This is a genomic window from Conyzicola nivalis, from assembly GCF_040548875.1.
GTDB classification, from domain to species: domain Bacteria; phylum Actinomycetota; class Actinomycetes; order Actinomycetales; family Microbacteriaceae; genus Conyzicola; species Conyzicola nivalis_A.
The window spans coordinates 562334-617897 of record NZ_JBEPSJ010000002.1; the positions used below are offsets into that span (position 1 = coordinate 562334).

Below are 55564 nucleotides of genomic sequence, written 5' to 3' on the forward strand. Positions count from 1 at the left end.
CTGCTGCTGCGCGAGCGCGCCGAGCACGGGACGATCGACGTGCTGAAGTTCTGGCAGCGGCGGGCGAGGCGGTTGTTGCCGGCCCTCGCCGTCGTGGTGCTGGTCTGCTGTGCTGCCGCGTTCGTCGTAGGGGGCGACCTGCTCGTCGAGATCGGGCGGCAGGTGCTCGGCGCCTCCACGTTCAGCTACAACTGGCTCGCGATCGCCGACGGCGCCAGCTACCTCGACTCGACCACGCCGGAGCTGTTCCGCAACCTGTGGTCGCTCGCCGTCGAGGAGCAGTTCTATCTGGTCTGGCCGCTGCTGGTCGCGCTGCTCTGGCTCGTTCCGTCGCGGTGGTTCAGGTTCGCCTTCGTGGTGGCCGTGGCCGTGGCATCCGCCGTCCTGATGGGCGTTCTCGCGATGGACTCCGCATCGACGCGGGCGTACTACGGCACCGACTCGCACAGCTTCGGGCTCGCGCTCGGAGCGGCGCTCGCGATCGCCCGCCACGACTGGCCCGGGTTCGCCGTGCCGCACACCCGTCGCGGCCGCATCGCGGGCGGCGGGGTCGGGCTGCTTGCGATCGCGGGCCTGGTGGTTCTCGCGTTCGTGATGCCGGCGGAGAGCCCGGCGACCTACCAGGGCGGGCTCGCCCGGGTGGCGGTGCTGAGCGTCGTCGCGATCGCCATGGCGACGGTGCCCGGCGGGCTGCTCGGTCGCGGCCTCGACGCGCGGCCGCTGCGGTGGATCGGGCAGCGTTCGTACGGCATCTACCTGTGGCACTGGCCGGTCTTCGTTCTCGTCGCGGGCGTGTGGCCCGCGGGGGGACGATCGCCCGCCACCCAGTGGACGATCGCCGGCATCGCGCTGGCCGTCACGCTGCTGGCGGCAGCCCTGTCGTACAGCCTGGTGGAGCTGCCGGTGCGGCGGCAGGGCTTCCGGGGCAGCCTCGGCGTCTTCACCATGCAGTGGCGCCGCGACCGGTGGGGTGTGCGTCGCGGCGCCTGGGCGCGGGCGACGGTCGTCACCGTGGCGCTCGCGACCACGGCCCTCGCGGTGGGCGCGGTCGCCTCCGACCCCGGCGACGGGCTCGCCGAGGCGCGCATCCGCGCCGGCCAGGCGGCGATCGCGGCGGCCGAGGCGCGCGCGGCCGCCCCCGAGCCGGCTGCCGCGGAGCCCACCCTGCCCCGTGGCGACCAGATGATCGCGATCGGCGACTCTGTGATGCTCGCCGTCGCGCCCGAGCTGACGGCGGCGTTCCCGGGGATCTCGATCGACGCCGTGGTGTCGCGCCAGATGTCGTCGGCGCCCGCGATCGTGAAGGCTCTCGTCGAGGCCAAGCAGATGCGTCCGTTCCTGGTACTCGGTCTCGGCACGAACGGCGGGATCAGCCTCGACACCCTGCAGCAGGTGAAGCGGATCGTGGGGCACCGCACACAGGTGGTGCTCGTCAACGTGCAGGCGCCGCGGGGCTGGACGCCCGGCAACAACGACATCCTGCGCGGCTACTCCGACCGCGTGCGCACGGTAGAGCTCGCCGACTGGCACGCGGCCATCCAGCCCCGGCTCGACGTGCTGGCGCGCGACCAGATCCACGCGGGCGGCCCCGTGGGCGGAGGGATCTACGTCGACGCGCTCACCGCCGCCCTGCTGCGGCTGGTGAGCCAGCCGGAGCTCGAGGGCGGGCCGCACGAGAGCGGCGACAAGCCGGCCGAGCGCTGACGCGCGTTCGCGGGTGCGGCGCTGAGCGGGCGCTGCTGGCTTGGGCGCGACTCGTCATAGCAGAGGGGCAAACTTCCGACGTTGAAGCCTGCGCTCAAGGTCGAAACCTTGCCCCACAGTTCTGCCCATCCTCGCCGGCGCCGGCTCTGCTCGCGCCGTGGCCCCGGCGGGAGCGCGCCGGGCGCATCCGCCGTGCCAAATGAAGGAGATTTCTCCGCCTGGGCCCCTCGATCCGCGCCGGCCTGTGACTCGACGCCAGATCTCCTTCATTTGGCAGGAGATACGGAAGGGCGGGCGGATGCTCCGCCCGGGTTAACGACGAACGGCCCCGCTCTAGAGCGGGGCCGTTCGGGTGAAGCGTGGGACTACTTGGCGTCCTCGGCTGCGGGAGCCTCGGTCGTCTCGTCGGCGGCGGGAGCCGCGGCGGCCTCGTCTGCGACGGGCTCCTCGACTACGACCTCGTCGGCCACGACAGAGGCGGAAGCGCCTGCCTTGGCCGTCTTCTTCGCCGACTTGGGCTTCGGGGTGACGGGCTCGAGAACGAGCTCGATCTGCACCATCGAAGCGTTGTCGCCCTTGCGGAAGCCGAGCTTGGTGATGCGCGTGTAGCCACCCTCGCGGAGGGCCACCAGCGGGGCGACCTCGGTGAACAGCTCGTGAACGACGGTCTTGTCACCGATGGTGGCGAGAACGCGGCGACGGGCGTGGAGGTCTCCACGCTTCGCGAACGTGATCAGACGCTCGACGACGGGGCGCATGCGCTTTGCCTTCGTCTCGGTGGTCTTGATGCTCTTGTGGGTGATGAGCGATGCCGCGAGGTTCGCGAGCATAAGACGCTCATGCGCCGGTCCGCCGCCGAGGCGCGGTCCCTTGGTAGGTGCTGCCATTAGTTAATCTCCAGGTGTGAAATAAGTCGAGAGGTCGAGGTCGCCGAGTTAGGCGGTGGGCTCTTCGTCGTCGTAGCCGCCGTAGAAGTGGGCGCCATCGAAGCCGGGAACCGAGTCCTTGAGGGACAGTCCCATCTCGACGAGCTTGTCCTTGACCTCGTCGACCGACTTCTGACCGAAGTTGCGGATGTTCATGAGCTGCGTCTCCGACAGTGCGACGAGTTCGCTCACGGTGTTGATTCCCTCGCGCTTGAGGCAGTTGTAGCTGCGCACAGACAGGTCGAGGTCTTCGATGGGCATGCTCAGCTCGCTGGAGAGGACGGCGTCGACCGGCGCGGGGCCGATCTCGATGCCCTCTGCGGCGGTGTTGAGCTCGCGAGCGAGGCCGAACAGCTCGGTCAGCGTGCGACCGGCCGAAGCGATGGCGTCACGCGGGGTGATCGCCGGCTTGGTCTCGACGTCGACGACCAGGCGGTCGAAGTCGGTGCGCTCACCGGCACGAGTCGCCTCGACGCGGTAGGTCACCTTGAGCACGGGCGAGTAGATCGAGTCGACCGGGATCTGGCCGGCTTCGCTGAACTCGCTGCGGTTCTGCGTCGCGGAGACGTAGCCACGGCCGCGCTCGATGGTGAGTTCGAGTTCGAACTTCGCCTTCTCGTTCAGCGTCGCGATGAGCAGCTCGGGGTTGTGGATCTCGACACCGGCCGGAGCCGAGATGTCGGCGGCCGTGACCTGGCCCGCGCCCTGCTTGCGCAGGTAGGCGGTGATCGGCTCGTCGTGCTCGCTCGAGACGACGAGGCCCTTGATGTTCAGGATGACCTCGGTGACGTCTTCCTTGACACCGGGAACGGTGCTGAACTCGTGAAGGACGCCGTCGATGCGGATGCTCGTGACTGCAGCTCCCGGGATCGACGAGAGGAGGGTGCGGCGAAGGGAGTTGCCGAGGGTGTAACCGAAGCCGGGTTCGAGCGGCTCGATGACGAACCGCGAACGGAACTCGGAGATGTTCTCTTCGGCAAGAGTGGGACGCTGTGCAATCAGCACTGGTGATTCCTTTCGGCAAAGTGTCCGCTATATGACACTTGGGGGGCGACGAGTGGCGGGCTCGTCATTGTTGAGTTGTGAAGAGGAAAGATCACGCGGATTGAGCCTGTCGAGATCTCACCGGCGGTTTACGACGGGAGATCTCGACAGGCTCGATCGACGATGTAGTTAGACGCGGCGACGCTTGGGCGGGCGGCAACCGTTGTGCGCCTGCGGGGTGACGTCGCTGATCGAGCCGACCTCGAGGCCAGCGGCCTGGAGCGAACGGATCGCGGTCTCGCGGCCTGAGCCGGGTCCCTTGACGAAGACGTCGACCTTCTTCATGCCGTGCTCCTGCGCCTGGCGGGCAGCGGACTCCGCTGACAGCTGTGCGGCGAACGGGGTCGACTTACGCGATCCCTTGAAGCCGACGGTTCCCGACGACGCCCAGCTGAGAACAGCTCCGGTGGGGTCGGTGATCGTCACGATCGTGTTGTTGAACGTCGACTTGATGTGGGCCTGGCCCACGGCGATGTTCTTCTTTTCCTTCTTGCGAGGCTTACGAGCCGCGGCTTTTGGTGCTGCCATTATTTTCTCCGAAGTCTTATGTACGTATGGGCGGGAAGGGCGTGGTCACTGGCTGAGCCAGGGACTAGCGCGCCTTCTTCTTGCCGGCTACGGTGCGCTTCGGGCCCTTGCGGGTACGAGCGTTGGTCTTGGTGCGCTGGCCGTGGACGGGAAGTCCACGACGGTGGCGGATGCCCTGGTAGGAACCGATCTCGACCTTGCGGCGGATGTCGGCTGCGACCTCACGACGAAGGTCACCTTCTACCTTGAAGTTGACTTCGATGTAGTCACGAAGTGCGATGAGCTGATCGTCGGTGAGATCCTTTACGCGGATCTCGCCGCTGATCTGGGTGTCGGCGAGCGTCTTGAGAGCGCTCGTGCGGCCAACACCGTAGATGTAAGTCAGTGCGACCTCTACGCGCTTGTCGCGCGGGATGTCGACGCCGGCTAGACGTGCCATGGTGGCTTCTCCTGTTACCTATTGGAGGTCTGTAGCAACTCCTGTGCACCGGCCTCCAACCGATGGTGTCCCCCGGCTGGCCGGGATCTGGGGTTGCTATGTAGTTGTGTTGCGCTATCGGACCCGAGGGGTCTGATTAGCCCTGGCGCTGCTTGTGACGAGGGTTCTCGCAGATGACCATCACGTTGCCGTTACGGCGGATGACCTTGCACTTGTCACAGATCTTCTTGACGCTGGGGTTGACCTTCATTGTGTTTCCTTGTTGTCGCTGTCGTCGTGCTCACGGGATGCCGTGAGCCGTTACTTTCCAGCAAGCGTTACTTGTAGCGGTAGACGATCCGACCGCGGGTCAGGTCGTAAGGGCTCAACTCCACGATCACGCGGTCCTCGGGGAGGATGCGGATGTAGTGCTGGCGCATCTTGCCCGAGATGTGAGCAAGAACACGGTGGCCGTTGGTCAGCTCAACGCGGAACATTGCGTTGGGCAGAGCTTCGACTACTGCGCCTTCGATTTCGATGACACCGTCTTTTTTGGCCATAGCCTCTTCGTCGCTAAAAGTATTGTTTGTTGGTCGTGCGGGATAGTGGTGTTTCCCGCCCGCACCTCGCGGTCAGGGACCGGTAAAGTTGCGGGAGCGGCGGCACGACAAAAGTCGGCATGAAACACCAAAGAGCAAGCTTAGGTCATTCCCGGGCGTTTCGCCAAGTCCGATCTATACTGCCGTTCTATACTGCCGGTCCGCTTCCGGTGCTGGGGGTAATACGGTGCAGTCGTTCCTCTGGATCGTGTCGCTTCTCGCGCCGATCCTATTGCCGGGCATCGTGCTGATCGTCGTTTTGAAACGCGGATGGCTCGCCCGGCTGAACCATCCCGTCGACGGCGGTGCCCGGCTCGGGGGCCGGCCGCTGCTGGGACCAACCAAGACGTGGCGCGGGGTGGTCGTCTACACCGGCGGCGCGATCGTGGTCGGGGCCCTGCTCGGTGCCGCCGATGCCAGTGCCGCCGTGTTCCACGAGTGGCCTGGCGCGATCGTGGGGCTGCTGGTCGGACTCGCCTACAACGCGGGCGAGTTCGCGAACAGCTTCGTGAAACGCCGGCTCGGCGTCGGCTCGAGCATGCTCGGGCGCTGGCGCACCGTGCAGCAGGCCGTCGACCTCGGCGACGGCGTCCTGGTCGTGTTCGCCGTCTATCTCGCGCTCGGGGTTCCCCTCCCCCTCGCCGCCGCCGCGGGCATCGCCGGATTCGGCGTGCACGCGCTCACCGACGTGGCCATGCGCGCGCTGCGCCTCAAGTCGCGCCGCGCCTGAACCCCGGTTGACACGGCAGCGCGCCCGGATGGGCACGCCCCCTGGCGTACCGCGCAGAGCCGGCCGGCTCGACGAGAGTGCACTCTTGCCCCCGATCGGAGCGTGAGATGGGCGATAACTGCACTCTCGGCGGCGCCCGTGCCCGCGCGGCTCGGGCCGACACGGGCGCGGGGCGGGGCGGAGGTCGGCGTCAGCGCGGCAGCAGCGCCAGCAGCATGCCCGCGGCGAGCGGCACGCTGAGGTTGTCTGTTCCGCGCGACGACACGCGCTCGACCCCGGCGGTGACGGTGGCCACCGCGAGGGCGGTGAGCGGGGGGAATCCGCAGGCGACGGCGACGACACCCGCCACGAGGAAGAACACCAGGGACCCCCACCACGTCTTGGTCGGGGAGCGCAGGATGTCGCCAGTGACGCCGGCCGCGACATCCGCAAAGGCCAGAATCAGGATGCTCGCCAGGAAGACGTCGTCGGAGCCGGCCGTCTCTCCGGCGAGCGCCGCGATGATGATGCCACCCGGCAGGTACACCTCGCCGAGCGAGTCGCGCCGGGTGACGTGCACCGCGGTGAGCACCCGCAGCCTGCGGGACACCACGAGAACGACGAGGAAGACGCTGCACGCCAGCACGAACGCCCAGAGCGGCAGCACCGAATGGCTCACGACGGCGTAGAGGCAGGCGAGCACGTGGGCGATGCGCCTCGTGGTCTCGTGCCGCCATCCGGCCCGGCGCACGAGCGTCTCGAGCGTCGCGAGGCAGGCGACCAGCACCACGGTCGCGGCGAGGAAGACGATCACGCGCCGCGCACCAGATACCATGCCTCGCCTGCGCTGGTGCGTCGCAGTGCGACGCCGAGCCGCCCTGGCGCCAGCCGGCGCAGCAGGAAACATCCGCGTGAGACCCGGGTCACCGTCGTGAGCGGCACGCGCCGGAAGCCCTTCGCGCGGATCAGCCAGCGGGCGAAGTCGGGCCGGAACGTCACGGACACGGCGTGCGGCTCGATCGCGAGTGCTGTGTCGAGCAGGTCGAGCAGCACTCCGTCGCCGCGCACCGACGGATCGACGAAGAGGAAGCCCAGCTCGTGCACGCCCCGGCCGCAGGGCTCGGAGAGGAACCAGCCGGCCACCGCGTCGCCGTCGTGCGCGACGACGAGCCTGCCATGGCGCAGCGCGCGCAGCAGCACCGCCCGCGGGCGCGTGGTGATCTCGGGGGCGGAGGCGGCGCGCTCGAGCACGGCGTCCGCGATCCGACGGTGACGCGAACGCTCGAAGTGGCGCGCTACCTCAGCCACAGGATCGCGCCGACCGCGAGAGGCACGACGAGGCTCGCCCACAGCGCCTGCCTGCCGGTCTTCCGGATGCGGATGAGGCTGAGCTGCAGCACCGACAGCACGGCGAGCACCACGACGCTGAGCCAGGCGACGTCGCCGAGCCACTGCTTGAGCAGCAGCAGGGTGATGGCGGCGAGCGAGAGGTGCACGACCACGATGCCGCGGTAGTACTTGATCGGTTCGTCGTCGGTGAAGCCCTCGATGTTGAACCGCAACAGGCGCAGGATGCCGGTGGCGACGATGACGAACCCGAGGGCCCAGCCGAGCACGCCGGGCGCCAGGTAGAAGGCGGAGAGCACGGCGGCGTAGACCGAGTAGTTGATCACGTCGATCATGCTGTCGAGCTGCCGGCCGAACTCGCTCGACACCTTGAACCGGCGGGCGATGTAGCCGTCGGCCATGTCGAGCAGGAACGCGAGGAGCGCGCACAACACGCTCGCCCGCAGCTGCCCGGTGACTGCGAGCCCGATGGCCGCCCACGCCACGGCGAGGCTGAGCAGCGACACGGCACCGGCCGGCCCGATCGTGCGCACCCAGTAGCTGCTACGCATCGATCGCTCCCGTGGTTCCGTTGATGGTGATCCTCCGCCCTGACACCAGTCGCGTCGTGGCACCTACCGCCGCGACGACCGCGGGCATGCCGAGCTCGCGCGCGATGATCGCCACGTGGGAGAGGGCGTTGCCGCGTTCGGTGACGACGCCCGCCGCCTGTACGAAGAGGAGGGTCCAGCCGGGGTCGATGTGCGAGGTCACCAGGATCTTGCCGCGTACGTCGAGCGCGGGGTCGAACGCGTCGACGACGAGCACCTCGGCGGTGAGCACACCCGGCGCGACGCCCATGCCTGCGAGCTCGCCCGCGGCTCCGGTCGGCACGTCGCCGGCGAGGCTGCGCGGGGCGACGAGCCCGCTGCCGACCATCCGCCTCGCGAGGTCGGCGGCCGCGAAACCGTCGTACTCGCCGCGGCGGCGAGCCACGGTGGCGCGGAGGTCGGAGTCCCACGAGTGCCCGAAGACCGCCGCATCCAGTTCCTGCTCGGTCAGCCAGAACACGTCGTCGCCCCTGTCGAGCGCACCGTCGGCGACGAGTCGCTCGCCGAGCGCGACGTAGAGCGATCGCGCCAGGCCGTAGACCTGGGCGCGGTTGAAACGGAAGCGCTCGCGCCAGTCGATGGCCTTACGCGTCTCGCGGCCGATGAACGCGGTGCCGAACCGGAGGTTGCCGATCTCGGGGGCGGCCGCGGGCTCCGCTCGGGAGGGCGAGGTGCCGAGCGCCAGGGTCACGATCGACCCGAGGTTCTCGCCGAGGCGCGGGTTCTCGAGCTGCAGTTCGTCGGGGGTGCGGTCGCCGAACTCGCGCACGTAGGCGGTCACGAGTTCGAGCGATGCGGGGTCGGCGAGCACGGCTGCGACGTCGGTGCCGTGGCTCGCGCGCAGCCGCTCGCCGAGGGTCGCTAGTGCGCGCAGCGGGGCGATCGACGCGCGGTCGGTGAGCCCGCGCAGGTAGGCGAGGTAGTCGGCGTGCCGCTCGGGCCCGAAGCACCAGGTCTTCAGCAGCCCGTGGAACACCATCACCCGCAGGTCGTTGAGGATCGGCGTCGCCCACAAGGAGAGCAGGTCGGTGCGGATGCGTTCGAGGGTCGTCAGGATCGCGTCGGCGCGCAACGACCGCCAGTCGAGGGAGTCGTATCGGTTCAGCCGCTCTGCGAACTGCCGTTTGAAGCGGCGGCTGCGCGCATCCGCCCGCGTCATGAGAAGGCCGAGACGGATGCCGAGGGCCGCGAGCACGATGGCCCCGCGGAGTCCGGGCTTGGCTTTGTCCCGCGGGCCGCCGTGTCGTGCCGGCTGCAGCATCGCGGCGAAGAATGCCTGGTTGTGGCGGGATCCGGGGATGAGCTTGACCATCTCGTACCAGTTGTCGATCTGGTAGTAGACGTGGCCGTGCAGGTAGCCGAGCGTGTTCTGGAACACGTGGGCGCTGTCGGCGATCTGCCGCTCGCCGACGCCGAGCAGCCGGAAGAAGTTCGGATACACGCGCGAGTAGAGCCCGCGGATGAACGAGTAGCTGAGCGGCAGGGTGACGCCGGGGTAGTTCTCGGCGATGTTCGAGCAGTCCCAGGCGAGCTCGTAGCCGAGCTGCGCGACGGTCTGCGGTCGCACCTGCAGCAGCGCGATGGCGCCGCCGCGCACCGCCCACTCGACGTCGACGGGGTGGCCGTGCTGCTTCTCGAGCTCGAGGGCTATCTCGATGAGACGCCGCGGAACGGGCAGCTTCGCGGGCAGGGCGGAGAGCTTGGAGACGACGAGGCTCTCGGCGTCGTCACCGTCGACCGTGGTGTTGCGGGCGCCGGCCGAATACGCCAGCTCGACCTCGGCGCGGCCGTTCTCGCTGAACAACACGCCTGTGAGGTCGCCGTGGAACATGCGCTGCACGACGACGCTGCCGCCGACCTCGAGGCCGGTCATGCCCTTCAGCCGGGCGTAGCTGGCGACGGCGCGGGAGAAGAGGCTCGCGACGCTGGCCCGTACCGCCTCGGTGATGTCGGCCGGGGCGCAGTCGAGGGTGGTGAGGTACTGGCCGGCGAAGGAGTCGGTGAGGCCGTCCTCGGCGAGGGCCGACGTGCGCACACTCGCCGCCGGCCACTGCGAGGCGGGAACGCCTTTCAGGGCGAGGCCGGCCGCGATGCCGGTGGCGCGCGCGTCGTATTCGGCGTCGTCGACCGTGCCGGCGAGGTAACCGGCCACGAGGGTTTCGCACCGGTCGCGCACGGCGGGCCAGTCGACCACGATGTCGGCGATCGGGAGCACGACGAAGTCGGGCACGAGCTGCCCGTAGGTCGCGCGCAGCACCTGCAGGCCGCGCGCCTTGCTGCCGACCGCCGTGACGGACGGCTCGGTGAGCATCACGACAGCATCGCCGCCGCCAGAGCGGGAACACTCAGCCCGCCGAGCACCATGACTGCGCGGTCGGAGCGCCGCAGCGCCGCGATCGCGACGCAGAACGCGGCGGCGACGACCGTCACGACGACGCCGGCACCCGCGGCGACGGCGAGGAGGGCCGAGGCCAGCAGGGAGAGCACGATCACCACGATAGCCGCGGTGCGCCCCCAGACTGCGGAGTAGGTGTCGGCGACCATGGCGCCGTCGGGGGCGAACCGGGGCTCGAACTTGCGCACCACCTCGGCGACGACGAACAACAGGGTCCCGGCCGCCACCCCGGCGAGAGTGCCGGCCGTGAGCGGCGCGCCGAGCGCGAAGGCGGCCCAGCCGAAGAGCGGCAGGTAGACCAGCTCGTGCAGCACGAAGCTCAGTGTGAACCGGCGGGCGAGCACCCGCCGGGCGAAGAACTCGACCGCGGTGATCGCCGAGAGGACGAGCACCGGCAGGTAGGCGAGCAGGCCGGGACCGCCGGAGACGGCCACCACTCCCCCGAGTTCGAGGGCGAGGGCCGCTATGCCGAGCAGCATCAGCGTGCGCACCGAGATCGCGCCACGCTGGAGCGGCCGCCGAGGATAGACCGAGCTGTCGTGAGCGAAGTCCTTCCACTCGTCGGTCACGCGGTAGCGCAGCAACAGCGCCAGGAAGACGAGGGCGAGCAGAACGAGCTGCGCCCACCAGCGCGGCGAGCCGGCGGGATCCGCGCCGAAGAGGGCGAGGCTCAGCACCGCGAAGCTCGCGGCGAGCAGCGACACGAGGGGCAGCGGGAACCTCTCTTGCATGTAGACGACCACCGACCTCATACTGTGACCACGATGCTCATCGCCCTCTGTGTAGTTGCCGCTGTCGTTCTGCTCCTGGTGCTGCACCTCGCGGCCGTGCCGCTGGCGAAGAACCGACCCGTTCTGCTGCGCGGAGCCGAGCCCGCCGTGGCCCTCGCTCTGTTCCTAGTATGCCTGAGCGCGCTCGCCCCCTTTCTCTGGTCTCTGCTCGTGCTGCAGGCCGTCGTCGGCGTGGTCTGGCGGCCGTGGGTCGTGATCGGAGTGCCGCGCGACCAGGTGGAGGCGTCGATCGTGAAGGCCGCCGGCATGGTGCGGTTGAAGATCGGACGACCGGATGCCTCGTACGCGCTGGCCGGCATCGGAGCGGCGCACGTCGGCGGGTTCGGCCGCGTGACGGTCATCGGATTCCGCATCCGCCGCACCAAGAAGCTGGTGCTCTTTCAGAACGTGCTCCGCAAGACCATTCAGAATCTGGTGCTCACCGTAGGGTGGGTGCCAACCAACCGAGGAGAGTCATGGCAACCGCGAAAGCCCTAATCGTCATCCGCACGCCCGTGAGCGAGGTGTTCGACTACACCGCGTCTGCGGTCAACGGCCCGGCGTTCATCCCGAACCTCAACGAGAACACGAACATCGAGCCGGAGACCCCCGGCGTCAACCAGACCTTCGACTGGCGCTTCAACATGGCCGGCGCCGACCTGCGCGGCAAAGCCGAGGGCATCACGTTCGAGCGCGACAAGCAGGTCACCCTGCGCACGACCGGCGATGTGAACGCCACCTGGGACTACGTCTTCGAAGACTTGGGCGACGGCACGACCCGGGTCACGAGCGAGGTCGTCTACGACATCCCGACGACCGTCGTCGAGAAGATCGTGAACAACAAGCTGCTCGACCGCATCAACCAGCACACGCTGGAGCAGATGCTCGACAACCTCAAGCTGATCCTCGAGTCGGACGACTGACCCTCCCACCCCACCGCCATCCCGTAGGGCTACAGTTCGGGCGTCGGGCTACCGCGCGCGCAGCAGCCGCACGCCCGAACTGTAGCCCTGCCGGCCCCGGGGTCCCTCTCGGGAAGCGAGAGCAGCGGGACGTCAGGCGATCTGGGCGGGGGTGATGCCGTACTGCGCGAGGCCCGCGGCGCCGCCGTCGGCCAGGGTGAGCACCCAGATGCCGCCGGGGTGCACGGCGATCGAGTGCTCCCAGTGCGCGGCCATCGTGCCGTCGGTCGTCGCGACCGTCCAGTCGTCGTCGAGGGTGACGGTGTCGATCGTTCCCGCTGTGAGCATGGGCTCGATGGCGACGGCGAGGCCGTTCTTGACCTCCGGCCCCTTCTCGCGAACCCGGTAGTTGAACACGGGCGGGTCCTCGTGCATCGAGCGCCCGATTCCGTGTCCGGTGTAGTCCTCGATGATCCCGAAGTCGCCCTGCGACTCGATGTACTCCTCGATCGCCGCCCCGACGTGGTTCAGGCGTTTGACCGTGGCGAGCGCGGCTATCCCGGCCCAGAGGGACTGCTCCGTGACATCCGCGAGCCGTTGTCTCTCGGCGACGACCTCGGGTCTCGACGCATCCGGCACGACGACGGTGAATGCGGAGTCGCCGTTCCAGCCGTTCAGCTGGGCGCCGCAGTCGATCGACACGACGTCGCCGGGCTGGATGACGCGCGCGCCGGGGATGCCGTGCACGACCTCCTCGTTCACCGAGGCGCAGATCGTGTGGCGGTAGCCGGGCACGAGCATGAAATTCGGCTCGGCACCCGCGTTGCGGATCACCCTCTCGGCGATCGCGTCGAGCTCGAGGGTGGTGACGCCCGGCACGATCGCGGCGCGCACGGCGTCGAGCGCGGCGGCCGTGATCAGGCCCGGTTCGACCATGAGCCTGAGCTCGGCGGACGTCTTGTAGATACTGGAGCGGAAAGCCACTAGGCCGTTTCTACGGATGATTCGACAGCGGTGATCCCGCGGGCGGCGAGTGCGTCGGAGATGCGGCGGGCCACGTCGTCGATCTCACCGAGGCCGTCGACCTCGATCAGCAGGCCGCGATCGCGGAAGACGTCGATGAGCGGCGAGGTCTCGCGCGCGTAGACCTCCTGGCGGTGCCGGATGGCCTCTTCGGTGTCGTCGGTGCGGCCCTGTTCGATGGCGCGCTTGCGCAGCCGCGCGACGACCGCGTCCTGGTCGGCGACGAGCTGGATGACGGCGTCGAGCGCCTGTCCCTTGCTCGCGAGCAGCTCGTCGAGGTACGCGACCTGCTCGAGCGTGCGCGGGTAGCCGTCGAGAAGGAAGCCGCCGAGGGCGTCGTCTTCTTCGAGGCGGCTCTTGACGAGAGCGTTGGTCAGATCGTTCGAGACGTAGTCTCCCGAGTCGATGATCGCCTTGACCTGCACGCCGAGCGGCGTCTGGTTCTTGATGTTCGCCCGGAAGATGTCGCCGGTCGAGACGTCGGGTATGCCGTAGGCGGCGGTGATGCGAGCCGCCTGGGTTCCCTTACCAGCGCCGGGAGGGCCGACGATAAGGAGCCGGGTCAACGGAGAAGGCCTTCGTAGTGACGCTGCTGCAGCTGCGAGTCGATCTGCTTGACCGTCTCGAGTCCGACGCCGACGATGATCAGGATGCTCGCGCCACCGAACGGGAAGTTCTGGTTGGCACCCACGGTCGCCAGGGCGATGAGGGGGATGAGCGCGATCAGGCCGAGGTAGAGCGAACCGGGCAGGGTCACACGGGTCAGCACGTAGTCGAGGTACTCGGCGGTCGGACGACCGGCACGGATGCCCGGGATGAACCCGCCGTACTTCTTCATGTTGTCGGCGACCTCTTCGGGGTTGAAGGTGATCGCGACGTAGAAGTAGGTGAAGCCGATGATGAGGAGGAAGTAGACAGCCATGTACAGCGGGTTGTCGCCCGAGGTGAGGTTGTTCTGGATCCAGGTGACCCACGCCGAGGGGGTCTCGCCGGCCGCGGGCTGGTTGAACTGCGCGATGAGGGCCGGCAGGTACAGCAGCGACGAGGCGAAGATGACGGGCACGACGCCGGCCATGTTGACCTTGATCGGGATGTAGGTGTTGTTTCCGCCGTAGGTGCGCCGACCGACCATCCGTTTCGCGTACTGCACGGGGATACGCCGCTGCGACTGTTCGACGAACACGACCGCGGCCATGATGATGACACCGACGATCAGCGTCAGAACGAAGACATCCCAGCCCTTCGACTGCTGGATGGCCCAGAGAGCGGAGGGGAAGGTGGCGGAGATCGAGGTGAAGATGAGGAGCGACATGCCGTTGCCGATGCCGCGCTCGGTGATGAGCTCGCCCATCCACATGATGAGGCCGGTGCCGGCGGTCATGGTGATGACCATGAGCATGATGGCGTACCAGGCGTCGTTGGTGATGAGGTTGTTGCACTCGGCGATGCCGGAGTTCGACGGGAAGAGCGCGCCGCTTCTGGCCACGGTGATGAGCGTCGTGGACTGCAGGATGCCGAGGGCGATGGTCAGGTAACGCGTGTACTGCGTCAGCTTGGCCTGGCCGGTCTGGCCCTCCTTGTAGAGGGTGTCGAAGTGCGGGATGACCACGCGGAGAAGCTGCACGATGATCGATGCCGTGATGTACGGCATGATCCCGAGCGCGAAGATTGACAGTTGCAGCAGAGCGCCGCCGCTGAAGAGGTTGACGAGGTCGTAGAGACCATCGGTGCCCGCGTTACCCGCGAGACACAACTGCACGTTGCCGAAGTCGACAAACGGTGCGGGGATGAACGATCCCAGCCGGAACAACGCAACGATACCGAGTGTGAACCCGATCTTCCTGCGCAGGTCTGGCGTACGGAAGATCCGCGCGACGGCTCTAAACACAAGTCCTCCAGGTTATCTAAGAGCAGAGGCCGGAGTGGGCCGCCGATGTGTCGGCGGCCCAACCCCTAACCAATGTTGACAGTCGCTAGGGCGACGGTCTCAACGCGTGAGCGTTGTACTACTTGACCGAACCGCCAGCGGCGACAATCTTCTGCTCGGCAGAGCCGGAGACCTTGTCAACTGCAACGTTCAGCTTAACCGCAATGTCGCCATCGCCGAGAACCTTGACCTTCTCGTTCTTGCGAACGGCACCCTTGGCGACGAGGTCGGCGATCGTGACGTCTCCACCCTTGGGGTAGAGGTCGGCGAGCTTCTCGAGGTTGACGACCTGGTACTCGACGCGGAACGGGTTCTTGAACCCGCGCAGCTTCGGCGAACGCATGACGAAACCGATGTTTCCGGCTTCGAAGCCCGGGCGAACCGAGTAACGAGCCTTCGTACCCTTGGTACCGCGACCTGCAGTCTTACCCTTGGAACCTTCACCGCGTCCGACGCGGGTCTTGACCTTCTTCGCGCCGACAGCCGGGCGAAGGTGGTGGACCTTGAGGACCTGCGGGCGGATCTCGGCGTCGGCCTTGGGGGCCGGCTTCGACTTCGCTGCGGGGGCCTTCTTCTCGGCGACCGTCGCGGACGACGTGTCTGCCTTGGCGGGAGCCTTGTCAGCAGCGGCCTTGGCCGGAGCCTTGGCCTCTGACGAGGCCTTGGCCTTCGCGGGTGCCTTGTCAGCAGCAGCCTTGGCCGGAGCCTTGTCTGCGGCCGCCTTGGCGGGCGCCTTCTTGGCTGCGGGAGCCTTGTCAGCGACCGTCTTGTCTGCTGCAGCCTTGGCCGGAGCCTTGTCTGCGGCGGCCTTGGCGGGCGCCTTCTTCGCTGCGGGAGCCTTGTCGGCTGCAGCCTTGGGGGCAGCGGCCTTCTTAGGCGCTACCTTCTCTTCTTCAGCCATTAGTCAATCTCCTCGACCTTGACGAGGTGAGCGACCGTGTTGACGTAACCACGGTTCTGCTTGTTGTCCTCGCGAACCGTCACGTCACCGATGCGGTGGAGCCCGAGGCTCCGCAGGGTGTCGCGCTGGTTCTGCTTCTCGCTAATTTTGGACTTGATCTGGGTTACCTTCAGGCGAGCCATCAGACACCTGCCTTAGATTCCGCTTCGGCGCGCAGGAGGCGAGCCGGAACAACGTGCTCCACCGGGAGGCCACGACGCGCGGCGACCGCGCGGGGCTCCTCGAGCTGCTTGAGGGCAGCGACGGTGGCGTGCACGATGTTGATCGTGTTCGACGAACCGAGCGACTTGCTCAGTACGTCATGGATGCCGGCGCACTCGAGTACGGCGCGAACCGGACCACCAGCGATAACACCGGTACCGGCGGACGCCGGACGCAGCAGCACAACTCCGGCAGCGGCCTCACCCTGCACCGAGTGCGGGATGGTGACGCCGACGCGAGGAACGCGGAAGAAGTTCTTCTTCGCCTCTTCGACGCCCTTGGAGATGGCGGTAGGCACTTCGCGCGCCTTGCCGTAGCCGATGCCGACCAGGCCGTTACCGTCTCCGACGACGACGAGAGCGGTGAAGCTGAAGCGACGACCACCCTTGACGACCTTGGACACGCGGTTGATGGTGACGACACGCTCGAGGAACTGGCTCTTCTCCGCGTCGCGGCTGTTGCCACGGTCGCGGTTGGGGCTACGTTCGCGACCGCCACGGCGGGCCTCACGAGGCTCGTTCGTGGTGTCGGTGGCGGGTGCGTCGACGACGACCTCGGCCGCGATGGCCTCGGCGGTGACGACTGCCGGCGCCTCGGTTACTTCTGCAGCCACGACAGGCTCCTTGTTAGTTGCTTCGCTCACAGGTTCAATCCACCCTCTCGAGCTCCATCGGCGATAGCGGCTACGCGACCCGCGTACTTGCTACCACCACGGTCAAATACGACGGCTTCGACGCCGGCAGCCTTGGCGCGCTCGGCGACGAGCTCGCCGACCTTGCGTGCCTTGGCGGTCTTGTCGCCGTCGAAGGTGCGCATGTCGGCCTCAAGCGTCGATGCGGAAGCGAGGGTGAAACCCTTGCTGTCGTCGACGACCTGCACGAATACGTGACGGGCCGAACGCGTGACGACGAGGCGCGGACGCAGCTCGGTGCCGACGACCTTCTTGCGAAGACGTGCGTGACGACGCGACTTAGCGGCGGACTTGCTCTTGCCTCTAGTTCCGAGACCCATGTTACTTACCACTCTTTCCGGCCTTGCGGCGGACTACTTCGCCTGCGTAGCGAACGCCCTTGCCCTTGTAGGGCTCCGGCTTGCGCAACTTACGAATGTTGGCCGCGACTTCGCCGACGGCCTGCTTGTCGATACCGACAACCGTGATCTTGGTGTTGCCCTCGACCGTGAAGCTGATGCCCGCGGGCGGGTCAACCGTGATCGAGTGGGAGTAGCCGAGTGCGAACTCGAGCGATGAGCCCTTGGCAGCGACGCGGAAACCCGTTCCGACGATCTCGAGTCCCTTGGTGTAACCCTCGGTGACGCCGACGATCTGGTTGGAGATCAGCGTGCGGGTGAGGCCGTGGAGCGAACGCGATGCGCGCTCGTCGTCGGGACGCGTGACCAGGATCTGGCCGTCCTCGATCTTGGCCTCAATGGGGCTGGCGATGACGAGCGCGAGCTCGCCCTTCGGGCCCTTGACGGAGACGGCAGAGCCGTCGATCTTCACATCGACCCCAGCGGGGATGACGATGGGCAGTCTTCCAATACGTGACATGACTGGTTACCACACGTAGGCGAGGACTTCCCCACCCACGCCCTTCTTGGAAGCCTGGCGGTCCGTGAGGAGCCCCGAGGAGGTTGACAGGATGGCGACGCCGAGTCCACCGAGAACCTTGGGGATCTCCGTCGACTTTGCGTATACGCGAAGTCCGGGCTTCGAAACGCGCTTGATGCCCACGATGGAGCGCTCACGGTTCGGGCCGTACTTCAGGTCGATCGTCAGCGTCTGTCCGACGCGGGCTTCCTCGATCTTCCAGCCGGCGATGAAGCCCTCGGCCTTCAGGATCTCGGCAATGTGGGACTTGAGCTTGCTACTCGGGAGCGACACGGTTTCGTGGTACGCCGAGTTAGCGTTGCGCAGTCTGGTCAGCAGATCTGCGACCGGATCTGTCATTGTCATGTGTTGTTATTCCATATCTCGTCTGGTTTCGGCATCCGTTACACGAAGGCCGACCTGTGCGATCGGTGTTGCTTGGATAGTGCAAAAGCGGAACGTTGCCCTTTCGGGCAACGTTCCATCTTAGCCGCAGGTTTTTTAGGCCCGCGACGTCAGTCTTTAGTTCTGCTCCGGCGTCTTGAACGGGAAGCCGAGTGCCTTGAGCAGCGCGCGGCCTTCCTCGTCGTTCTTGGCGGTGGTCACGACGGTGATGTCGAAGCCACGGACGCGGTCGATCTTGTCCTGGTCGATCTCGTGGAACATCGACTGCTCGGTCAGACCGAAGGTGTAGTTTCCGTTGCCGTCGAACTGCTTCGGGCTGAGCCCGCGGAAGTCACGGATACGCGGAAGCGCGAGGTTGATCAGACGGTCGAGGAACTCCCACGCACGGTCGCCACGAAGCGTGACGTGTGCGCCGATTGCCTGGCCCTCACGGAGCTTGAACTGCGCGATCGACTTGCGCGCCAGGGTTACCTGAGGCTTCTGTCCGGTGATCGCGACGAGGTCCTTGATGGCACCGTCGATGATCTTGCCGTCGCGAGCTGCTTCACCGACACCGGTGTTCACGACAACCTTGACCAGTCCGGGGATCTGGTGAACGTTGGTGAAACCGAAGTCCTTCTTCAGCTGCGCCGAGATCTCGTTGCGGTACTTGACCTTGAGAGCGGGCTGCGTCTTCTCAGACGTGGTTGCAGTGTCAGTCATTAGAGGTCCTTACCGCTCTTCTTCGCGTAGCGGACGCGAACGGTGCGCTTGACGCCGTTCTTCTCGACTACCTCAGTGCGGAAGCCGACGCGAGTGGGCTTCTTGGTCTCGGGGTCGACGAGAGCGACGTTGGAAACGTGAATGGGCGCTTCCATGGTCTCGATGCCGCCCGTCTTGGTACCACGCTGCGTCTGGCCGACACGCACGTGCTTGGTGACGAAGTTGACACCCTCCACGACGACGCGGTTGCGCTCAGTGAGTACCTCGATGACACGACCCTGCTTGCCGCGGCTTCCGCCACGCGCCTGGGTCTTGCCGGTGATGACCTGAACCAGGTCACCCTTCTTGATGTTCGCCATGATTAAATGACCTCCGGTGCCAGCGAGATGATCTTCATGAACTTCTTGTCGCGAAGCTCACGACCGACCGGGCCGAAGATGCGGGTACCGCGGGGGTCTCCGTCAGCCTTCAGGATCACTGCGGCGTTCTCGTCGAACTTGATGTAGGAGCCGTCTGCACGGCGGGTCTGCTTGATCACGCGAACGATGACGGCCTTGACGACGTCACCCTTCTTGACGTTTCCGCCAGGGATCGCGTCCTTGACCGTGGCGACGATGACGTCGCCCAGGCCGGCGTAACGACGGCCGGAGCCACCGAGAACGCGGATGGTGAGCAGAACCTTGGCGCCGGTGTTGTCGGCAACCTTAACTCTGGATTCCTGCTGAAGCATTTACTTGGCCTTCTCTAGGATTTCGACGAGGCGCCAGCGCTTCGTGGCGCTGAGCGGGCGGGTCTCGCTGATGAGAACGAGGTCGCCTACGGCGGCAGCGTTCAGCTCATCGTGAGCCTTGACCTTCGAGGTGCGGCGGATGACCTTGCCGTACAACGGGTGCTTTACGCGGTCTTCGACCTCGACGACGATGGTCTTGTCCATCTTGTCGCTGGTGACGATTCCACGACGGGACTTGCGGTAACCGCGAGCGAGCTCGGCAGTCTCGACCACGGGGGTCTTCTCTTCGGCTTTAGCCATGACTATGCCTCCTTCGTCTCTTCAGTGGCGGTTTCCGCGGCAGGAGCCGTGTCATCCGTCTTCTTGGTCTTCTTTGCCTTGGTCTCCTTGGCAGGAGCCTCGACGGCAACGGGCGTCGCCCGAATACCCAGCTCGCGCTCACGGAGAACCGTGTAGATGCGGGCGATGTCGCGCTTCACGGCGCGCAGGCGGCCGTGGCTCTCGAGCTGGCCGGTGGCCGACTGGAAGCGCAGGTTGAACAGCTCTTCCTTTGCCTTCTTCAGCTCGTCTACGAGTTGCGTGTCTTCAAAAGTGTCGAGCTCGGTTGGTGCGAGCTCCTTGGATCCGATCGCCATTATGCGTCGCCCTCCTCGCGCTTGATGATGCGTGCCTTGAGAGGCAGCTTGTGAATGGCGCGAGTCATCGCTTCGCGAGCAACTTCCTCGCTGACGCCGCTGAGCTCGAAGAGCACGCGACCCGGCTTGACGTTGGCAATCCACCACTCGGGCGAACCCTTACCGGAACCCATGCGGGTTTCGGCAGGCTTCTTCGTGAGCGGACGGTCGGGGTAGATGTTGATCCACACCTTTCCGCCGCGCTTGATGTGACGCGTCATGGCGATACGAGCGGACTCGATCTGGCGGTTGGTGACATACGCGGGCGTGAGTGCCTGGATGCCGAACTCGCCGAACGAGACCTTCGTACCACCGGTCGCGTGGCCACTACGGCCGGGGTGGTGCTGCTTGCGGTGCTTGACCTTGCGTGGGATCAACATGGTTACGCCTCAACTCCTGCTGGTGCTGCCGCTGCCGGAGCGTCTGCCTTGGGGGCAGAGTTACGACGGGGGCCGCTGTCGCGACGATCTCCACCACGGTCATCACGACGCTCGGGGCGGGTCGACTTCTGGTTGGCCTGCTCGCGAGCAAGCTCCTTGTTGGTGATGTCACCCTTGTAGATCCAGACCTTCACGCCGATGCGGCCGAAGGTGGTCTTCGCCTCGTAGAAGCCGTAGTCGATGTTCGCGCGAAGCGTGTGCAGCGGCACTCGGCCTTCGCGGTAGAACTCGGAACGGCTCATCTCGGCGCCACCCAGACGACCGCTGACCTGGATGCGGACACCCTTGACGGTCGACGTGCGCTGAGCACCCTGCATGCCCTTGCGCATCGCGCGGCGGAAGGCCACACGTGCGGTGAGCTGCTCGGCGATTCCCTGGGCGACAAGCTGTGCTTCCGCCTCCGGGTTCTTCACCTCGAGGATGTTGAGCTGGATCTGCTTGCCCGAGAGCTTCTCGAGGTCGGTGCGGATGCGCTCGGCCTCGGCGCCACGACGGCCAATCACGATGCCCGGACGGGCGGTGTGAATGTCGACGCGAACGCGGTCACGGGTGCGCTCGATCTCGATACGGGCTACGCCCGCACGGTCGAGGCTCGTCTTGAGCAGGTTGCGGATCTTGATGTCCTCGGCGACGTAGTCGCTGTAACGCTGTCCGACCTTGGTGCTGTCAGAGAACCAACGCGACACGTGGTCGGTCGTGATTCCCAGACGGAAGCCGTAAGGATTTACTTTCTGGCCCATTACTTCTTTCCTTCATCCGGAGTGGTCAGGACGATCGTGATGTGGCTGGTGCGCTTCAGGATCTGGAAGGCGCGGCCCTGTGCACGCGGCTGGAACCGCTTCAGGGTCGTTCCCTCGTCGACGAACGCCTCGGAGACGAACAGGTCCTGGTCGTCCAGGAACGTGTTGGCCGCATCCGCCTTGACTCGTGCGTTCGCCATTGCCGAAGCAACGAGCTTGTACACGGGCTCGCTCGCACCCTGGGGGGCGAACTTGAGGATCGCGAGGGCCTCGGCGGCCTGCTTTCCACGGATGAGGTTTACTACACGACGAGCCTTCGTGGGGGTTACGCGAATGTGCTTCACGCGAGCGATGGACTGAACCATTAGCGGCGACGCCCCTTCTTGTCGTCCTTCACGTGTCCACGGAAGGTGCGGGTGGGCGAGAACTCGCCGAGCTTGTGGCCCACCATGGATTCGGTGACGAACACCGGGATGTGCTTGCGACCGTCGTGCACCGCAATGGTGTGACCGAGCATGATCGGGATGATCATGGAACGGCGCGACCAGGTCTTGATTACGTTCTTGCTCTTGGCCTCATTGGCGACAACTACCTTGCGAAGCAGGTGGTCATCGACGAAGGGGCCCTTCTTCAGACTGCGTGGCATCTTCTACAACTCCTACTTGCGCTTCTTGCCGGCATTGCGGCGACGAACGATGAGCTTGTCGGACGGGAGGTTGCGCTTACGCGTGCGACCTTCCTTCTGGCCCCAAGGGGTAACGGGGTGACGTCCACCGGACGTCTTACCCTCACCACCACCGTGCGGGTGGTCAACCGGGTTCATGGCAACACCACGAACGGTCGGGCGAACGCCTTTCCAGCGCATGCGTCCGGCCTTGCCCCAGTTGATGTTGGACTGCTCGGCGTTGCCGACCTCACCGATCGTCGCGCGGTTACGCACGTCGACGTTGCGGATTTCACCCGACGGCAGGCGGAGCTGCGCGTAGGGGCCGTCCTTGGCCACGAGGCGAACTGACGCGCCAGCGGAACGAGCCATCTTGGCTCCTCCACCCGGGCGAAGCTCGATCGCGTGGATAACGGTTCCGACCGGGATGTTCTTCAGCGGAAGGTTGTTACCCGGCTTGATGTCGGCCGAGGGGCCCGACTCGATGATGTCGCCCTGGTTGAGCTTGTTCGGAGCGATGATGTAGCGCTTCGTACCGTCAACGTAGTGCAGCAGCGCGATGCGCGCCGTGCGGTTGGGGTCGTACTCGATGTGAGCGACCTTGGCGTTCACGCCGTCTTTGTCATTGCGCTTGAAGTCAATGACGCGGTACTGGCGCTTGTGGCCACCACCGATATGACGGGTCGTGATGCGGCCGGCGTTGTTACGACCACCGGTCTTGGGCAGCGGGCGAAGCAGCGACTTCTCCGGCGTCGATCGGGTGATCTCGGCGAAGTCGGCGACGGACGAACCGCGGCGACCGGGAGTTGTGGGCTTGTACTTACGAATAGCCATGAGTTATCTCCTTGTTCCCTAGCCGACAGCCGTGAAGATGTCGATGGAACCGGACTTCAGCGTGACAATGGCACGCTTGGTGTCCTTGCGCTTGCCGGGTCCGAACTTGGTGCGGCGGGTCTTGCCCGTGCGGTTCAGGGTGTTGACCGACGCGACCTTGACGTTGAAGATCTTCTCGATAGCGAGCTTGATCTCGGTCTTGTTCGAGCGGGGGTCAACGATGAAGGTGTACTTGCCGTCATCGATCAGGCTGTAGCTCTTCTCAGAGACAACAGGCGAGATCACGATGTCGCGAGGATCCTTTTGCGTGGCGGTCATGCGCTGACCTCTTCCTTGGACTTGGTGTTGAAAGCGACGAACGCGTTGAAGGCACCCTCGGTGAAGATGATGTCGTCGCTGACGACGACGTCGTACGCGTTGAGCTGGTCGTAGGGGAGCACGTGAACGGCCGGGATGTTACGGACGCTCTTGTAGCTCAGCTCGTCGTCACGCTCGAGAACGATCAGGACGTGCTTGGCCGGCGCGATGGTCGCGAGCAGGCTCACGATCGCCTTGGTCGAAGGAGTCTGGCCGACCGACAGCGAGTCGATGACGTGGATACGCTCGCCGCGTGCGCGGTCGGAGAGTGCCCCGCGCAGTGCTGCCGCGATCATCTTCTTGGGGGTGCGCTGCGAGTAGTCGCGGGGGTGGGGTCCGTGGACGATGCCACCACCCTTCATCTGAGGTGCGCGGATCGAGCCCTGACGAGCGCGACCGGTTCCCTTCTGCTTGAAGGGCTTACGACCGGCACCAGAGACCTCGCCACGACGAAGCGTGTTGTGCGTGCCCTGGCGAGCCGCCGCGCGCTGCGCGACGACGACCTGGTGGATAAGCGGAACGTTGGTCTGGACGTCGAACGTCTCAGCGGGAAGATCGACGGAGCCGACCTTCTTGCCGGCCGAGTTGATGACGTCGAGCGTGGCTACGCCAGCTGTTTCTGCCATGGAACTACGCTCCCTTCACTGCGTTGCGGACGAATACGAGACGGCCCTTGGCGCCGGGAACGGCACCCTTGACCAGGATGAGGCCCTTCTCGAGGTCTACTGCGTGGACCTTGAGGTTGAGCACGGTGACGCGCTCGCCACCCATGCGGCCGGCCATGCGCATGCCCTTGAACACGCGCGAAGGCGTGGACGAGGCACCGATGGAGCCGGGCTTGCGGTGGTTACGGTGCGAACCGTGCGAGCTGGAGACACCCTTGAAGTTGTGACGCTTCATAACACCGGCGAATCCCTTGCCCTTGCTCGTGCCGACGACGTCGACGAGCTGGCCAGCGGAGAAGATGTCGACCGCGATCTCCTGGCCGAGGCTGTAGTCAGCTGCGTCCGCGGTGCGGACCTCGGTGAGGTGACGGCGGGGGGTGACGCCTGCCTTGTCGAAGTGACCGGTGGCCGGCTTGTTCGACTTGCGGGGGTCGATCTGCCCGTAGGCGATCTGGACGGCTGAGTAGCCGTCGATCTCCTGCGTGCGCAGCTGCGTGACGACGTTGGGGGTGATCTCAACGACGGTCACGGGAACGAGCTTGTTGTTCTCGTCCCAGACCTGGGTCATGCCGAGCTTGGTGCCGAGGAGGCCCTTGGTGCTCTTTGTGTTGGTAGCCATGGGGATCCTCCTTACAGCTTGATCTCGATGTTGACGTCTGCCGGCAGGTCGAGACGCATGAGCGAGTCGACGGCCTTGGGCGTCGGGTCAATGATGTCGATGAGGCGCTTGTGCGTGCGCTTCTCGAAGTGCTCGCGGCTGTCCTTGTACTTGTGAGGCGAACGGATTACGACAATCACGTTCTTCTCGGTCGGCAGCGGCACCGGTCCGACGACGGTCGCGCCTGCGCGGGTTACCGTGTCGACGATCTTGCGCGCCGAAGAGTCGATGACCTCGTGGTCGTACGACTTAAGTCGAATGCGGATCTTCTGTCCCGCCATGTCTGACTCTCTCTCTGTATCGCATCGTGGCCTGCGCCTTGTAGTACCGGGTTGGTACGTGCGCAACTATTGGATGCGGTCGTGCTGTTGCCTCATCGGTTTCCGCCGGAGCATCCGGCCCTCGCGGGCACAAACGTCTCCTAGGTGACGGAAGGTCGATTTACGCTGAGTTCTTCTCCCCGCGGCCTAGTCGCCTTACTCGTAACGAGTCGGACTATGCACTGCCTGGGAGTGATCCGCGCATCCGTGGACGGCGAAATGTTGAACTAGACGAGTTTGCCACATTCGGGGCATTGCTGCAACCCGGGCGTGTCGCGACCGGCGTGTCGGATTCTGGCCCGGGATTACGCGGGTCTCGTCGCCGGCGCGGGGTGCGGATGCGCCCCCGGTGCGGCCCTCCCGAGGGTACTCCGCGGCGCCGAGTTTCGGCGTCGCTCGCGCCCCCGTCGCCCTAGCCCCATAGAGCTACAGTTCGGGCGTCGGGCTATGGCGCGCGCTGGAGCCCGACGCCCGAACTGGCGCCCCTGCCGCCATCATCGCCAGCGCGACCCCATCGGCAGGCCGGCTGCGACCAGGTGCCGCCGTAGGGCCTCCGCACGAGAACCGATCTCCCAGCCCCAGCGCGTGACGCCGAGTCCGAGTGCGCGAAGTCGATCCGCTCGGTCCTTCTCGTCGAGGAGAATCTGCTCGAGCGACCGCCCGCCGCTGTATTGCGGCGATAGGTACTTCGCCCGGCCGTCTGCCTCACCCACGAGTCTGTACTCGGGCCAGTAGAACTCGCTGAAGCCGATGAGCCCTTTGTAGTCGTCGAATCGCTGCTGCAGGACGGGGCGCGGGCATCCGATCGCCTCCATGTTGAAACGGCTGACCGATTCGAGGGGAGAGTCGGACTGCTCGACGGCGGAGGCCAGCACTCGGCGCGCACGGGAGCTGCCGTGGAACGGCATTCGCGAGTTGTAGACGTCGAGCAGCTCGGCGCGGGTGGTCATCGGCGGGACCTCGCCTCGACGATCGACATGGATGGCCCGGTCGGCCGTCACGATGGACGACCGGATGTCGCGGGTCGTCGCAATGTCGACGACCGTGCGCGCGACCGAGGTGACACGAATGCCGTCGCGGACAACGACGTCATCAGGGCGCAGAGGGGTGACGTGGCGCACCAGCTGCCCACTCGAACGGCCACCTCTGGCTCGACCGACAGTGACGTGCACGTCGGTCGGCCACGTGCCCAGGATCGGGAGCCCGTGCACGGCCGCCGCCGACCAGAACGAGAAGACGGGATCGGACTGCCGCGTCTCGGAGATGCCGCGCACTCGCAGCAGGTAACGCTCCAGGTCTGTGCCGGCCTCCCATGTCTCGGTCGGGATGTATACGCCGAGGGAGACCCGGTGCTCCGAGCCGGCTGCGGCGGCGCGAGCATGGTCGCGCCGTGAATCGACCAGCTCATCGAGATCGCGGGCGTACACCAAATTGTCCGAGGCATCCATCATCGCTACAGCCTCACCGGCGATCGATCGCAATTGCGGCAGACGGAGAAATCTGTGCACTGCGTGACAGTGAGGGGGCAGTTCTCGTTGAGCGCCAGTCTGGGCGGACGGCTACAGCGCGCGCTGTAGCGCTACGCCCGAACTGTAGCCCTGTGAGATGGGTCCGTCTGCAATTGACGCGGCCGCGCACGCAGAAGGGCCCGCAGCGCGAACGCTGCGGGCCCTTCAGGTGAAGCGGGGTACTACTTGATGATGGTCGTAACCGTTCCAGCACCAACCGTGCGGCCACCCTCACGGATGGCGAAGCGCAGGCCCTCTTCCATGGCGATGGGCTGAATCAGCTCAACGGTCATGTCGGTGGTGTCGCCGGGCATAACCATCTCGGTGCCCTCGGGCAGCGTGATGACGCCGGTGACGTCGGTGGTACGGAAGTAGAACTGCGGACGGTAGTTCGCGTAGAACGGGTTGTGACGGCCGCCCTCTTCCTTGGAAAGGATGTACGCGGTACCGGTGAAGTTCGTGTGAGGGGTGACCGAGCCGGGCTTGACTACAACCTGGCCACGCTCGACGTCTTCACGCTTCGTTCCACGAAGGAGCAGACCACAGTTCTCGCCGGCCCAAGCCTCGTCGAGCTGCTTGTGGAACATCTCGATACCAGTGACCGTGGTCTTCTGGATCGGGCGGATTCCAACGATCTCGACATCGGAGTTGATGGCGAGCGTGCCACGCTCGGCGCGGCCCGTGACGACGGTTCCACGACCGGTGATCGTGAAGACGTCCTCGATCGGCATGAGGAACGGCTTGTCCTTGTCGCGCACGGGGTCGGGGATGTTGTCATCCGCGGCCTGCATGAGCTCCAGGATGGAGTCTTCCCACTTGGCGTCGCCCTCGAGAGCCTTGAGGCCCGAGACGCGGACAACGGGAGCGTTGTCTCCGTCGAAGCCCTGGCTGGAAAGGAGTTCGCGAACCTCGAGCTCTACGAGCTCAAGGATCTCTTCGTCGTCGACCATGTCGGACTTGTTCAGCGCGACCATCAGGTACGGCACGCCGACCTGCTTGGCGAGAAGAACGTGCTCGCGGGTCTGAGCCATCGGGCCGTCGGTCGCTGCAACCACGAGGATCGCACCGTCCATCTGAGCGGCACCGGTGATCATGTTCTTGATGTAGTCAGCGTGGCCGGGTGCGTCGACGTGAGCGTAGTGACGCTTCTCGGTCTCGTACTCGACGTGCGAGATGTTGATCGTGATACCGCGCTGGCGCTCTTCCGGAGCCGAGTCGATCGACGCGAAGTCGCGCTGAACGTTGGTTGCGGAAGGGAACTTGTCGGCGAGAACCTTGGAAATCGCTGCGGTGAGCGTGGTCTTTCCGTGGTCAACGTGACCGATGGTTCCGATGTTTACGTGCGGCTTGCTCCGCTCGAACTTGGCCTTAGCCACTGGGTCCTCCTCAGGACTCGGGTGCGAGGCATCCGATTATCAAAATCTTGAAAATCGGATGCTTCGCGACTTGGTGTGTACTTATGTTACTCGGGCGAGTGACGCCAAAGCACAGGGCCGCAGATTGCCGCGGTCGCTTGCGGTGAGTGGTGTTACTACTCGCCCTTGTTCTTCTGGATGATCTCGTCGGCGACCGCGCGGGGCACCTCTGAGTAGCTGTCGAACGTCATGGAGTAAACAGCACGTCCGGAAGTCTTCGACCGAAGGTCACCAACGTACCCGAACATCTCTGACAGTGGCACGTTTGCACGAATCACCTTGACGCCGGTGGCGTCCTCCATGGACTGGATCTGCCCGCGACGCGAGTTCAGGTCGCCGATTACGTCACCCATGTACTCCTCGGGCGTGCGAACCTCGACGGCCATCAACGGCTCGAGCAGAACGGGCTGTGCCTTGCGCGCGGCTTCCTTGAAAGCCATCGAGCCTGCGATCTTGAACGCCATTTCAGACGAGTCAACATCGTGGGCGGCACCGTCGAGGATGATTCCTCGAACGCCAACCATCGGGTAGCCGGCGAGAACGCCGACAGCCATGGATGCCTGGAAACCTGCGTCGATCGAGCCGATGTACTCGCGCGGGATGCGACCACCGGAGACCTTGTTCTCGAATTCGTAGATCTTGTCGGGGGTCACCTCCATCGGCTCGAGCGAGATCTGCACCTTCGCGAACTGGCCGGATCCACCGGTCTGCTTCTTGTGGGTGTAGTCGTGCTTGTCGACGACGCGGCGAATCGTCTCGCGGTAGGCGACCTGGGGCTTGCCCACGTTCGCCTCGACGTTGAATTCGCGCTTCATGCGGTCTACGAGGATGTCGAGGTGAAGCTCGCCCATTCCCTTGATGACCGTCTGGCCGGTGTCGACGTTCTGCTCGGTGCGGAACGTGGGGTCTTCCTCGGCGAGCTTCTGGATTGCGACGCCCAGCTTCTCCTGGTCCTGCTTCGTCTTCGGCTCGATCGCGACCTCGATGACGGGCTCGGGGAACGTCATCGACTCGAGAACAATCTGGTTGTTCGGGTCGGTGAGGGTGTCACCCGTGGTGGTGTCCTTGAGGCCGATGACCGCGTAGATGTGGCCGGCGGTGATCGAGTCGATCGGCATTTCCTTGTTGGCGTGCATCTGGAAGATCTTGCCGATGCGCTCCTTCTTGCCCTTGGTCGCGTTCATGAGCGCGGCACCCGAGTCGGCGTGACCGGAGTACACGCGGATGTAGGTGAGGCGACCGAAGAACGGATGAACCGCGACCTTGAACGCGAGCGCGGCGAAGGGCTCGGTGGCGTCGGGGTGACGGACGATGACCTTCTCCTCGTCGCGCACGTCGTGGCCCTCGGTTGCGGGCACGTCGAGCGGGCTGGGGAGGTAGTCAACGACGGCGTCGAGCATGGGCTGCACGCCGCGGTTCTTGAACGCGGAACCGCAGAGCACCGGGTAGATCTGGCTGGAGATCGTCAGGCCACGGATAGCCTTCTTGATCTCGGCTACCGAGAAGTCGGTGTCGCCCTCCATGAAGCGCTCGAGGAGCGCGTCGTCGGTCTCGGCGACGACCTCGAGCAGGGTCGCACGGTACTCGTTCGCCTTCTCGACGAGGTCGGCGGGGATCTCCTCGATGGCGTACTTGGCGCCCATCTCGACGTCACCCTTGGAGTCGCCGCGCCACGTGAGCGCGCGCATCTCGACGATGTCTACGACACCCTCGAAGCCCGACTCGAATCCGATCGGGATCTGGATGACGAGGGGCTTGGCGCCGAGGCGCTTGATGATGGTGTCGACGGTGAAGTAGAAGTCGGCGCCCAGCTTGTCCATCTTGTTGACGAAGCAGATGCGGGGAACGTCGTACTTGTCGGCCTGGCGCCACACGGTCTCGGACTGGGGCTCAACGCCCTCCTTGCCGTCGAACACCGCGACGGCGCCGTCGAGGACGCGGAGCGAGCGCTCCACCTCGACGGTGAAGTCGACGTGACCGGGGGTGTCGATGATGTTGATCTGGTTGTTGTTCCAGAAGCACGTCGTGGCAGCGGACGTGATCGTGATGCCACGTTCCTGCTCCTGCGCCATCCAGTCCATCGTCGAGGCGCCGTCGTGGGTCTCGCCGATCTTGTGGTTGACGCCGGTGTAGAACAGGATGCGCTCGGTGGTCGTGGTCTTGCCAGCATCGATGTGAGCCATGATGCCGATATTGCGGACCTTGTTCAGGTCGGTGAGCACGTCTTGTGCCACGGAGTTCCTCCGAAAGAAGTTGGGTGATGGGGTGGTGCGTTATTCGAGGTGGCGGATGCCGCGGCATCCGCCACCTCGAATGAGGCTGGTTACCAGCGGTAGTGCGCGAAGGCCTTGTTCGACTCGGCCATCTTGTGAGTGTCCTCGCGACGCTTCACCGCGGCGCCGAGGCCGTTCGATGCGTCGAGGATCTCGTTCGTGAGGCGCTCAGTCATGGTCTTCTCACGACGGCCCTTGGCGTAGCTCGTGAGCCAGCGGAGAGCGAGCGTGTTGGCACGGTGAGGCTTGACCTCGACCGGGACCTGGTAGGTCGAGCCACCGACGCGGCGGCTGCGGACCTCAAGGGTGGGGCGAACGTTGTCGAGGGCCTTCTTCAAGGTGACGACGGCGTCCTGGCCGTTCTTGGCGGATACGCCTTCGAGTGCACCGTAGACGATGCGCTCTGCGAGGCCCTTCTTGCCATCAAGAAGGATCTTGTTGACGAGCTGGCTGACGATGGGGGCGCCGTAGACCGGATCGGCTACTACGGGGCGCTTGGGAGCTGGACCCTTGCGAGGCATTACTTCTTCTCCATCTTCGCGCCGTAACGGCTGCGAGCCTGCTTGCGGTTCTTGACGGCCTGCGTGTCGAGGGCGCCGCGAACGATCTTGTAACGAACACCGGGGAGGTCCTTAACGCGACCGCCGCGGACCAGGACCATGGAGTGCTCCTGGAGGTTGTGGCCTTCACCGGGGATGTAGGCGGTGACCTCGGTGCCGTTGCTCAGCTTGACGCGAGCGACCTTGCGCAGGGCAGAGTTCGGCTTCTTCGGGGTGGTCGTGTAGACGCGGGTGCAAACGCCGCGCTGCTGCGGGTTGCCCTTGAGGGCGGGCGCCTTGGTCTTGACGACCTTCGGCGAACGGCCCTTACGGACCAACTGCTGAATGGTGGGCACTAAGTAACTCCTTGTAATAACTGCACGGTGACAGCTGCATGATGGTTAGCATTCGAGTGAGCTTCGCAGTTCATCTCGAGTTCATCTGGACCCGGCAGATGCCAGGTATGCCGTGGGGGGCGATCGTGAGAACGACCCCATATATGTGGTGAGTTGCTGCTCCTCAGCGCCACGAGGGCACGGCGGGAGCGCACGACAAAGCGCACACCTGCAAAATACTATCCCCGCGGGGGCTGGCGGTCAAATGAGTTCGCCTGCAGCGCAGCACCACTGTGCTACCTCAAGTCAGTGACGGGTCAGCGCCCACACGACGAGCACGTCGACGGCGGCGAGCAGCGCCGCCCCGATCACGAAGGGGCTCGTCGCGTACGCACCGATGAACAGCACGAACCACGACAGGTCGGCGGTGACGAGCGTGTAGCCGACCGCGCCAACGAGCAGCATCCCTATATATACGGATGCCGCGGCGACCAGCGCCGGCCCCGTGGGGCTCGTGCGCTGCCGCACCCGCAGCAGCGCGGCGAAGGTGATGAGGCATGCGGTGAGCACGATCGCCGGCCCCAGCAGGGGGCCTGCGTCGGCCTGGGCGATCGCGTCGACGTCGAGGGCGAGGCTCACGAAGCCCCACAGCGCGATGACTCCCGCACCGTAGGTGATTGTCGCTAGAAGCGGCAGCATCCGCGGGTCGGGAGGTGGCGGCAGCTGGGCGTCACCCATCGACGGCTCAGTATCCGCGCGCCTGGGCCCGCTCGCGCTCGAACGCGGCCTTGGCGTCGGCGTTGCGCACCTTGAGCTTGCGGCCGCGGTTCGCGATGATCGCTCCGGCCCAGATCATGATCTCGCGGGCCACCAGCGCCGCGGCGATGGTGAACGGGCTGACCGTTCCGAGTCGGAACTGCTCTTCGGCCTCAGCCGGCGTGAGCAGAACGACGCCGTTGCTCAGCAGCACGGTGCCGATCGTGGCGAAGTAGACGAACAGCGCGACGGCGAGGCTGCCGATGACGTACGTCCACCAGCCGGCGCGGTTGAGCAGCAGCACCAGCACGATCGATCCGATGAGGAAGAACAGCGCCGGCACATAGAACGCCGTCTGGCCGAGGAAGTCGAGGTAGAGCCCGTCTGCGCGGGCGCTGTAGATGATCGTCATGACGATGGCGAGCACGATCAGGAACACGATCGTGGCGGCCACCGAGATGAGCACGCCGAAGCCGCGGTTGCCCTTGTCGACCGGCGCCTGCGGGGCGTTCACGTAGACGACGCTGGGCTGCGGGGGGACGGGTGCGACGGGCGCCTGAGGCTCCTGCGGGGCGTAGGCGGCCTGCGCGGCCTGCGGCTCTTCGTGCGCGCCGGTGTCTTCTGGGGCGTAGGCCTCTTCTACGACGGTGGTCTCTTCTTCGACGAACACGGGCTCGTCGTCGACGTAGCCGACTGTCTCGCTCTCTTCGACGACGATCTCTTCCGGCTCGACCAGGGCGGGAGGTGCTTCATCGGCATCCGGCTCGGAATCGACGGTCGCGACCACGGGCTCCCCGCCGTCGACGATGCTGTCGTAGACCGGGTTCTCTCCGGTCGGCGTCGTGGGTTCGTCGGTCTTGTCGGCCATCGAAGTACTCCTTAGCAGGCCCGCGCGGCCATCAAAATTTGTCGTGTCACTCTACCAACCGATGCGAGCGGACCAGCGGGGACTAGCCGGTCTGCCGTGAAATACGGATGCCCGCGGTCGCCCTGGGTGGGCGAGCGCGGGCATCCGGGCGGGTAGCGGTGTTACTCGGCGGCGGCGGCCTCCGGCGCGGGTGCCGGCGCGGCCGCAGGGTCGACGTATGGAACATCGAGGAGAACGTAGACGAGGCCTGTGATGGTCGTCGTGGTGACGCCGTCCGCGGCAGGCGCCACACTTACATCGCTAACCAAAACAAGCCTGCTCCCCGTCTGCAGCCCCTTGACGAAGTTCAGCGTCGACTCCCGCGCTCCGGTGACAGTTATCGCCACAGAGATGGAAGCGAAGTTATTGTTCATCACGGATGCCGGAATAGCCCCCTCGACTGCGGGAGCCGGGAGGAACAGCACGGCCTCGGCCGGAGTGTAGTTCGTGACGACGACTCCGTTGACTGCCTGCAGCGCGCCCAGTTCGCCAATGAACGTGTCCAAGTCGTCCGAAGCCGGCACAGATCGGCGCAGCTCAGCTACTTGAGACCTCAGTTCGTCGATGGTCTCCGCCTGCGTTCTGAGCTGGATGAGCTCGGCCGCGTGTTGGCCGTTCAGCAGTTCTACGGCGGCGCGGTCGGAATCGCTTGCTGCCGCCGCGTCAAGCTGGGGCTTCACGCCGAGCAACCCGCTGAGCGTCAGCACTATCACGATAACTAGAGCGCCGGAGATGATCCAGATTCTGTTGTTGTTCATCGTCAGTTCTCGCCTTCTACGTCGGTCGCTACTGCCTCGTCGACAGATGGCGCAAACCGGTTGGTGTACGCGGCGTCGGTCACAGCGAGGTGAACTTCCACTGTGTAGCCGCCAGCGTCACCTCGACTGACCGATTTCGCAACCGCGCCCCCGTACTCGGGGAGGCTCTTCATCGCAACGATCCATGCCTGCGTGAGTTCGAGGGATGGGCTGGACACGGTGAACGTTACGTTCGCCGCGCGGACCGTCTGGCCCGGTGCCGTGGGTGGAGTCAGTGCGGCGAGGGGCGAACCCGACTTGATCACGAGCCCCTCTATGGTGACACCCGCCGGCAGCGTCGGGACGACCCGAAGGTAGAACTCGTTCCAGTCGATCTCCGTGATCGCGCCCGCCTGACGGGCGTCTGCTACCGTCACCATCTGTTGAGTGAGCGCGCGTACTTCGGCGTACTCCGACTGCTGCGCCAACAGCGTCGACGTCGTCAAACGCGCATCCTCGTATTTCACTCTGGCCTCAACGGCTTGCCAGCTGGCGATTGCATACGCGCCCGCACTAAGTACGAGCGCCCCGATGACGCCGAAGACCAGGGCTCGCCGGACGGCGGCACCCTTCTTTCGGTCTGCGACCTCAGGAGGCAGTAGATCTACTCGTGGGGAGGCCCCGAGAACCAGCCGGGCTTCCTTTGTACCGCGGGCGCTCATGCTGCCGATCCCAAGGCGAGGCCGAGCGCGACAGACATCGAGTCTCGGACGTCTGGCGAGTGCTGGCTGACGCTCTTTGATGCGTTCAGTGTCGCGAATGGGTCCGAGAGCACGACCTCCGTGCGGGTTAGTTCCTGGAGCGCGCTGGCGAAGCCGGCTAGTCGTGAGCCGCCGCCGCTCAGCACGATGCGCTCCACGTTCGCCACCTGGTGGGTGTTGTCGAAGTAGCTGAGGGTGTTGCGGATGCTATTGAGCAGTTCGGCGGACGCGCGGTGGATGTGCTCGAGGATCGGCCTGTGTTCTGGATTGACCGCGGACGGGGAGAGTCCGAGGGCACGCTTCGCGTTCTCAGCGATGCCTTCTTCGATCTCCAGACTCATCGCAATTGCGAGAGTCGCGTCGTTGCCGCCTGCCGGGATGATCCGGACGAACTGGGGCACTCCCCCGATGATTATCACCACGTTGGTGGTGGCAGATCCTACGTCGACGATCGCAATGGTCTCCGGTCCTCCATGCGATCTGGCCTGAAGACGGGACAACGCGAACGGGATCAGGTCCACCTCTACTGGTGTCAAGCCGGCGAGAAGCGCCGCGTCGACATTCGCGAGGACTGATTGCTTGACAGCGGCGACCAGAAGACCGTTGACGACGGGGCCGTTTTCGCCCTCGGCCTCGGAGATGGGGTAGAAGTCGAGGAGCGCCTCGGAGACGGGCATAGGGAGCATGTCCTGAACCTGGAACGGCAGCGCCTCGCGAATCTGGGTAAGTGACATCTTCGGCATCACGAGGTCACGTGCGATTACCCGCTGATTGCCCATTCCCAGAACAACATCCTTGCTCTTGAATCCCCCCGAGCTCCAGAGCTTCTTGAGCGCCGACGCGACGGTGTGCGTCTCGAGGACCTCACCGCTCTTGGCTGCGCCCGACGGTAAGGGGACTTCGTGATAGCGCACAACACTCGGCTTAGCTTTCGTCGATCCCTCAACTTCGACAGCGCGCACACTCGTGCTGCCGATATCGATTCCTACAATTCTTGTTGCCATTCACTTGCCCCTCGTTGATGCCGTGCGATTACGCGAGCTGGAACAGGCCCAGATACCAGTTCCAACTGCGCTCCCCGATGAAAATCCCCAACCACGCGCCCGCGAGCATCCACGGCCCGAACGGTATGCCGCTCTTGCGGTTCGCCCTGCGCCCAATCAGCAAAGCCACACCGAACACGCCGCCGAGCACGAAGGCCGCGAACGCCCCGACAATGAGCGTGCCCCAACCGAGGAATCCCAAAAGCATTCCGATGACGCCCGCGAGCTTCACGTCGCCGAATCCCATTCCGCCGGGATAGACGAGAGCCATCACGAAATACGCCCCGAAGAGGGCCGCTCCGCCGATGGCGGCGCTCACCAGCTGCGAGAAGTCGCCGTAGATGGCCGATGCCGCAACAAGCAATGTTCCGACGACGATGTACGACGGCAGCACGATCGCGTTTGGAAGTTTGTGGACGTCGAGATCGATCGCGGCTAGCGCGATGGTGACGGCGGCGAAATAGAGTGCCGCGACCAAGAGCACAACGCTAGCCACGACGGTCGTCGTCGGGGCGTCGAGGGGGATGGCGAACCTGAACGCGGTGAGGGCGAACAACGCGCCGGTGGCCGCTTCCACGAGGGGGTACCTTGCCGGGATCCGAGCATCACAGCGACGACAGCGGCCGCGAAGCAGTATCCACGAGAGCACGGGAATGTTGTCTCGGGGACTGATCGGGGCTCCGCACGAGGTGCAGGAGCTCGGCGGCGCAACGATGGACTTTCCGATAGGAACCCGGTATATGACGACGTTGAGGAAGGAGCCGATGACCAGGCCGAGCAGTCCGGTGATGACAATGACCACGAGATGGACGGGGTCCATCAGCCGATCTCTCTGAAACTGCCGAAGGTCGACACGTTGTCGTTCGCGGGTGCGTTCCATTTCTGCCACGGCAGACCGTCACAAGTGCGCACCGTCAGCTTCGACCAGCCGCGGTACAAGCCCTCGGCGGTGTCGGCGGTGAGGCAAAGGCCGGCGTGGTTCTTAATCAGGTAGCTCGTGGCATAATCAGCGGTCTTTGACGTTCGAGTCCACTTCCTCGCGTCCGGGGTGCTCTCTGAGCTGCACGGTCGCACGACCACGAGGCGGCCCGAAGCGGGTGTCTCTAGGCAGAACCGGTTCGCTGCCTGATAGTCCTGCAGCACGTAGATCTGCTGATCGACCAGAGTCGTCTGTCCGGCGGGTGGCTCGTTGTAGAAAAACTGATGGTTCCAATACACGCCGCGCGGCGAAAGAGACGGGTCCTGTTTACAGGGGAACAGGATCAGGAACGCGTAGGTGGGCTCTCCGTTAGTGACGTCGATGCAGCGACCGAATTCCTTATAGTTGACGATCTGGTTCGTGGTCTTGCTGGCGGCTCCGGCGCCGACGCCGGCGGCTGGCTCAAAATCGGAGGGATCGGAGTTGGAGACCTGCAGAACTGCTGGGTCACCGCCACGAGCGAGGAATACTCCTCTTTCGCCGGAGCTGATGGGACTGTTCTGGCCTTTCCATGTGTACGAGCCGTCCCAGCTCCACAGCTGTGTGTACCGCGGGTCTCCGGTCAGGCACTCGGCGAGCGTGGCATCCGTCGCGTCCGTCTGGCTCATCGTCCGACCGGTGATACACAGCGCCGGTCCGGGATGGACCGAGCTCGCGAGCTTGATCTGGTAGCTGGCGTCGTAGCTCCACATCTGGCGATCCTTGTTCGCCTCGGTGCAATTCGCCGCGCTCACAAATCGGATCTTCGATCCGACGACTATTGCCCCGCCCGCTGTGACGGGCCACGCCTGCAGGCATTCGGTGCCACTGAAGATCCGTCCGCCAGGGATATTGATGTTTGTGATCTTGAACTTGTATACGGCTGCCACGGAACGATTTCCCTCGTCCGCGGCGCGGCCGGGCGCGGCCGCGCCGGCACCCTGCGCGACGAGGTAGGCGAACTTCGGCTCGCCGGAGACACCGCCCGGCGTACTGCAGGTCAGCCGGGTTGCGGTCGTGTTTAACCAGGTCTCGTCTTTGCCCGTCGGGTCGACGGAGTAGTACCGCAGCGACACGGTGTACGAAAGGTCTGCGCTGTTTCCGTCGAGCCTTCCGGTCACCGTGCATGGCAGCTTGCTGGGAGCGCCGAACTCGACACCCGCCACGGGCGTCCCTGCGGCAGTTCGAACGACGCCGAGGGCGGCTTGGAGCCCCGCCTGAGCGGTGTACACGGTCTTGGTGCCCTTTTGCGCAGCGTATGACGGGCCGATCTGCGCCAGGATGACGCTGAGAAGCACGAGCGACATGCCGGTGAGAAGGATCATGAACAGCATGGCGCTCATCAGCGCGACCCCCCGCTCACCTCCGACGTGGGCGAGCCTCTTCTCGATTGCGCTACGGGAGATCATCGGTTCCGTTCGTCGGGTCATGGCCGCGGCACCGTCGTGCAGATGGAGCCGCCGACGTTGGTCGGCGAAGATGTCGAGCTGTTGCGGGCGACGAACTGGGTCTTGATCTCAGCCCCGCCTGTGTGGTCTGCCTTGCCCGAATGGAGCCACAGCTGGAACTGCTGCTTCGTTGACCCGGTCGCTCCCGGCTGCAAGAGCTCGAAAGGGTACGTGGTGTCGCTTTTCGGAACCACGCCCGAGAGCTTCTGGGCCCACGGCGTCGGAGTGGCACCCGCGACGTCACGCCACTCGCGGGAAGAGATAGATCCCGTGGTTGGCTGGTAACGCCACTGCGTGCAGGTGACGACGAAGTCCCGCGCGCTCGCGGCCGGCGTGCGGAACTCGATGTAACGAGCACCGGAGGCGCCGTTGCCGGGGATGCTGATTGCGTCGGCGTACCGAACCTGCCGGTCGGCGTTCTGGAAAACGAGCAGCACACCGCTCGACGCCTCGGCAGTAAGGCGAGCACGGGTGGTGCCGTTGGACAGCGCGAGGACGGCCGCGAGGAAGAGGCTTACGAACACCATAAAGATGCCCATCGCCACGACTAGCTCGATGAGTGAGAATCCGACTTGCCGCTCCGACCTCATCAGTCGCAATCGGCGCCGGAGGCTAGTCATGCGTGTTCCATGTCAGGTCGCCGTTGAGGTCGATGAGAGTGGAAGTCACATAGCTGCAGTCGCCCGAGCTGCACATGGATCCGGCGGTCCAGCGTACGATCACGATGACCCGGGTCAGCGGTGTATAGGTGGCGAGCATGCTCGAGGACGGTGCGGTCGGGTATCCGGCGAACCCCGTGACCTTACCGCAGTTTCCGCCGATGCCCTTGAGTTGGTAACAGGTGCCCAGAAGCGTTTCGACGGAGAACGTGGTGCCGTTCAACTGGACGGGATCGGCTTTGACTATCGGTATGGCCGCCGGGAGCGGCGGCGTCAGTCGCTGATCCCACACTGGATACGTCTGGGCGACACCGGAGATAGTAGAGTTCGCCGCCCACGCGGTTGTCACGTCGGTGCGCTTGCGGCCGGTGTACAGCTCGCTGGTGCCGCTCGCCGCGTTCGGCTCGGTCGACCAGGAGTTCACCAACTCCATCTGCTGGTTGGCGATGGTGACGGCCACCTCGCGCCTCTGCTGCATCGTCGAAGCGTTAGCACTCGAGATGTAAATGCCGAGAGACGCGGTAGAGAGAATTCCCAGAATGACGATGGCCACGACGACCTCGATCAGCGTGAAGCCGTCTTCGCGGTCGACTCGCGAGAGAGCGCGAGCGTGCAGGTTCTTCACGGCGCCCTCCCCCGGTAGTCCGTCAGTGGTCTTGAAGTGCGTCTCGCTGCTCTTAGACGCATCTTATGCAGCGTCTATGGGGCGCCGTCTCGCGACGCCCCATAGACGTACGTGCTGGCTGTGCTAGCCGACCCAGCTGCCGAGGCCGCCCGCGCCGCTGCTGTACTTGAGCGACTTCGTGGAGCCCAGGTCGGTGTTGGTGCCGGTGAGGACATAGGTGTTGCCGGTGAAGTCGGCGTTGACCTTGTTTCCCTTGGTCGGGGTGAAGACGACGTTGGTGATCGGGAAGTCGCCGTCGGCGAGTCCGGACAGCGAGCCGTTCTTACCCATGGAGTACGTCTCCAGCGCCAGCGCAGCGTTCTTCAGGTCGGACTCGACGGAGGCCTTCCAAGCGCCTTCGCGCTGGCTGAGGAACACTGGGATGGCGATGGCGGCGAGGATGCCGATGATGACGACGACCACGAGGAGCTCGATGAGCGTGAAGCCCTTCTGGTTCTCTTCGCGCTTGAGACGGCTGGCATCCAGTGCCCGGTTGATGGTCGTGAACATAGCTGTTTCCTGTCAGTTAAGTGAGTGTGGACAGGTGGCCCCCAAAGAATTGACCCCCACCGCAATGGTGGGGGACAACTCCCGGTGGCGACAGACCCTAGAAGTGGGGGGTTGGTTCAGAAGACCGAAGGGTCAGTTGATCTGCTCAAAAATGCTGAACACGGGCATGTACAGCGCAACGATCATGCCGCCGATGACCGCGCCGATGATGCCGATCATGAGCGGCTCGATGAGCGCCGTGAGCGACTCCGCAGTGCTCTGCACCTCATCGTCGTAGAAGTCGGCGATCTTCTCCAGCATGGTCTCCAGCGAGCCCGAGTCCTCACCGACGGCGATCATCTGCGTGACCATCGAGGGGAACACCGGTTCGTCGCCGAGCGGACCGGCGATCGACTTGCCCTGGCGAACTGACTCCTGCACCTTGCGCAGTGCCTCCTCTATCACCCAGTTGCCGGAGGTCTCGCCGACGATGCTGAGCGACTGCAGGATCGGCACACCGGAAGCCATCATGGTCGAGAAGTTGCGAGTAAAGCGGGCGATCGCGACCTTCTTGAACAGCTCCCCGAAGACGGGGATCTTCAGCCGAAGCGGATCGAAGACCGCTCGGACTGAGTCCTTGTTCTTATTCGTCCGCCACCACACGGCCGTGGCCACAATCACTACGAGGAGCAGCGGAGCTATCCAGATCATATTTGCCGACAGCACGACGAGAACCTGCGTGGGGAGCGGCAGATCGCCGCCGAAGTCCTTGAACATCGCCTCGAACACCGGAACGATGAAGATCAGCATGCCGATCACGGCGAGGAACGCCATGATGAGCACGGCGACGGGGTACGTCAGCGCCGACTTAATCGTCGCGCGCAGCTTGACGTCTGACTCGAAGTTGTCGGCGATCGACTCGAGCGCGCCGTCGAGGAATCCGCCGGTTTCGCCCGCTTTTACGAGGAACACCATCAACCGTGGGAACACGTCGGGGTGCTTGGCCAGGCTGTCAGAGAACGACCACCCGCTCTCGATCTGAGTTCTCACGTCGTTGAGAGTCGCGGCGAGCTTCTTGTTCTCCGTCTGCTCGGCGAGGATGGTGAGCGCCCGCAGCAGCGATAGGCCGGCGGCCAGCATGGTCGCCATCTGGCGGCTCATCACGGCGAGGTCCTTGAGGGTGACCTTCTTCCCCATCCCCGGGAGGTTGATCTCCATGTTGAGGCCCGTGCCGCCCGCGGTTTCTGCCACCGTGATCGGCGATACGCCCATCGTGCGCAGTTTGGCGACCGCGACACCCTCGGTCGTGCCATCCACTCGGCCCTTGACGACCTTGCCGCTCGTGTCGCGCGCGGTGTAGGCGAAGGTCTTCGTCGCGGCCATGGTCAGGCTCCCTTGCGCGAGAACGAGTCGTCGAAGTCGATCTCGGATGACTGTGCCGAGAAGTCGTGCGACGCGCCCTCGGAGCCGCTCCGCGAGATCAGCTGCTTGAGGTCTTCGAGGTCGTGCGCCTTCTCGTAGGCGGCCTGGTGGGTGATCTGCCTGGCGTTGACGAGGTCGGCGAGGTGCTGGTCCATGGTGTGCATGCCCATCTCGCGCCCGGCCTGCATCGCCGAGTGGATCTGGTAGGTCTTGCCCTCACGAATGAGGTTGGCGACGGCCGGCGTTGTGATGAGTACCTCGGTGGCGACCGCGCGGCCCTCGCCGTGGGCCTTCTTGATGAGCGTCTGGCAGACGACCCCCTGCAGGGTCGCGGCGAGCTGGGCGCGCACCTGGTCCTGCTGGTGCGGCGGGAACACGTCGATGACCCGGTCGATCGTCTGCGGGGCGTCCTGCGTGTGCAGGGTGGCGAAGACGAGGTGGCCGGTCTCGGCGGCGGTCAGCGCCACCGAGATGGTCTCGAGGTCGCGGAGCTCGCCGATGAGAATTACGTCGGGGTCCTGGCGCAGCACGTGCTTGAGCGCGTTGTTGAAGCTGTGCGTGTCGTGGCCGACCTCGCGCTGGTTCACGAGCGACTTCTTGTTCTGGTGCATGAACTCGATCGGGTCTTCCACCGTGACGATGTGGTCGCTGCGCGTGGAGTTGACGAGGTCGATGAGCGCGGCGAGCGTGGTCGACTTGCCCGAACCGGTGGGTCCGGTGACCAGCACGAGCCCGCGAGGAAGCTGCGCGAACTTGCCGATGCGCTCGGGGATGCCGAGCGCCTCGAGCTGCTTGATCTCGGTCGGGATCAGTCGGAACGCCGCCCCGAGCACGTTGCGCTGCTGGTAGATATTGACGCGGAAACGCGAGGTCTCCGAGAGCGTGTAGGCGAAGTCGAGCTCGAGCTCGTTCGCGAACTGGTCGCGGTGCTCGGGCGACATGATGCTGTGCAGGGCGGTCATCACCTTGTCGGCGTCCCAGGCCTCGAGCCCGGGGATGGGCCGCAGCCCGCCGTCGACGCGGATCATCGGCGCCGCGTTGACACCGACGTGGAGGTCGGATGCGCGCAGTTGCACGACGGAGTTCAGCGCGGCGACCAGGTCGGGGTCGCTGCCCTCCTGGCCGAGCCCGACCTCGAGAGGCGGGGCGGATGCCGCGGCTTTCGCCGCGGTCGGGGCGGGTGTCGCCGGCTGAACGCGTTCGCGCTCCGCACGTCGACCGCCGAGCTCGGCGGCCGCAGCGGCGAGTGCCGCCACATCGGACGCGGTGGGAACGGGCGGCACCGGGGCCGCGAACGCGGGCGGGGCGTAGGTGGGTCCGGCGGCGGTCGCCGGAGACGGCGCGGGCGCCGCGAGGAGGTCTTCGAACGCCGGGACGGGGGTCGCTGCGTGCGCGGCGACGGGCGGCGGCACGGTGACGGGCGCGTCGGTTGCGGGCGGCGCGGCATGGGCGGCGGCCGGCGCCTCGAACGAAGTGGGTGCCGCGTGCGCCGCGACCGGAGCCTCGAAAGTGGGCACGGCGGTCGACGGCGACGGCGGCGCGAAGGCCGCTGGCTCGAACGGCTCGGGGATCGGGATGGGGGCCGCGGGTGACGCGGCGGCGGTCGCTTCGACAGGCTCAGCGACCGGATCGGGTTTGGCGACCGGGGCGGCGGACGGTGCCGCGTACGTGGGCGGGGCGGGCGCTTCGGCAGGCTCAGCGACCGGGGCAGGCTCTGCGACCGAAGCAGGCTCGGCGACCGGAGCGGGCTCAGCGACCGGAGCGGGCTCGGCGACCGGGGCGGGCTCGGCGACGGGGGCGGCGAACGCCGGCGGGGTGTCGAATGCGCCGGTGTCGAAGATCGGCACGCCCTCGTGCGACGACGGCTCGAAGGCAGACGTGTCGAACGCCGAGGCAGGGGCGGGCGGTGCGAACGCGGTCGGGTCGAACGCCGTGTCGTACGAGGGCGCTTCGAAGACCGGAGCCGCGAAGGCGGCAGGGTCGAACGAGGAGTCGTAGGCCGACGCGGCCGAGAAGTCCGGCGCGGCCTGGGGCGCATCCGGAGCTTGATAGGTCTCACGGCCCGCCGGCTGGTAGCCACCGGGCGGCGGGAACGCCGAGGGGTCGAACGGCTGCGAGTAGTCGACGCCCGCGGACGGCGGGGGCGGCGGAGCCGTCGCGTAACCGGCGGGCGGCGACGTGGGCGGCGGCGCGTTGAGGTAGGAGGGAGGCGGCGGCGGCAGTTCGCCCTCGGGATCGTAGGCAGACGCGTTCATACAACCACTCTCATAATCTCTTCGACCGAGGTCAGTCCCATCTGGACCTTCGCCCAGCCGTCCCAGCGCAGGGGGATGAGCCCCTGCTCCATGGCGACCTTGCCGATCTCGGCGCTCGACGCTCGTGCGACGGCGAGGCGTTCGATCTGCTCGGTGACGAGCATGACCTCGTGCAGCGCGATGCGCCCGCGGTACCCGGTGTTCGAGCAGTTCGTGCAGCCGACCGGGTGGTACAGGGTGGGCGGCGGACGGTTCGGGTCGAACGCGAACCGCAGCGCAGCGAGCTGCTCCGGGTCGTGCTGGTACGGCGCCTTGCACCGGTCGCAGAGGCGGCGGGCGAGGCGCTGGGCGACGACGCAGTCGAGCGCAGAGCCGACGAGGAACGGCTCGATGTCCATCTCGGTCAGTCGCGTGATGGCGCTCGGGGCGTCGTTGGTGTGAAGCGTGGACAGCACGAGGTGGCCGGTGAGCGACGCCTCGATGGCGATCTGGGCGGTCTCGTGGTCGCGGATCTCACCGATCAGCACGACGTCGGGGTCGGAGCGCAGGATGGAGCGCAGCGCGGAGGCGAACGTGAGGCCGGCCTTGGAGTTCACCTGCACCTGGTTGATGCCCGGCATCCGGTACTCCACCGGGTCTTCGACGGTGATGACGTTGATCTCGGGCTTGGCGACAGCGCCGAGGGTCGTGTACAGCGTGGTCGACTTGCCCGAACCGGTGGGGCCCGTGACGAGGATCATGCCGTACGGCTTCGTGTACGACGACTTGTAGGCCGCGAGGTTGCGGGGCAGCAGCGCGAGGTTGTCCATCGACACTGTGGTGCTCGAGGTGTCGAGGATTCGCATGACGACCTTTTCGCCCCACACGGTGGGCAGGGTCGCGACGCGCAGGTCGATCTTGCGCCCGCCGTGGGTGACCGACATGCGGCCATCCTGCGGCTTGCGCCGCTCGGCGATGTCGATCTCGCTCATGATCTTGAGGCGCGAGATCACGCCGTTCTGGATCGCCTTGGGCGCGGACTGCATCTGGTGCAGCACTCCGTCGATGCGGTAGCGCACGTGCACTTCGCGTTCGCCGGGCTCGATGTGGATATCGGATGCCTTGTCCTGGATGGCCTGGCTGATGAGCAGGTTCACGAACCGCACGATCGGCGCGTCGTCCTCCATCGCGTCGCCGACACCTGCGACGACGACGTCGGTCGTTCCGCTCTCCTCTTCGAGGGCGGTCGTCAGGTCGCTGAGCTCGCCGTCGGCGCGGTGGTAGCGGTCGATCGCCTGGCGGAGGTCGCTCGGGGCGGCCACGACCGGGCGGATCTGCATGCGGGCCGCTGCGCGCACGTCGTCGATCGCGAAGACGTCGCCGGGGTCGACCATGGCGAGGGTGAGGATGTCGCCGATGATGCCGATCGGCAGGATCTGGTAGCGACGGCACATGGCAGCCGGAACGAGCGACACGGCGGTGCGGTCGACCGGGAACTCCATGAGCTCCACGAACGGCAGCTCCGCCTGGGCGGCCCGCGCGGAGGCGAGCTGCACCTCGGTGACGATGCCCTTGTCGACGAGCGCCTTCACGGCGTCTTCGTCTTCGCCCCAGGCCCCCGAGATGGAGTCCAGGTTCTCGATGGGAACGACGCCACGCAGAATCAGAATTTCGGTGAGGGTTGCCATTGCATCTCCTCACTACAGATTGGTGACGCCGTGGGCCCCCTGGCGCGGCATCATGCGAACAGGGTGCAAACGTAACCTGTTGCCTGAGGCTTAGCCATACCCCTGAGGTGGGGGTGGCGGCGTCTCAGCACTCGATGACGTTGACCGCCAGGCCGCCCTCGCTCGTCTCCTTGTACTTCGTCGACATGTCGATGCCGGTCTGGCGCATCGTCTCGATCACGGTGTCGAGGCTGACGATGTGGGTACCGTCGCCGAGCATCGCGAGCCGGGCGGCGCTCACCGCGGTCGACGCTGCGATGGCGTTGCGCTCGATGCAGGGGATCTGCACGAGTCCTCCGACGGGGTCGCAGGTGAGGCCGAGGTGGTGCTCCATCGCGATCTCCGCCGCGTTCTCCACCTGCTCCGGGGTGCCGCCGAGCACGGCGCACAGGGCGCCCGCGGCCATCGCACAGGCCGAACCGACCTCCCCCTGGCATCCAGCCTCGGCACCGGAGATCGAGGCGTTGGCCTTGAACAGCGAGCCGATCGCCGTGGCGGTGAGCAGGTAGCGACGGATTCCCGCCGGGTCGGCCCCGGGCACGAACCGCAGGTAGTAGTAGGCGACGGCGGGCAGGATGCCGGCCGCCCCGTTGGTGGGCGCCGTGACCACGCGGCCTCCGGAGGCGTTCTCCTCGTTGACGGCGAGGGCGAAGGCCTGCAGCCACTCCCCCGACCGTTCGCGGTCGACCCGCGGCTCGTCGGCCTCGAGCTTGGCCCGCAGTGCAGACGCGCGGCGCTTCACACCGAGCGGGCCGGGCAGCATGCCGGTGTTCGTGAGACCGTTCTCGACGCAGGAGGCCATCGCGGCCCAGATCACGTCGATGCGCGCGCCGACGTCGTGGCCCGGGTGCAGCGCCACCTCGTTGCGCAGCGCGACCTCGTCGATCGAGATGCCCTCGCGGGCGCAGATGGCGAGCAGCTCGTCGGCCGTGGAGAAGGGCAGCGGATGCGGCGCGAGGGCCGCCAACTGTGCCTCTTCGCCCTCACGGCGGATGAATCCCCCGCCGATCGAATAATAGGTCTCGGTGAGCAGCGGGCTGGTCCGATCCTCGTTCCAGGCCGTCAGCGTGAGCGCGTTCGGGTGCCCGGGCAGGCGGGTGTGCGGGTCGAGGGTGATGTCGTCGCGGTGGAACTCGACCACGTGGGTGCCGGCGAGCCGCAGCGTTTCGCGAGTTCCCTGCGGCATGGCGGGCACGAGCATCCGCGCCCCTGAAGCCGCGCCGACGGCGACGAGGGATTGCCGCCCGCTGAGGCGCAATCCCGACCAGGCGCCGCGCACCGACGACGGGTCGCACGTCTCGGGGTCGAATCCCTCGAGCCCGGCGACGACCGCGTCGGGGGTTCCGTGGCCGATGCCGGTAGCTCCGAGCGAGCCGAACAGCGAGCAGGTGACGGCGCGCACGTCGTCGAGCAGCCCGGCGGCGGCGAGAGAGCCGGCGAACGAGCGGGCGGCGCGCATCGGGCCGACCGTATGAGAGCTCGAGGGTCCGATGCCCACGGAGAGCAGGTCGAACAGCGATACGTATGCGGTCATGGTTGTCTCCCACCGTTGCGAGGTGCCCCTCGTGAGGGCGTCCGTCACCAGAATCGTAGCTTGGAACGCGCCTCGACGAGCTCAGGAGGGAGAGGCTCAGCCTCGCGGACCGTTGACGGTGATGGCGCCCTCGGGGTAGCCCACCAGCAGCGACCTGACCAAAGCGTCCGCCGCGGGAACGCTCGCCTCGTCGGCGAGCTGGACATAGAAGCTGTTCTTTTCGACGCGGGCATATTCGAGAGTGATGCTCGCCCACAGCGCCTGGAACGCTGCGATCTCGGCGTCGGGGCGTTGGCCCACTCCCGACTGCGTGAATATAAACCGATCGCCGTCGTCGGCGCTCTCGAACACGACGCTGATCGTGTCGGAGAGGGCGGGACGCCCCTCGATATCGGTGTACTCGACAAAATGGTCTTCGAGGTCGGCGAACGAGGAGTTCAACAGGTCGAGCGCGTCGACCGACGGATCTCCGTCGACCGTCAACTCGATCTCTCTCAGCTGAATATCTCCGCCGTCATAGATCGGGTTCTCACGGATCACCTCGAACAGCGCCCGCAGGTCGTCGTTGAGCGACTTGGTCTTCTCCACGGCCAGCCGGAACCCGCCGATGTTGACGTTCATACGCTTCCAGTCGAGGTTTCCCCGGTCGTGATCGACGTAGTACTCGCCCACGATGTCGACGACCGTCTCGAGATCGTCGGCCGAGATGTCTTCGCGCACCGTCACCTCCCCGCTGGGCGAGCCCTGCCAGGGAAGGTCGTTGGTGCCGCCGCCCGCGGCGCCGGTGATGTGCTCTTGCTCGCTCATAAATCTCTCGAAATCGTCGCCGGCGCCGGTGGCCGCGTCGATGTTGCCGCAGCCCGAGAGGGTCACCGCCGCGAGCACAACGGCGACGATTGCGCCGACGGCGCCAGTACGGGTTTTCACGACAGACTCCGATTGCGCTGAGGGAAGCACACGGCGCCTCAACCCTCGAAGCCTACCAACGTGAGCATTTCGAGGTTAAACGCCGACGGGCTCCCCACCCGGAGGTGAGGAGCCCGTTCTCCCTTCGACAAGCTCAGGGAGCGGTGGTGCTTAGTTGTACGTACCCGGCGTGTAGTCGTCAGACGAGAACGTGTCGAAATCGACAAAGCTCAGGTCTGCCTCGCTGAATACCGAGTCATCCGTGAAGATGCGGTTCGGGTAACGCTCGGCCTTGGCTTCCTCCGTCGCCTCCACCGAGACATCGCGGTAGCGCGGGAGACCCGTGCCGGCCGGGATGAGCTTTCCGATGATGACGTTCTCCTTGAGGCCCATGAGCGGGTCGCTCTTGCCCTCCATGGCGGCCTGCGTGAGAACGCGGGTCGTCTCCTGGAAGGAAGCGGCCGACAGCCACGACTCGGTCGCGAGGGAGGCCTTGGTGATACCGAGGACTTCCTGGCGGGCCGAGGCGGTCTGCTTGCCCTCGGTGAGAACCGCACGGTTGAGCTCGTTGTACTTCAAGCGGTCGACGAGCTCGCCCGGCAGGAGTCCGGTGTCGCCGTGGTCGACCACGGTGACCTTGCGGAGCATCTGGCGAACGATGACCTCGATGTGCTTGTCGTGAATCGGCACACCCTGCGAGCGGTAGACGCCCTGCACACCATCGACGAGGTGCAGCTGAACCGCACGCACGCCCTTGACGCGGAGAACTTCCTTCGGGTCGAGGTTTCCGACGTGCAGCTGCTGCCCGAGCTCGACGTGCTGGCCATCCTCGATGAGGAGGGTCGCGCGACGCAGAACCGGGTAGGCAACGGGCTCGTCACCATTGTCGGGGGTCAGGATGAGCTTGCGGCTACGGTCCGTGTCCTCGATGGTGATGCGGCCGGCGGCCTCGGCGATCGGAGACGCACCCTTGGGGGTACGAGCCTCGAACAGCTCGGTTACGCGCGGCAGACCCTGCGTGATGTCATCGGCGGAAGCGATACCACCGGTGTGGAAGGTACGCATGGTCAGCTGGGTACCGGGCTCGCCGATCGACTGGGCCGCGATGATACCGACGGCCTCGCCGATGTCGACGAGGAGACCGGTAGCAAGCGAGCGACCGTAGCAGACCGCACACACACCGACGGCGGACTCACACGTGAGGACCGAACGCACCTTGATGTTGTGGACTCCGGCGGCCAGCAGCGTGTCGAGGAGGACGTCTCCGACGTCTGCCCCGGCCTCTGCGATGACCTCGCCCTTGTCGTTGACCGCTGCCGTTGCGAGGCTGCGAGCGTAGACCGAGTTCTCGACGTTGCTGTCGAGCACCCAGGTTCCGCTGGCGTCCTGCGCCGCGATCGGCATGTCGAGACCCTTCGAGGTGCCGCAGTCGTCTTCGCGGATGATGACATCCTGCGAGACGTCGACGAGACGACGCGTGAGGTAACCCGAGTCTGCGGTACGCAGAGCCGTGTCAGCCAGACCCTTACGGGCACCGTGAGTCGAGATGAAGTACTCGGCCACGGAGAGGCCCTCGCGGTAGCTGTTGACGATCGGGCGAGGGATGATCTCACCCTTCGGGTTCGACACCAGTCCACGCATACCGGCGATCTGGCGGATCTGCATCCAGTTACCACGTGCTCCGGACGACACCATTCGGTAGATGTTGTTGTCTACCGGCAGATTGTCTTCCATCGCCTTGGCGACTTCAGCGGTTGCCTTGTTCCAGATCTCGATGAGCTCCTGACGACGCTCGGCCTCGGTGGTGAGACCCTTCTCGAACTGGTCCTGGACCTTGGTGGCCTGCTTCTCGTAGCCCTGGATGATCTCGCGCTTGTTCGGCGGGGTCAGGATGTCGGAGAGAGCCACGGTCACGCCCGAACGGGATGCCCAGTGGAAACCGGCGTCCTTGATCCGGTCGAGGGTCGCTGCTACTTCGACCTTGGGGTACCGCTCCGCGAGGTCGTTGACGATCGTCGACAGCTGGTTCTTGTCGGCAAGCGCCTCGACGTAGGGGTAGTCCACGGGGAGAGCCTCGTTGAACAGGGCGCGACCGAGGGTCGTCTCCTGGAGTACGCGGTCGCCCTGCTCGAAGCCCTCGGGGGCTTCACCCTCTGCGAAGTGCAGGTTCTCGAGACGGATGCGCACCTTGGCGTTGAGGTCGAGCGACTTCTGGTCGAAGGCGAGAATCGCTTCTGCGATCGACGAGAACGCGCGGCCCTCGCCGGCAGCCTCGGGCTTGAGCGTCGTCATGTGGTGCAGTCCGACGATCATGTCCTGGGTGGGCAGGGTCACCGGTCGGCCGTCAGACGGCTTGAGGATGTTGTTCGACGCGAGCATGAGCACGCGCGCCTCGGCCTGCGCCTCGACGGACAGCGGCAGGTGGACTGCCATCTGGTCACCGTCGAAGTCGGCGTTGAACGCGGCACACACGAGCGGGTGCAGCTGGATGGCCTTACCCTCGACGAGCTGAGGCTCGAAGGCCTGGATGCCCAGGCGGTGAAGGGTAGGTGCGCGGTTCAGCAGCACGGGGCGCTCGCGGATGATCTCCTCGAGCACGTCCCACACCTGCGGGCGCGAACGCTCGACCATGCGCTTGGCGCTCTTGATGTTCTGAGCGTGGCTGAGGTCGATGAGGCGCTTGATCACGAACGGCTTGAACAGCTCGAGAGCCATCTGCTTCGGGAGACCACACTGGTGCAGCTTGAGCTGCGGTCCGACGATGATCACCGAACGGCCGGAGTAGTCGACGCGCTTTCCGAGCAGGTTCTGGCGGAAACGACCCTGCTTGCCCTTGAGCATGTCGCTCAGGGACTTGAGGGCGCGGTTGCCGGTACCGGTGACGGGGCGTCCACGACGACCGTTGTCGAACAGCGCGTCAACGGCCTCCTGCAGCATGCGCTTCTCGTTGTTCACGATGATCTCGGGAGCACCGAGGTCGAGCAGGCGACGCAGGCGGTTGTTGCGGTTGATCACACGACGGTAGAGGTCGTTGAGGTCGGACGTGGCGAAACGGCCACCGTCGAGCTGGACCATCGGGCGCAGCTCGGGCGGGATGACCGGAACGACCTCGAGCACCATGGCGGCCGGCGAGTTGCCGGTCTGGAGGAAGGAGTTGACGACGCGCAGTCGCTTGATCGCGCGGATCTTCTTCTGGCCCTTGCCGTTGGCGATCTGGTCGTGCAGGTCGACGCTCTCGGTTGCGAGGTCGAAGGCCTGAAGACGCTTCTGGATCGCCTCGGCGCCCATGAAGGCCTCGAAGTAGGTTCCGAAACGGTCCTGCAGGTCGTGGAAGACGGCGTCCTCGGGCTTGAGGTCGCCGACCTTCAGGCTGCGGAAGTCGTCCCACACGCGCTCGAGCTGAGCGATCTGCTCGTCGAACGACTTGCGGGCCTGTCCCATCTCCTTCTCGGCTGCGTCCTTGGTGCGACGCTTCTGATCGCTCTTGGCGCCTTCTGCCTCGAGGGCAGCCAGGTCTTCCTCGAGCTTGCCCAGACGGTCGGCGATGCGGGCATCGCGCTGGCCTTCGAGGGTCTTGATCTCGAGGCGGAGCTCGTTCTCAAGGCCGGGCATGTCTTCGTGACGTGCATCCACGTCGACGGAGATGATCATGTAGGCGGCGAAGTAGATGACCTTCTCGAGGTCCTTCGGCGCCATGTCGAGCAGGTAGCCCAAGCGCGAGGGAACGCCCTTGAAGTACCAGATGTGGGTTACGGGTGCGGCGAGCTCGATGTGGCCCATGCGCTCGCGACGTACGGAGGACTTGGTGACCTCGACGCCGCAACGCTCGCAGACGATTCCTTTGAAGCGGACTCGCTTGTACTTGCCACAGGAGCACTCCCAGTCGCGCGAGGGTCCGAAGATCTGTTCGCCGAACAGGCCGTCCTTCTCGGGCTTCAGGGTGCGGTAGTTGATGGTCTCTGGCTTCTTAACCTCACCGTGCGACCAACGACGGATGTCGTCTGCTGTCGCGAGACCAATCTTGATTTCGTCAAAAGCGTGAACTTCGAGCAATTTAGCTTCTCTCTTAGATAACTGAAGTAGTTGTCGTCGGGTTCGGTCTAGATCTCGTCAATAGACGAAGACTCGAACCGGGTAGAGATGTTGATGCCGAGTTCCTCAGCGGCGCGGAAGACTTCGTCATCCGTGTCGCGCAGGTTCACGATGGATCCGTCGGCCGAGAGGACCTCGACGTTCAGACACAGTGACTGCATCTCCTTGATGAGAACCTTGAAGCTCTCCGGAATACCGGGCTCCTGGATGTTCTCGCCCTTGACGATGGCCTCGTACACCTTTACGCGACCGAGGATGTCGTCGGACTTGATGGTGAGAAGTTCCTGGAGCGCGTACGCGGCTCCATAGGCCTCGAGGGCCCACACTTCCATCTCACCGAAACGCTGTCCACCGAACTGCGCCTTACCACCGAGCGGCTGCTGGGTGATCATCGAGTACGGACCCGTCGAGCGTGCGTGGATCTTGTCGTCGACAAGGTGGTGCAGCTTGAGGATGTACATGTACCCGACCGACACCGGCTGGGGGAACGGCTCGCCGGAACGGCCGTCGAACAGACGTGCCTTTCCGCTGGAGTCGATGAGACGCTCGCCATCACGCGTGAGCGTGGTGGAGTCGAGGAGCCCTTCGATTTCCGCTTCGAGCGCACCGTCGAACACCGGCGTGGCTACCTTGGTTCCGGGAGCGGCACTGCGTGCCTCCTCCGGAATCGCTTCGGCCCACTTCGGCTTTCCGTCGATGTTCCAACCCTGCTTCGCGACCCAACCGAGGTGGGTCTCGAGAACCTGGCCGAAGTTCATTCGTCCCGGGATACCGAGCGGGTTCAGGATGATGTCGACGGGAGTTCCGTCGGCGAGGAACGGCATGTCCTCGACCGGCAGAATGCGCGAGATGACACCCTTGTTGCCGTGGCGACCAGCGAGCTTGTCACCCGCGGTGATCTTGCGCTTCTGGGCGATGTAGACGACGACGCGCTGGTTGACGCCCGAGCCGAGCTCGTCGTCGTTGTCGGCGCTGAACTCCTTGACGGCGATGATCGTGCCCTGCTCGCCGTGGGGAACCTTCAGCGAGGTGTCGCGAACCTCACGGCTCTTCTCGTTGAAGATGGCGCGCAGCAGGCGCTCCTCGGCGGAGAGCTCGGTCTCGCCCTTCGGCGTGACCTTTCCGACGAGGATGTCGCCGGGGCGGACCTCTGCACCGATACGGATGATTCCACGCTCGTCGAGGTCGGCCAGGAGTTCCGGGCTGACGTTCGGGAGGTCGCGGGTGATCTCTTCCTTACCGAGCTTGGTGTCGCGGGCGTCGACTTCGTACTCTTCGATGTGAATCGAGGAGAGCACGTCGTCCTTCACCAGGTTCTGGCTCAGGATCATCGCGTCCTCGAAGTTGTAGCCCTCCCACGGCATGAATGCCACGAGAAGGTTCTTTCCGAGGGACAGCTCGCCGTTCTCGGTGGCGGGTCCGTCTGCGAGGACCTCGCCGACCTCGATGCGGTCGCCCGCATTGACGATGACGCGGTGGTTGTAGCTCGTGCCCTGGTTGGAGCGGTCGAACTTGCGCAGGTAGTAGTCCTGCGTTCCGCCCTCGTCGAGCTGGATGGTGATGACGTCGGCCGAGACCTCGGCGACCACACCGGCCTTCTCGGCGGTGAGCACGTCGCCGGCGTCGATAGCCGCGTAGCCCTCCATACCGGTACCGACGAGAGGCGACTCGCTGCGCAGCAGCGGGACGGCCTGGCGCTGCATGTTGGCACCCATGAGTGCGCGGTTTGCATCGTCGTGCTCGAGGAACGGGATGAGCGACGTCGCGACCGAGACCATCTGGCGCGGCGAGACATCCATGTAACCGATGGTGTCGACGGGGATGAGGTCTACCTCGCCACCCTTCTTGCGTGCGAGCACGCGAGGGTCGGCGAAGTGGGCGTCGGCCGTGAGGGGCGCGTTTGCCTGGGCGACGATGTAGTCGTCTTCCTCGCTCGCGGTCAGGTAGTCGATGGTGGTCGTGACCTTGCCATTGACGACTCGACGGTACGGCGTCTCGATGAAGCCGAACGCGTTGATGCGCGCGAACGATGCGAGCGAACCGATCAGGCCGATGTTCGGGCCTTCCGGGGTCTCGATCGGGCACATGCGGCCGTAGTGCGACGGGTGAACGTCTCGGACCTCGACGCCTGCACGCTCACGCGACAGACCACCCGGGCCAAGAGCCGACAGGCGGCGCTTGTGGGTCAGACCCGCGAGCGGGTTGTTCTGGTCCATGAACTGCGAGAGCTGCGACGTACCGAAGAACTCCTTGATCGCGGCGACGACGGGGCGCACGTTGATCAGGGTCTGCGGGGTGATCGCTTCGATGTCCTGCGTGGTCATGCGCTCGCGGACGACGCGCTCCATGCGGGAGAGACCGGTGCGGACCTGGTTCTGGATGAGCTCGCCGACCGCGCGGATGCGACGGTTGCCGAAGTGGTCGATGTCGTCGACATCGAGACGCACGTCGACCTTCTTGCCATCGCGCACGCCCTTGACGGTCGACAGGCTGTTGTCGTGCACCGTGACGTTGGGGGCGGACTCGTCGTGGAGCGAGACGAGGTACTTGATGGTCGCGAGGATGTCTTCCAGGCTCAGCACGGAGTTCGACAGCGGAGCGTCGATTCCGAGCTTGCGGTTGATCTTGTAACGACCGACCTTCGCGAGGTCGTAGCGCTTCGAGTTGAAGTAGAAGTTGTCGAGGAGCGCACGCGCGGCCTCGGCGGCAACCTGCTCGCCGGGACGCAGCTTGCGGTAGATGTCCTTGAGGGCTTCTTCCTTCGTGAGGATGTTGTCCTTCTCGAGGGTGAGCTCGATCGACGGGAAGCCCTTGAACTCCTCGAGGATCTGCTCGCTCGTCAGGCCGAGGGCCTTGAGGAACACGGTGACGCTCTGCTTGCGCTTGCGGTCGATGCGAACGCCGACCTGGTCGCGCTTGTCGATCTCGAACTCGAGCCATGCGCCACGGCTCGGGATGATGCGAGCGGAGTAGATGTCCTTGTCGGACAGCTTCTCGGGCGTGCGGTCGAAGTAGACACCGGGCGAACGCACCAGCTGCGAGACGACGACACGCTCGGTGCCGTTGATGATGAACGTTCCCTTGATGGTCATCAGCGGGAAGTCGCCCATGAAGACCGTCTGGGTCTTGATCTCACCGGTGAGGTGGTTCATGAACTCGGCGTTCACGTAGAGAGGAGCGGCGTAGGTCTTGCCACGCTCCTTGCACTCGTCAATCGTGTACTTCGGCTCTTCGAGCTCTGGACCGGTGAACGACAGCTGCATCGTCTCGCCGAGGTCTTCGATGGGAGAAATCTCCTCGAAGATCTCATCGAGACCAGAGCGGGTCGGCAGGTCGGTGCGGCCCTGGGCCAGACCTTCCTCGACGCGCTTTTTCCAGATGTCGTTTCCGACGAGCCAGTCGAAGCTCTCGGTCTGCAATGCGAGCAGATCGGGAACCGTCAGGGTGTCGGTAATCTTTGCGAACGACACGCGCGATGCGGTGCGGCCGTTCTTAGTGGACTTTTTGGTGGACGCGTTGCGCGCAGCAGCCAAGGAAATAACCTCCGTGGACCCCGTCGGGTCTTATGCCGGTAAACCGACTGTCGGTAATGAAATGCTCACCAGGGCCTATAAAAGGCCTACCCCGCCGCTATACTCGGGGCGCACCAACTGTCCACAATATGACTGCATGGTTGTCTGGGAGCGCAAAGAACAACTATAGGACAAAACAGTCCTGTATGTCTAGCTATTCCTTGACCACAATCGTGGATTCGGCTATAAGACCCACGGAGTGCCTCACAGATGAACGACGTCGACCTCTACGAGAGCTGGGAACGGCTGTCTCCGGAGGCCCGCGAAGCGCTCACTCTGCGCGTGGTCGTGGTCGGCGCGGAGTCGACCGGCAAGACGACGCTCACCCGCGATCTGGCCCAGCACTACCGCGCCCGCGGCGGAATCTGGAGCAATACCCTCTGGGTCTCCGAGTTCGGCCGCGACTACACGGTGGGCAAGATCGCCGAACTCGGTCTCGGCCTCGACGACGACTCGGAGTTCCGCAGCGCCGACTGGGCGCCCAAAGACTTCGCGGTCATCGCCCTCGAACAGCAGCGCCTCGAGAACGCGGCGGCATCCACGGGTTCGCCCGTGCTCTTCTGCGACACCGACGCGCTCGCCACCCAGATCTGGGAGCGCCGCTACCTCGGCAACGAGTCGACGGCGGCCCGCGACGCTCTGCCGGTGCTGCCGGCCCGCGCGCTCTACCTCCTCACCGACCACCGTGACGTCGCCTTCACCCAGGACGGAATCCGTGACGGGGAGCAGTTTCGCCCGACGATGACGCAGTGGTTCGTCGACGA

The 55564-nt window shown here is 65.3% G+C and carries 61 protein-coding genes (2 of these 61 cut by a window edge); 5 read left to right on the plus strand and 56 right to left on the minus strand.

Annotated features, from left to right (window positions below):
* Window positions 1-1704, plus strand: partial view of an acyltransferase family protein gene (locus tag ABIE21_RS11390; protein WP_354024935.1) — the 3' portion only. 156 nt of this gene lie to the left of the window's left edge; only the last 1704 of its 1860 coding nucleotides appear in the window; its start codon lies off the left edge, out of view; the stop codon is at window positions 1702-1704.
* 365 nt (window positions 1705-2069) lie between these two features.
* On the opposite strand, the gene rplQ is transcribed toward ABIE21_RS11390, so the two are convergent.
* The 6 genes from rplQ to infA all read right to left on the minus strand — a co-directional run bounded on the left by rplQ (window position 2070) and on the right by infA (window position 5180).
* Window positions 2070-2591 (minus strand): 50S ribosomal protein L17, encoded by a 522-nt coding sequence (gene rplQ / locus ABIE21_RS11395; RefSeq protein ID WP_354024936.1) that lies wholly within the window; start codon window positions 2589-2591, stop codon window positions 2070-2072.
* Between the two features lie 48 nt (window positions 2592-2639).
* A complete protein-coding gene (locus ABIE21_RS11400; protein ID WP_184232772.1) occupies window positions 2640-3635 on the minus strand; it encodes a DNA-directed RNA polymerase subunit alpha in 996 nt (331 codons plus the stop codon).
* Between the two features lie 168 nt (window positions 3636-3803).
* Complete coding sequence (gene rpsK / locus ABIE21_RS11405; RefSeq protein ID WP_354024937.1) at window positions 3804-4202, minus strand: 30S ribosomal protein S11; 399 nt, start codon at window positions 4200-4202, stop codon at window positions 3804-3806.
* A gap of 64 nt (window positions 4203-4266) precedes the next feature.
* Window positions 4267-4641, minus strand: coding sequence for a 30S ribosomal protein S13 (gene rpsM / locus ABIE21_RS11410; protein WP_354024938.1), 375 nt, complete (start codon window positions 4639-4641; stop codon window positions 4267-4269).
* Window positions 4642-4777: 136 nt separating this feature from the next.
* On the minus strand, window positions 4778-4891 hold the full coding sequence (rpmJ, locus tag ABIE21_RS11415; protein ID WP_022883251.1) for a 50S ribosomal protein L36: 114 nt from the start codon (window positions 4889-4891) through the stop codon (window positions 4778-4780).
* Between the two features lie 67 nt (window positions 4892-4958).
* Window positions 4959-5180, minus strand: coding sequence for a translation initiation factor IF-1 (gene infA, locus ABIE21_RS11420; RefSeq protein WP_055811571.1), 222 nt, complete (start codon window positions 5178-5180; stop codon window positions 4959-4961).
* 226 nt (window positions 5181-5406) lie between these two features.
* On the opposite strand from infA, the gene ABIE21_RS11425 reads away from it, so the two are divergent.
* The gene (locus tag ABIE21_RS11425; RefSeq protein WP_354024939.1) at window positions 5407-5949 is read left to right on the plus strand and encodes a CDP-archaeol synthase; all 543 of its coding nucleotides are present in this window, start codon (window positions 5407-5409) and stop codon (window positions 5947-5949) included.
* A 190-nt stretch (window positions 5950-6139) separates the two neighbouring features.
* On the opposite strand, the gene ABIE21_RS11430 is transcribed toward ABIE21_RS11425, so the two are convergent.
* From ABIE21_RS11430 to ABIE21_RS11450, 5 genes are read right to left on the minus strand one after another with little or no spacing between them, the layout of a single operon-like run.
* Window positions 6140-6763 carry a hypothetical protein gene (locus ABIE21_RS11430; RefSeq protein WP_354024940.1) on the minus strand — a complete coding sequence of 208 codons (624 nt, stop codon included), beginning with the start codon at window positions 6761-6763 and terminating at the stop codon, window positions 6140-6142.
* Window positions 6739-7236, minus strand: a complete 498-nt coding sequence (locus ABIE21_RS11435) for a hypothetical protein (protein ID WP_354024941.1) — start codon at window positions 7234-7236, stop codon at window positions 6739-6741. Before ABIE21_RS11435 ends, ABIE21_RS11430 begins: the two co-directional genes overlap by 25 nt.
* Complete coding sequence (locus tag ABIE21_RS11440; RefSeq protein WP_354024942.1) at window positions 7224-7826, minus strand: CDP-alcohol phosphatidyltransferase family protein; 603 nt, start codon at window positions 7824-7826, stop codon at window positions 7224-7226. Before ABIE21_RS11440 ends, ABIE21_RS11435 begins: the two co-directional genes overlap by 13 nt.
* Window positions 7819-10176, minus strand: a complete 2358-nt coding sequence (locus ABIE21_RS11445) for a PEP/pyruvate-binding domain-containing protein (protein WP_354024943.1) — start codon at window positions 10174-10176, stop codon at window positions 7819-7821. Before ABIE21_RS11445 ends, ABIE21_RS11440 begins: the two co-directional genes overlap by 8 nt.
* Window positions 10176-10991: a hypothetical protein gene (locus ABIE21_RS11450; RefSeq protein ID WP_354024944.1), complete on the minus strand. Its 816-nt coding sequence runs from the start codon at window positions 10989-10991 to the stop codon at window positions 10176-10178. The genes ABIE21_RS11445 and ABIE21_RS11450 overlap by 1 nt, the downstream gene beginning before the upstream one ends.
* A gap of 33 nt (window positions 10992-11024) precedes the next feature.
* Between ABIE21_RS11450 and ABIE21_RS11455 the strand changes: the two genes are divergently transcribed.
* Both ABIE21_RS11455 and ABIE21_RS11460 read left to right on the plus strand, forming a co-directional pair.
* The gene (locus ABIE21_RS11455) at window positions 11025-11528 is read left to right on the plus strand and encodes a hypothetical protein (protein ID WP_354024945.1); all 504 of its coding nucleotides are present in this window, start codon (window positions 11025-11027) and stop codon (window positions 11526-11528) included.
* Window positions 11507-11953, plus strand: coding sequence for an SRPBCC family protein (locus tag ABIE21_RS11460; RefSeq protein WP_354024946.1), 447 nt, complete (start codon window positions 11507-11509; stop codon window positions 11951-11953). The genes ABIE21_RS11455 and ABIE21_RS11460 overlap by 22 nt, the downstream gene beginning before the upstream one ends.
* Window positions 11954-12085: 132 nt before the next feature.
* Here ABIE21_RS11460 and map read toward each other — a convergent pair whose 3' ends face one another.
* From map to rpoB, 45 genes are all read right to left on the minus strand, one after another.
* Entirely contained in the window at window positions 12086-12916 is an 831-nt protein-coding gene (gene map / locus ABIE21_RS11465) for a type I methionyl aminopeptidase (protein ID WP_354024947.1), read from the minus strand.
* Window positions 12916-13521 (minus strand): adenylate kinase, encoded by a 606-nt coding sequence (locus ABIE21_RS11470; RefSeq protein WP_354024948.1) that lies wholly within the window; start codon window positions 13519-13521, stop codon window positions 12916-12918. Before ABIE21_RS11470 ends, map begins: the two co-directional genes overlap by 1 nt.
* Window positions 13518-14843, minus strand: coding sequence for a preprotein translocase subunit SecY (gene secY / locus ABIE21_RS11475; RefSeq protein ID WP_354024949.1), 1326 nt, complete (start codon window positions 14841-14843; stop codon window positions 13518-13520). The genes ABIE21_RS11470 and secY overlap by 4 nt, the downstream gene beginning before the upstream one ends.
* Window positions 14844-14961: 118 nt before the next feature.
* Window positions 14962-15783 (minus strand): 50S ribosomal protein L15, encoded by an 822-nt coding sequence (gene rplO, locus ABIE21_RS11480; protein ID WP_354024950.1) that lies wholly within the window; start codon window positions 15781-15783, stop codon window positions 14962-14964.
* A complete protein-coding gene (rpmD, locus tag ABIE21_RS11485) occupies window positions 15783-15965 on the minus strand; it encodes a 50S ribosomal protein L30 (protein ID WP_184232742.1) in 183 nt (60 codons plus the stop codon). The genes rplO and rpmD overlap by 1 nt, the downstream gene beginning before the upstream one ends.
* Window positions 15965-16657: a 30S ribosomal protein S5 gene (gene rpsE / locus ABIE21_RS11490; protein WP_436232330.1), complete on the minus strand. Its 693-nt coding sequence runs from the start codon at window positions 16655-16657 to the stop codon at window positions 15965-15967. The genes rpmD and rpsE overlap by 1 nt, the downstream gene beginning before the upstream one ends.
* 26 nt (window positions 16658-16683) lie before the next feature.
* Window positions 16684-17055 (minus strand): 50S ribosomal protein L18, encoded by a 372-nt coding sequence (rplR, locus tag ABIE21_RS11495; RefSeq protein WP_354024951.1) that lies wholly within the window; start codon window positions 17053-17055, stop codon window positions 16684-16686.
* 1 nt (window position 17056) lies between these two features.
* Window positions 17057-17593, minus strand: a complete 537-nt coding sequence (gene rplF, locus ABIE21_RS11500) for a 50S ribosomal protein L6 (protein ID WP_354024952.1) — start codon at window positions 17591-17593, stop codon at window positions 17057-17059.
* Between the two features lie 6 nt (window positions 17594-17599).
* On the minus strand, window positions 17600-17998 hold the full coding sequence (rpsH, locus tag ABIE21_RS11505) for a 30S ribosomal protein S8 (protein WP_188511394.1): 399 nt from the start codon (window positions 17996-17998) through the stop codon (window positions 17600-17602).
* A 156-nt stretch (window positions 17999-18154) separates the two neighbouring features.
* A complete protein-coding gene (gene rplE, locus ABIE21_RS11510; protein ID WP_354024953.1) occupies window positions 18155-18739 on the minus strand; it encodes a 50S ribosomal protein L5 in 585 nt (194 codons plus the stop codon).
* On the minus strand, window positions 18739-19098 hold the full coding sequence (rplX, locus tag ABIE21_RS11515) for a 50S ribosomal protein L24 (protein ID WP_354024954.1): 360 nt from the start codon (window positions 19096-19098) through the stop codon (window positions 18739-18741). Before rplX ends, rplE begins: the two co-directional genes overlap by 1 nt.
* Window positions 19099-19100: 2 nt before the next feature.
* Window positions 19101-19469 (minus strand): 50S ribosomal protein L14, encoded by a 369-nt coding sequence (rplN, locus tag ABIE21_RS11520; protein ID WP_354024955.1) that lies wholly within the window; start codon window positions 19467-19469, stop codon window positions 19101-19103.
* Entirely contained in the window at window positions 19470-19769 is a 300-nt protein-coding gene (gene rpsQ / locus ABIE21_RS11525) for a 30S ribosomal protein S17 (RefSeq protein ID WP_354024956.1), read from the minus strand.
* A gap of 2 nt (window positions 19770-19771) precedes the next feature.
* Window positions 19772-20104: a 50S ribosomal protein L29 gene (gene rpmC, locus ABIE21_RS11530; RefSeq protein WP_354024957.1), complete on the minus strand. Its 333-nt coding sequence runs from the start codon at window positions 20102-20104 to the stop codon at window positions 19772-19774.
* Window positions 20104-20523 (minus strand): 50S ribosomal protein L16, encoded by a 420-nt coding sequence (rplP, locus tag ABIE21_RS11535; protein ID WP_184232724.1) that lies wholly within the window; start codon window positions 20521-20523, stop codon window positions 20104-20106. Before rplP ends, rpmC begins: the two co-directional genes overlap by 1 nt.
* Window positions 20524-20525: 2 nt before the next feature.
* On the minus strand, window positions 20526-21323 hold the full coding sequence (gene rpsC, locus ABIE21_RS11540) for a 30S ribosomal protein S3 (protein ID WP_354024958.1): 798 nt from the start codon (window positions 21321-21323) through the stop codon (window positions 20526-20528).
* Window positions 21323-21688 (minus strand): 50S ribosomal protein L22, encoded by a 366-nt coding sequence (rplV, locus tag ABIE21_RS11545; RefSeq protein ID WP_188511386.1) that lies wholly within the window; start codon window positions 21686-21688, stop codon window positions 21323-21325. The genes rpsC and rplV overlap by 1 nt, the downstream gene beginning before the upstream one ends.
* Window positions 21688-21969 (minus strand): 30S ribosomal protein S19, encoded by a 282-nt coding sequence (gene rpsS, locus ABIE21_RS11550; RefSeq protein WP_188511385.1) that lies wholly within the window; start codon window positions 21967-21969, stop codon window positions 21688-21690. Before rpsS ends, rplV begins: the two co-directional genes overlap by 1 nt.
* A gap of 12 nt (window positions 21970-21981) precedes the next feature.
* The gene (rplB, locus tag ABIE21_RS11555) at window positions 21982-22821 is read right to left on the minus strand and encodes a 50S ribosomal protein L2 (RefSeq protein WP_184232716.1); all 840 of its coding nucleotides are present in this window, start codon (window positions 22819-22821) and stop codon (window positions 21982-21984) included.
* Window positions 22822-22839: 18 nt separating this feature from the next.
* The gene (gene rplW / locus ABIE21_RS11560) at window positions 22840-23139 is read right to left on the minus strand and encodes a 50S ribosomal protein L23 (protein ID WP_354024959.1); all 300 of its coding nucleotides are present in this window, start codon (window positions 23137-23139) and stop codon (window positions 22840-22842) included.
* Window positions 23136-23804: a 50S ribosomal protein L4 gene (rplD, locus tag ABIE21_RS11565; RefSeq protein WP_354024960.1), complete on the minus strand. Its 669-nt coding sequence runs from the start codon at window positions 23802-23804 to the stop codon at window positions 23136-23138. Before rplD ends, rplW begins: the two co-directional genes overlap by 4 nt.
* A 4-nt stretch (window positions 23805-23808) precedes the next feature.
* A complete protein-coding gene (gene rplC, locus ABIE21_RS11570; protein WP_354024961.1) occupies window positions 23809-24462 on the minus strand; it encodes a 50S ribosomal protein L3 in 654 nt (217 codons plus the stop codon).
* A gap of 11 nt (window positions 24463-24473) precedes the next feature.
* The gene (gene rpsJ / locus ABIE21_RS11575) at window positions 24474-24782 is read right to left on the minus strand and encodes a 30S ribosomal protein S10 (RefSeq protein WP_147783478.1); all 309 of its coding nucleotides are present in this window, start codon (window positions 24780-24782) and stop codon (window positions 24474-24476) included.
* Window positions 24783-25315: 533 nt separating this feature from the next.
* Window positions 25316-26272, minus strand: a complete 957-nt coding sequence (locus tag ABIE21_RS11580) for a hypothetical protein (protein WP_354024962.1) — start codon at window positions 26270-26272, stop codon at window positions 25316-25318.
* 239 nt (window positions 26273-26511) lie between these two features.
* Complete coding sequence (gene tuf / locus ABIE21_RS11585) at window positions 26512-27705, minus strand: elongation factor Tu (protein ID WP_188511380.1); 1194 nt, start codon at window positions 27703-27705, stop codon at window positions 26512-26514.
* Between the two features lie 155 nt (window positions 27706-27860).
* Entirely contained in the window at window positions 27861-29978 is a 2118-nt protein-coding gene (fusA, locus tag ABIE21_RS11590; protein WP_354024963.1) for an elongation factor G, read from the minus strand.
* A gap of 89 nt (window positions 29979-30067) precedes the next feature.
* Entirely contained in the window at window positions 30068-30538 is a 471-nt protein-coding gene (gene rpsG / locus ABIE21_RS11595; protein ID WP_130981948.1) for a 30S ribosomal protein S7, read from the minus strand.
* On the minus strand, window positions 30538-30912 hold the full coding sequence (gene rpsL / locus ABIE21_RS11600; protein WP_184232704.1) for a 30S ribosomal protein S12: 375 nt from the start codon (window positions 30910-30912) through the stop codon (window positions 30538-30540). The genes rpsG and rpsL overlap by 1 nt, the downstream gene beginning before the upstream one ends.
* A 285-nt stretch (window positions 30913-31197) precedes the next feature.
* Complete coding sequence (locus tag ABIE21_RS11605) at window positions 31198-31629, minus strand: DUF6121 family protein (protein ID WP_354024964.1); 432 nt, start codon at window positions 31627-31629, stop codon at window positions 31198-31200.
* A 7-nt stretch (window positions 31630-31636) separates the two neighbouring features.
* Window positions 31637-32515, minus strand: coding sequence for a hypothetical protein (locus ABIE21_RS11610; protein WP_354024965.1), 879 nt, complete (start codon window positions 32513-32515; stop codon window positions 31637-31639).
* 161 nt (window positions 32516-32676) lie between these two features.
* Entirely contained in the window at window positions 32677-33312 is a 636-nt protein-coding gene (locus ABIE21_RS11615; RefSeq protein WP_354024966.1) for a hypothetical protein, read from the minus strand.
* A gap of 2 nt (window positions 33313-33314) precedes the next feature.
* On the minus strand, window positions 33315-34013 hold the full coding sequence (locus tag ABIE21_RS11620; protein ID WP_354024967.1) for a hypothetical protein: 699 nt from the start codon (window positions 34011-34013) through the stop codon (window positions 33315-33317).
* A complete protein-coding gene (gene pilM, locus ABIE21_RS11625; RefSeq protein WP_354024968.1) occupies window positions 34010-35056 on the minus strand; it encodes a type IV pilus assembly protein PilM in 1047 nt (348 codons plus the stop codon). Before pilM ends, ABIE21_RS11620 begins: the two co-directional genes overlap by 4 nt.
* 28 nt (window positions 35057-35084) lie before the next feature.
* Window positions 35085-35975, minus strand: coding sequence for a prepilin peptidase (locus tag ABIE21_RS11630; protein WP_354024969.1), 891 nt, complete (start codon window positions 35973-35975; stop codon window positions 35085-35087).
* Window positions 35915-37396 (minus strand): hypothetical protein, encoded by a 1482-nt coding sequence (locus ABIE21_RS11635; protein ID WP_354024970.1) that lies wholly within the window; start codon window positions 37394-37396, stop codon window positions 35915-35917. The genes ABIE21_RS11630 and ABIE21_RS11635 overlap by 61 nt, the downstream gene beginning before the upstream one ends.
* 83 nt (window positions 37397-37479) lie before the next feature.
* A complete protein-coding gene (locus ABIE21_RS11640; RefSeq protein ID WP_354024971.1) occupies window positions 37480-38046 on the minus strand; it encodes a hypothetical protein in 567 nt (188 codons plus the stop codon).
* A gap of 67 nt (window positions 38047-38113) precedes the next feature.
* The gene (locus ABIE21_RS11645; protein WP_354024972.1) at window positions 38114-38785 is read right to left on the minus strand and encodes a type II secretion system protein; all 672 of its coding nucleotides are present in this window, start codon (window positions 38783-38785) and stop codon (window positions 38114-38116) included.
* Between the two features lie 123 nt (window positions 38786-38908).
* A complete protein-coding gene (locus ABIE21_RS11650) occupies window positions 38909-39334 on the minus strand; it encodes a type II secretion system protein (protein WP_354024973.1) in 426 nt (141 codons plus the stop codon).
* 132 nt (window positions 39335-39466) lie between these two features.
* A complete protein-coding gene (locus tag ABIE21_RS11655; protein WP_354024974.1) occupies window positions 39467-40696 on the minus strand; it encodes a type II secretion system F family protein in 1230 nt (409 codons plus the stop codon).
* Window positions 40697-40698: 2 nt separating this feature from the next.
* Window positions 40699-42990 (minus strand): type IV pilus twitching motility protein PilT, encoded by a 2292-nt coding sequence (locus ABIE21_RS11660; protein ID WP_354024975.1) that lies wholly within the window; start codon window positions 42988-42990, stop codon window positions 40699-40701.
* Complete coding sequence (locus tag ABIE21_RS11665) at window positions 42987-44657, minus strand: GspE/PulE family protein (RefSeq protein WP_354024976.1); 1671 nt, start codon at window positions 44655-44657, stop codon at window positions 42987-42989. The genes ABIE21_RS11660 and ABIE21_RS11665 overlap by 4 nt, the downstream gene beginning before the upstream one ends.
* Before the next feature lie 124 nt (window positions 44658-44781).
* Window positions 44782-46230: an L-serine ammonia-lyase gene (locus ABIE21_RS11670; protein WP_354024977.1), complete on the minus strand. Its 1449-nt coding sequence runs from the start codon at window positions 46228-46230 to the stop codon at window positions 44782-44784.
* Between the two features lie 96 nt (window positions 46231-46326).
* The gene (locus tag ABIE21_RS11675; protein ID WP_354024978.1) at window positions 46327-47157 is read right to left on the minus strand and encodes a hypothetical protein; all 831 of its coding nucleotides are present in this window, start codon (window positions 47155-47157) and stop codon (window positions 46327-46329) included.
* Between the two features lie 150 nt (window positions 47158-47307).
* Window positions 47308-51189: a DNA-directed RNA polymerase subunit beta' gene (locus ABIE21_RS11680; protein ID WP_354024979.1), complete on the minus strand. Its 3882-nt coding sequence runs from the start codon at window positions 51187-51189 to the stop codon at window positions 47308-47310.
* Window positions 51190-51236: 47 nt separating this feature from the next.
* On the minus strand, window positions 51237-54761 hold the full coding sequence (rpoB, locus tag ABIE21_RS11685) for a DNA-directed RNA polymerase subunit beta (RefSeq protein ID WP_354024980.1): 3525 nt from the start codon (window positions 54759-54761) through the stop codon (window positions 51237-51239).
* 249 nt (window positions 54762-55010) lie between these two features.
* On the opposite strand from rpoB, the gene ABIE21_RS11690 reads away from it, so the two are divergent.
* Window positions 55011-55564, plus strand: partial view of an ATP-binding protein gene (locus ABIE21_RS11690; protein WP_354024981.1) — the 5' portion only. It continues 118 nt past the right edge of the window; the window shows 554 of its 672 coding nt (coding positions 1-554); its start codon is at window positions 55011-55013; its stop codon lies off the right edge, out of view.

Bases quoted from the DNA above. Each gene is read 5' to 3' on its own strand.
- rplQ (WP_354024936.1), bottom strand. From the start codon at position 2,591: ATGGCAGCACCTACCAAGGGACCGCGCCTCGGCGGCGGACCGGCGCAT.
- rpsK (WP_354024937.1), bottom strand. From the start codon at position 4,202: ATGGCAGCACCAAAAGCCGCGGCTCGTAAGCCTCGCAAGAAGGAAAAG.
- rpsM (WP_354024938.1), bottom strand. From the start codon at position 4,641: ATGGCACGTCTAGCCGGCGTCGACATCCCGCGCGACAAGCGCGTAGAG.
- rpmJ (WP_022883251.1), bottom strand. From the start codon at position 4,891: ATGAAGGTCAACCCCAGCGTCAAGAAGATCTGTGACAAGTGCAAGGTC.
- infA (WP_055811571.1), bottom strand. From the start codon at position 5,180: ATGGCCAAAAAAGACGGTGTCATCGAAATCGAAGGCGCAGTAGTCGAA.
- ABIE21_RS11430 (WP_354024940.1), bottom strand. From the start codon at position 6,763: ATGGTATCTGGTGCGCGGCGCGTGATCGTCTTCCTCGCCGCGACCGTG.
- ABIE21_RS11440 (WP_354024942.1), bottom strand. From the start codon at position 7,826: ATGCGTAGCAGCTACTGGGTGCGCACGATCGGGCCGGCCGGTGCCGTG.
- ABIE21_RS11445 (WP_354024943.1), bottom strand. From the start codon at position 10,176: ATGCTCACCGAGCCGTCCGTCACGGCGGTCGGCAGCAAGGCGCGCGGC.
- ABIE21_RS11450 (WP_354024944.1), bottom strand. From the start codon at position 10,991: ATGCAAGAGAGGTTCCCGCTGCCCCTCGTGTCGCTGCTCGCCGCGAGC.
- ABIE21_RS11455 (WP_354024945.1), top strand. From the start codon at position 11,025: ATGCTCATCGCCCTCTGTGTAGTTGCCGCTGTCGTTCTGCTCCTGGTG.
- ABIE21_RS11460 (WP_354024946.1), top strand. From the start codon at position 11,507: ATGGCAACCGCGAAAGCCCTAATCGTCATCCGCACGCCCGTGAGCGAG.
- rplO (WP_354024950.1), bottom strand. From the start codon at position 15,783: ATGGCTGAAGAAGAGAAGGTAGCGCCTAAGAAGGCCGCTGCCCCCAAG.
- rpmD (WP_184232742.1), bottom strand. From the start codon at position 15,965: ATGGCTCGCCTGAAGGTAACCCAGATCAAGTCCAAAATTAGCGAGAAG.
- rplR (WP_354024951.1), bottom strand. From the start codon at position 17,055: ATGGGTCTCGGAACTAGAGGCAAGAGCAAGTCCGCCGCTAAGTCGCGT.
- rplF (WP_354024952.1), bottom strand. From the start codon at position 17,593: ATGTCACGTATTGGAAGACTGCCCATCGTCATCCCCGCTGGGGTCGAT.
- rpsH (WP_188511394.1), bottom strand. From the start codon at position 17,998: ATGACAATGACAGATCCGGTCGCAGATCTGCTGACCAGACTGCGCAAC.
- rplE (WP_354024953.1), bottom strand. From the start codon at position 18,739: ATGACTGACACTGCAACCACGTCTGAGAAGACGCAGCCCGCTCTCAAG.
- rplX (WP_354024954.1), bottom strand. From the start codon at position 19,098: ATGGCGAACATCAAGAAGGGTGACCTGGTTCAGGTCATCACCGGCAAG.
- rplN (WP_354024955.1), bottom strand. From the start codon at position 19,469: ATGCTTCAGCAGGAATCCAGAGTTAAGGTTGCCGACAACACCGGCGCC.
- rpsQ (WP_354024956.1), bottom strand. From the start codon at position 19,769: ATGGCTAAAGCCGAAGAGAAGACCCCCGTGGTCGAGACTGCCGAGCTC.
- rpmC (WP_354024957.1), bottom strand. From the start codon at position 20,104: ATGGCGATCGGATCCAAGGAGCTCGCACCAACCGAGCTCGACACTTTT.
- rplP (WP_184232724.1), bottom strand. From the start codon at position 20,523: ATGTTGATCCCACGCAAGGTCAAGCACCGCAAGCAGCACCACCCCGGC.
- rpsC (WP_354024958.1), bottom strand. From the start codon at position 21,323: ATGGGCCAGAAAGTAAATCCTTACGGCTTCCGTCTGGGAATCACGACC.
- rplV (WP_188511386.1), bottom strand. From the start codon at position 21,688: ATGGTTCAGTCCATCGCTCGCGTGAAGCACATTCGCGTAACCCCCACG.
- rpsS (WP_188511385.1), bottom strand. From the start codon at position 21,969: ATGCCACGCAGTCTGAAGAAGGGCCCCTTCGTCGATGACCACCTGCTT.
- rplB (WP_184232716.1), bottom strand. From the start codon at position 22,821: ATGGCTATTCGTAAGTACAAGCCCACAACTCCCGGTCGCCGCGGTTCG.
- rplW (WP_354024959.1), bottom strand. From the start codon at position 23,139: ATGACCGCCACGCAAAAGGATCCTCGCGACATCGTGATCTCGCCTGTT.
- rplD (WP_354024960.1), bottom strand. From the start codon at position 23,804: ATGGCAGAAACAGCTGGCGTAGCCACGCTCGACGTCATCAACTCGGCC.
- rplC (WP_354024961.1), bottom strand. From the start codon at position 24,462: ATGGCTACCAACACAAAGAGCACCAAGGGCCTCCTCGGCACCAAGCTC.
- rpsJ (WP_147783478.1), bottom strand. From the start codon at position 24,782: ATGGCGGGACAGAAGATCCGCATTCGACTTAAGTCGTACGACCACGAG.
- ABIE21_RS11580 (WP_354024962.1), bottom strand. From the start codon at position 26,272: ATGATGGATGCCTCGGACAATTTGGTGTACGCCCGCGATCTCGATGAG.
- rpsG (WP_130981948.1), bottom strand. From the start codon at position 30,538: ATGCCTCGCAAGGGTCCAGCTCCCAAGCGCCCCGTAGTAGCCGATCCG.
- ABIE21_RS11605 (WP_354024964.1), bottom strand. From the start codon at position 31,629: ATGGGTGACGCCCAGCTGCCGCCACCTCCCGACCCGCGGATGCTGCCG.
- ABIE21_RS11610 (WP_354024965.1), bottom strand. From the start codon at position 32,515: ATGGCCGACAAGACCGACGAACCCACGACGCCGACCGGAGAGAACCCG.
- ABIE21_RS11615 (WP_354024966.1), bottom strand. From the start codon at position 33,312: ATGAACAACAACAGAATCTGGATCATCTCCGGCGCTCTAGTTATCGTG.
- ABIE21_RS11620 (WP_354024967.1), bottom strand. From the start codon at position 34,013: ATGAGCGCCCGCGGTACAAAGGAAGCCCGGCTGGTTCTCGGGGCCTCC.
- pilM (WP_354024968.1), bottom strand. From the start codon at position 35,056: ATGGCAACAAGAATTGTAGGAATCGATATCGGCAGCACGAGTGTGCGC.
- ABIE21_RS11630 (WP_354024969.1), bottom strand. From the start codon at position 35,975: ATGGAACGCACCCGCGAACGACAACGTGTCGACCTTCGGCAGTTTCAG.
- ABIE21_RS11635 (WP_354024970.1), bottom strand. From the start codon at position 37,396: ATGAGCGCCATGCTGTTCATGATCCTTCTCACCGGCATGTCGCTCGTG.
- ABIE21_RS11650 (WP_354024973.1), bottom strand. From the start codon at position 39,334: ATGTTCACGACCATCAACCGGGCACTGGATGCCAGCCGTCTCAAGCGC.
- ABIE21_RS11655 (WP_354024974.1), bottom strand. From the start codon at position 40,696: ATGGCCGCGACGAAGACCTTCGCCTACACCGCGCGCGACACGAGCGGC.
- ABIE21_RS11660 (WP_354024975.1), bottom strand. From the start codon at position 42,990: ATGAACGCGTCTGCCTACGATCCCGAGGGCGAACTGCCGCCGCCGCCT.
- ABIE21_RS11665 (WP_354024976.1), bottom strand. From the start codon at position 44,657: ATGGCAACCCTCACCGAAATTCTGATTCTGCGTGGCGTCGTTCCCATC.
- ABIE21_RS11670 (WP_354024977.1), bottom strand. From the start codon at position 46,230: ATGACCGCATACGTATCGCTGTTCGACCTGCTCTCCGTGGGCATCGGA.